The sequence below is a fragment of the Nonomuraea sp. NPDC052129 genome (assembly GCF_040680095.1).
In the GTDB taxonomy this organism is placed as follows: Bacteria; Actinomycetota; Actinomycetes; order Streptosporangiales; family Streptosporangiaceae; genus Nonomuraea.
In genome coordinates this window covers 458141-515811 of record NZ_JBFAVX010000002.1, presented here as the reverse complement: position 1 = coordinate 515811, position 57671 = coordinate 458141, and the positions used below count along the sequence as shown (strand labels likewise).

The window sequence follows — 57671 nt, the reverse complement described above, 5'->3', positions numbered from 1 at the left end:
GTACGCCCGGGGCGGCCCTCAGGATCGGATGGTCAGCTCGGTTGCCGCGGCTCCTTCGTCGTCCTGTCCGCGCTCTGGTCTGACGGGAAAATGGTCAGAGCGCGTCCCACAGGTCGCAGTTGTGTTCGGTGGCCATCTCGGTGGCCGGGACCATCACCGACCGTCCGCCCGCGCGCAGTGACATGACGCGCGAGGTGCGGTTGTAGTCCGGCCACGGCGACGCGTACGGCGCCTGCGGCCGGGCGAGCCGGGTGAACGAGCCCCAGTAGTGCACCATGTCCGCCGCCAGCCGGCGCTCGGCCGCGTCGAAGGTGGGTGCGATCGGTGTGCCGTTGTCGAAGCTCGGCCACAGGTAGGCCAGCTCGGCGGCGTGCCCGGCGCCCCACTCGTACCCGACCGGCTCGGGGGTGAGGCCCGGCCCCGTGCGGTGGTCGAACCGGTAGGCGAACACGCGGGTGTAGGCGGACAGGTCCTTGATGAACTTGAGCGTCGGGCAGCCGCCCAGACCGGCGATGAACCCCGAGTCGGTGAAGATCGCCGCCGCCAGGTACGCGCCGGTGAACCGGTCCGGCGTCGCCGGCCAGGGATACCGGCGCAGGATGGCGTCGGCGTTACCGCCGTACAGGGACCGGACGAAGTTCTCGTACTGCGTCTGGGTCCAGTCCAGATTGCCCTGCGCGAACGTACGGCCCTCGTCACGGGTGGAGCCCACGACCAGGGGCACGCGCTGGAAGTGCCCCGCCCGGACGGCGTCACCGGGAGCCTCCGGCAGCACCGGGCCGCCGTGCACGAACGAGCTGAACTGCGGCCCGTCGACGAGCCGCGCCGGGGACAGCGCGCGCAGGCAGGCGACGGCGGTCGCGTCGTCGGCGCAGCCGAGCTGGCCGGCGATGGAGGTGCCGGACTGCTCCCCCTGGCTGACGGGCTGGCTGACGCAGGCGCCGCTCTGGATGATCGCGCGGTTGAACAGGCCGCTCGATCCAGGGGCGGTGAGGTGGCCGCAGACGGAGAACCCGCCGGCCGATTCGCCGTCGATGGTGACCTGCCGGGGGTCGCCGCCGAAGGCGCCGATGTTGCGCTGTACCCAGCGCAGCGCCGCCTGCTGGTCGAGGAAGCCGTAGTTGCCGGACTGGCCGGCCTCGCGGGTGAGCGCCGGGTGGGCCAGGAAGCCGAACACGCCCAGGCGGTAGTTGATGCTCACCACCACGACGTTCTCGAGCCGGGCGATCAGGCTGCCGTCGTGCTGGTTGCCTGAGCCGTTGACCAGGCCACCGCCGTGGATCCAGAACAGCACGGGCAGCCGCTGCCCGGCCTTGGTGCCGGTGGGCCTGAACACGTTGAGGTACAGGCAGTCCTCGGTCTCGGAGCGCGGTCCGTTGGTGCTGGCCGCGGCGGGACAGCGGTTGCCCCATGCGGCGGCGTCGCGGACGCCCGTCCACGCGCGGGCCGGGCGGGGTGCGCTCCAGCGCAGGTCGCCGACCGGCGGCTGCGCGTACGGTACGGCCAGGAACCGGTCCACGCGATCGGCCACGGCGCCCTTGAGCAGACCGGTCTCCGCCCGCACCACCGGGCGGGCCGCGCCGGCGAGGGCGGGGGTCGCGGGGAGTCCTAAGAGAAGGGCGGCGACGGCGGTCAGCAGCGCGACGACGCGACGGCTCGTTCTCCTTTTCGGCGTCGGAACGAGGGTTTCAGGCATGTACGCAACTCCTTCGGGACGGGCCGGAGGGAATCAGGCGCCTGAAACATAGCTCTGGTCCGATCTCTCGGATAGCGCTCTCCCGGTGGATGGAAGGCTTTTACCCCAAACCCCCGAACCGGTCGGCGATCCGGGCCGCGGCGGCATCCCCGCTCGTCACTGTGCGTCAGCCGCAAACCGTCACGATCACGAACCGTGCACTGACAAAGAGTCAACCCGCCATTGTGCACGAATCTTCACATCTGGAGCTTGAAGTACATCTGCCCCATCGGCATAGTGGACGCACCACAGGCGTATCAGTCGTGGCGGGCATCCTGGGGGGCCGCTACCAGTTCACGACTGCCTAGCGGCGCACCACTACGCGCGGAATTGGACACGATGGATGAGCTCGCCTCCGCCGATCCGCACCAAACTGCTGAGGATCCTGCTGCTTCCGCTGGTCTCGATGATCGCCTTATGGGGGTTCATCGCCTACTCCAGTGTGGATGAGATCGCCGCGGTCTCCCAGAGGCAGGACCGGTGGGACGCCATCGGGTCGCCGGTCCTGGAGCTGATCATCGAGCTGCAGCAGGAGCGGCAGCTTTCGGCGGCGGCGCCGCGCGGCACCCGCGCGTACGCGCTGCTGGCCGAGCAGCGGCCGATCACCGATGGCAAGGTCGCGCGGCTGCGCGAGGCCATCGGATCCATCGGCACCGGTGGCGAAGGGTCGGAGGACGACACCCCGGCCGAGGTGCGGGAGCTGGTACGGGCGCTCGACGGTCTCCAGTCGCTGCGCGAGCGCGCGGACGAGGGCGCGCTGTCCCCGCCGCTGAAGATCATCGACGCGTACAGCAACCTGATCAGCATCGCCAACCGGCAATTCACCGACTACGACGCGTTGAGCAGCCTCTCGTCCTACCGCGCGGTGCGCGGCATGGCGGCCTACAGCTCCACGGCGGAATACCTGGGCCAGGAACACGCCGTGCTCACCAGCACGATCGTGCGCCGCAAGATGTCCCCCACGGACCGTGCCTCGTTCGTCGCCGCCATGACCAGCCGCCGGCTCGTCTTCGCCAACGCCGAACGTGACGCGGGCCCCGAACTGCGGGAGAACTACGACAAGCTGGTCGCCAGTGCCCCGTACAAGCGGCTGCTGACGGTGGAAGACCGGCTGTTCAGCTGGGACACCAACGGATCGCCGCCGGTGGACCCCGACGAGTGGAAGGCCGACGCCGAGACCCTCCTCAGCGCCATCAACCTCGACACGCACGCCGAGCTGGGCCGCACCTCGGTGGAGGCCGAGGATCAGAAGACCGGGGCGTACTGGCGGGTCTGGCTGGTCCTGATCCTGGGCCTGGCCGCGGTGGTCGCGTCGGTGGCGCTGTCGTACCGGTTCGGCCAGTCGCTGATCAGTGAGCTCAGACGGCTTCAGGCGTCCGCGGTCGAACTCGCCGAACAACGACTGCCCCGGCTGGTCGAGCGGCTGCGCCGCGGCGACGACGTCGACCCGGCCACGGAGGCCCCCGGCCTTGACCCGGCCCACACCGCCGAGGTCGATCGCGTGGTGAACGCGTTCTCCGCCGTACGCCGCACCGCGGTCGAGGCCGCGGTGGGCCAGGCGACGCTGCGCAAGGGCGTCGCCCAGGTCTTCCTCAACCTGGCCTGGCGCAACCAGGCGCTGCTGCATCGCCAGCTCGCGCTGCTCGACACCATGGAGCGCCGGGTCGACGATCCGGAGGTCCTGGAAGACCTCTTCAAGCTCGACCACCTGACCACCCGCATGCGGCGGCACGCGGAGAACCTCATCATCCTGTCCGACTCCGCCCCCGCCCGCCGCTGGCGCGACCCCGTGCCGCTGTTCGACGTCGTACGGGCGGCGGTGCTGGAGGTCGAGGACTACACCCGCGTCACCGTCGCGCCGATGCCGGACTCCCCGCTGCTGGTCGGCGCCGCGGTCACCGACGTGATCCACCTGATCGCCGAGCTGGTGGAGAACGCCGCCGTCTTCTCCCCGCCCGACACGACCGTGCACGTCCGCAGCATGACGGCGGCCAACGGCTTCGCGCTGGAGGTGGAGGACCGTGGCCTGGGGATGAACCAGGACACCCTCGACGAGCTCAACGCCCGCCTGGTCAACCCGCCGGAGTTCGACCTGGCCGACAGCGACCGGCTCGGCCTGTTCGTGGTGTCCAGGCTCGCGGCCCGGCACAACATCAAGATCATGCTGCGCCGCTCGCCGTACGACGGGACCACCGCGATCCTGCTGCTCCCCACGGCCCTGCTCGCCAACGCCGAGGCCCTGGCCGTCGCCGCGGCGCACCCGGTGGGCCACGGCGGTCGCGCGCCCAGGCCCATGCGCGCGATCGGCACCGCGCCCGCCGAGGCCCGGCCCCGCGTGGTGTCCCTGTCCCCGGAGCCGTTCTCTCCGGAGCCCTTCTCCCCCGTCGTCTCGGATGCCTTCTCCGTCTCGGATGCCTTCTCCGCCCGCGGGCCCGAGGCCGTGAACGGCCGAGAGGTCCCCGGGAACCCCGGCGGCCACGGGGTCTCGGCAGACCCGGACGGCCCGCCGGACGCGCCCGTCCCCGCTCCGGAGCCCGAGCGCGCGACCTGGTTCGAGGCCGGCCCCGTGCCGAGGCCGGCACCCGGCCCGGCTAGCGATGGGCTAGGGAACAATGGGCTAGGAAACGGGCTGGGGAACGGACCGGCGAACGGGCCGGGGAGTGAGGCCGTCGCCGAGCCGAGTACCGGACCGATTTCCAGGCGAGGGGGCGGCTCCCCCGGCCCATCCGTAGAGTGGAGCCGCACGGTGCCCGCCCAGGAGGCCGACGAGGACCTCGACGGGCTGCCCATGCGCGTACCTCAAGCCAACATGGCTCCTCAGCTGCGCGCCGCGCGGCGCACGGACCGCAGCGCGGTCTCGGTGCGCTCGCCGGAGGAGCTTGCACAGATCATGTCGTCCATGCAACGTGGCTGGCAGCAGGGTCGCGGCCAGACTGAGCAGGAACACGACGTGTGGAACCGAAAGGACGACCAACCCGATGCCTGACGCCAGAAGTGAACTGAGCTGGCTCCTCGACGACCTCACCCAGCGGGTCCCCGGCATCCGGCACGCCATCGTGCTGTCCGCCGACGGGCTGGCCATGGGCGGGTCCCGGGAGCTGACGCGGGAGGACTCCGAGCACCTGTCCGCCATCTCCGCCGGCAGCCACAGCCTCGCCATGGGCGCGGGACGGCACTTCGGCCTGGGCGGCGTACGACAGACCATCATCGAGTTGGAGGGTGGCTTCCTCTTCGTCACCGCGGCGGGCCAGGGCGCCCGGCTGGCCGTTCTCGCCTCGGGTGACGCCGAGCTGGGCATGGTCACCTACGAGATGGCGCTCATGGTCAAGCGCGTCGGGGAGCACCTCTCCTCTCAGCCGAGGGGAGCGGCACCGGCACCCGCCTGGAACGGCGCCAGACCGTGACCGGGGAGGATCCCGGGCCGCTGATCCGGCTCTTCGGGCTGACCGGAGGCAGGGCGCGACCGCGTGGCGAGACGTTCGACCTGGTGGCCATCGTCACCACGGTCGGCGGCTCCTACGAGATCGCGGACCTGATCCCGGAGCATCGCACCGTGCTGTCGGTGTGCCGCAGGCCCACACCGGTGGCGGATGTCGCGGCCCACCTCAAGCTGCCGCTCAACATCACGCGGGTGATCCTGGGCGACCTGCGACGCGAGGGTCTTGTCACCATCGAGCGCCCGCGCCCCGCGGCGCAGACGATCGACGAACGCATCTACAGGGAAGTGCTGCATGGGCTACGCAGCCTCTGAGCCGGGGGCGACCGCGGTCGCCTCGGCCTTGGCCATCAAGATCCTCATCGCGGGCGGCTTCGGCGTCGGCAAGACCACCATGGTCGGCACCATCAGCGAGATCCGGCCGCTGCACACCGAGGAGCTCCTGAGCGAGCGGGGCATCGGGGTGGACGACACCTCCGGCGTTGACTCCAAGGTCACCACCACTGTGGCGCTGGACTTCGGCCGCATCACCATCCGCGATGGCTTGTGGCTGTATCTGTTCGGCACCCCCGGGCAGGACCGGTTCTGGTTCATGTGGGATGAGCTGTCGGTCGGCGCGCTCGGGGCCGTCGTGCTCACCGACACCCGCCGCCTGCAGGACTGCTTCCCGGCGGTGGACTACTTCGAGCAGCGCGGCATCCCGTTCCTGGTCGCCGTGAACTGCTTCGACGGGGCCAAGCGCTACGACCCGGCCAAGGTACGGCGGGCGCTCGGCCTGGCCGAGACCATCCCGGTGGTGCTGTGCGACGTACGCGAGCGCGAGTCGGTCAAGGAAGTGCTCACGTCGCTGGTCACGTACGCGGTGGAAGGGGCCTGACCCCCATCGGAGGAAGCTCCATAGAATCAGCTGTTCGCTGTCTATAGTTACACCGTGTTCACGCTTCAAGCCCTGGTGGATCGCGCCTCACTCGAACTGCGGGTGCTGGTGCCGGGCCGGCCGGGCGCGCTGGACGAGCCGGTCGCCTGGGTGCACAACACCGAGCTGCCCGACCCTTCGCACTACGTACGCGAAGGCGAGCTCGTACTGACGAACGGCCTGTGGATCGACCAGGTGCCTCCGGAGCACTTCGTACGCAACGTCATGAAGGCCAAGGCCGGCGGCATCGTGTTCGGCCTGCGTGCCGAGACGCCCGCCACTCCCCCGGAGCTCGTCGACGCCTGCCGCGAAGGGGAGCTGCCGCTGCTGGAGATCTCCATCGCGGTGCCGTTCACGGCGGTTTCGCAGGCCGTGGCCGACATGCTGACCGACGAGCGCAAGCAGTCGCTGGTCGGCATGGTGCGCCGGGGAGACGCCCTGGCCACGGCGATCTCCCGGGGAGCCGGTGCCTCCGGCGTGCTCGACGTCCTGCGGCGCGACCATGACCTGCCGCTCGCGGTGGTCGACAGGATGGCGCGGTCGCTCGCGATGGCCGGCGCCGATCTCGACGCGGACCAGCTGCACGCCGTGGCCATGGGATTGGCCAAGAGACCTCCGGCTCTGGAGGTGGATCTGGGGGACGCGGGACGCGCGGCGCTGTTCCCGGTGGGTGCCGTCGGCGACATCGACGCGGCTCTCATCTGTCTGCGCCCCTTGCGCGAGCTCGCGGCGGACGAGCGGGCGGCGCTGGAGCAGACGGCTCGGTTTCTCAGCCTGGAGGTCGCGAAACAGCAGGCGGTCCAGGCGATCGAGATGCGCTTCGCCAGCGAGCTCCTGGAGATGATCCTGTCCGGCGGCCGGCGCTCCGCCGAGGTCCCTGGCCGGCTGCGCGCCTTCGGCGTGGATCCGGGCGGTCCGCTGGCCGTCTGCGCCGTGGCGTTCGCGCTCGGCGAGACCGCGACGATGCACGGGCTCGCCGAGGTGATCGGGGAGTTCTTCGCGGCCGAGGGGGTGCCGGTCGTCGTCGCCGACGGCACGCAGGACGTCGTCGCCGTACTGCCCTGGCGCCATCCCGAGCGTGAGCTGCCGCTGCTCGCCCAGCGCCTGGTACGCGACGTCGAACGGCGTTTCCCCGGCCGCCGCCCGGTCGCGGGCCTGGGCGGACTCGCCGCCCACTCGGCCGAGCTGCGACCCGGGCTGCTGCAGTCCAGGGAGACCTGCCGCGTGCTGCGGCGGACCCGCTCGGGGCCGTCCGTACGGGCCTTCGCCGACTTGGGTACGCACCGGCTGCTCCTCGGATCGCTCGACGTGGAGACCTTGCACCAGTTCTCCGGCGAGCTCCTCGGGCCGATGAAGGACCATGACGCGCGGCGCGGCGGTGAGCTCGAGCTGACGCTGCGGACCTACCTCGATCACGATGGGCAGTGGGCGGCGACAGCCGGGGCGTTGCACATCCATGTCAACACGCTCCGCAACCGGCTGGCCAAGATCACCGAGCTCACCGGCAGGGATGTGGGACGCACCGAGGATCGGGTGGATCTGTTCCTGGCGCTGACCATCGACGCGCTGGACTGAGCTCGACGCGCTGGACTGAGGTCGTCGCGATGGACTGACCTTAAAGCGTCTGCCGCCACCGGCGGGCGTTGCTCAGCGTCGCCATCGGCTGGAGCATCTGGTGGTCGAAGGCCGCCATGGGCAGCCCCTGGGCCAGGCGGCGCGGGAAGTCGGGGTTGGCGAGCGCGCCCCGGCCCAGGGTCAGCACGTCCGCGTGGCCGTCCTCCAGCAGCATGGCCGCCTGGTCGAGGTCGTGCATGCCGCCGTTGGCCAGCACGGGCAGTCCCGTCACCTTCCGGGCGAGGCCGGTGATCGTCATCCCTCCGTCCAGGGTCGCCGTCTCCACCCAGTCCCGTCCTTCGCTGGCGATGTGCAGGTAGGTCGCGCCCGCCTCGGCGAGCGCGGCGAAGATGGTCTCCGCATCCCTGGAGCCGCCTGCCCATCGGTGCGTGAAGTCGTTGACCTTGCCCTGCGACAGCCGGATCCCCACGCAGAAGTCCGGGCCGAGCTCCGCGCGGATGGCGGAGACGATGTCGGCCGCCAGCCGCACCCGACGGGCGACCGTGCCGCCGTAGCGATCGTCGCGCTCATTGGTGTAGTCGGTCAGGAACTGGTCCACCAGATAGCCGTTGGCGCCGTGCACCTCGACCCCGTCGAAACCCGCTCGCCGGGCGCGGACGGCCGAGGCCACGAAACCGGCCACCGCGCGGTCGATGTCCTCCTGGCTCATCGCGCGGGGTGTCGGCCATGAACCGTGCCCGCCGTACTCGGGCATCTTCTCCCCGCGTGGCGGGACGGCCGAGGGCGCCACCGTCTCGTCGCGGTAGCGGTTGCCCTGCGACAGCGCGCCCGCGTGCATGAGCTGGAGGATCATCGACGCTCCCGCGTCGTGCACCTGCCCGACGATCTCCCGCCAAGCGGCCTCGTGGGCGTCGGTGACGATGCCCGGCTGGTTGGTGTACCCCTGGCTGTGCCAGGTGTCGGTATAGGTTCCCTCGCTCACGACGAGGGAGAAGCCGCCCTGGGCGTACGCCCGGTAGTAGTCGGCCATCTCGGCTGTCGGCGTGCCATCGGCGGCGGCGGACACCCTGGTCATGGGCGAGACCGCCAGCCGGTTGGCGAGGCTGAGCTCGCCGACGCGTTCCGGCCGTAGGGCGGGGTGCTGGACATCGTTCATCGTTCGCTCTCTCCTTGTGTGATCAGGTCGATCGCCAGCGGCGTCGGCTGGTGCCCGTTGATCCCGACCAGGTCCTGCGGGCACGCCGAGAGCACGAACACGCAGTCCATCGCCGCCTCGAACGTGATCGCGTCACCCGGGCGGCTGACCGAGCTCAGCCAGCTCAGCCGGCCGTCGTCCGCCACGGGAATCCTCATGAACACGTTGACGGGCTGCGGGATGCCCGGGCAGGCCAGGCCGAGCCGGGACAGGCTCTCGCCCAGGTTGTCCGCGCAGGAGGCATGGAACCCGGGCACGCCCAGAGCGCGATAGCGCGCCGGGTCGCAGGCCGCGATGAGCATGTCATGCCGGCCGGGCGAGGTGTCCGCCACCAGGGTGAGGATGGGCCTGCGCCGGTCGGTGACGAACTGCTCGCCGACCAGCGGGAACAGGCGACTGATGGCGGCCCGTGTGTGCGACGCGCTGAGGTGCTCGCTGACGTCGTCCGCGGCGAACGCGAACACGTCACCGACCTGACCTCCGTCAAGATCGGTGACGCGCACGCGCTGACCGGTACTGACTTTTACCGCCCGCCCTTCGCCGGCGGGCACGATGACTCGCATGCCGACAGCCAAGCAGCCGGAATACACGCCTGATCATGGAGATTGCTACCGCATTCGACACCTATGATGGATGAATCTCCATGTTAGGAGCGTTCGTCCACAACCTGGAGGACCTTCCCCGTACGGGGATGCAGCGCCAGCTCCGAGGGCCGTACCCATTCGACCGTCAGCGGATGGACGCCCCCTTCCTCCACCGTCTGGGGGTACAGCGGCCTGGCCGCGTACACGGCGTCGATGAGCCGCTGCGTCAGCTCGGGCGGCGGCTCCTCGGTGCAGGCCAGCCGCAGCGTCAGCCCGTCCTTGCCGTTCCAGCGGCGCTGCACCATCTGCATCCCCGACATGGCCCGGTCCGGGTCCGCCGCGATGAGGACCGCGCGGACGGCCTCCGTCGACATCGACACCGTCTCCACCCTGGCGCCCTCGGCCGACCTGCCGAGCAGCCGGAATCCGCGGCAGTCCGCGTCGGTCCACTCCGCCAGGTCGCCGGCCGGATAGCGGATGATCGGCATCAGCGTCCTGAACAGATTGGTGACGATCACCCGGCCGGGTACGCCGGGCACGGTGATCGGCTCGCCGGTCGAGTCGTCGATCAGCTCCACCAGGGTACGGTTGGCGAAGGCCTCGTGCACGCGCACGTCGTCGCCCGGCACCGGGCCGCCGACCAGCCCGGCGTCCACCGAGGCGTATCCGAGCGAGGCGATCCTGGCCCCGGGAAACGCCTTGGCCAGCTGGGGACGCAGGTCGTCGAAGAGGAAGTCGCCGGCGAACAGCAGCAGCTCCACCGTGTCGGCCACCTGCCCACGGGCGGTCACCGCGTCGGCCACGGTGGCGAGCTTCATCGGCGGGCCCGCCAGCACGTCCACGCCGAAGTACGCGATCAGGTCGGCGACGGAATCGTCGGACGCGTGGCAGGCGATGGGCAGCCGGACGTTCTCCACCGGGGCGTTGTGCAGCGAGTGCTCGATGTAGAGGAAGCCTCCGTACATCTCGCCGGCCGAGAACAGGTTCGCCACCCGGTGCCCCGGCTTCAGCCCCGCCCGGACCATGCCCGCGCCGAACGCGGTCACCGAATCGGCGTGCTCCGAGCGGGTCCACGGGGAGAACTTCGGCGCGCCGGTGGTGCCGCCGGAGGTGTACACGCCGGCGTCGGTCAGCGGTCCGGTCAGCAGCCGGTTGTCCGGGTAGACGTTCGCGGCCCAGAAGGCCGTCTGGTCGATGATCGGCAGCTGGGTGAGGTCGGAGGCGCCGTCGGGCACGTCACGGTACGCCTGCGCGTAGAAGGGCGAGTGGCGCCGGGCGAAGTCGACCAGGTCACGCAGGGATTTGGCGGGCATGTGTCTCTCCTAGATCCTTGTGTGAGATCCGGCGGGTCAGATCCGGCTGTGGGCCAGGCTGGGGATTCGGGTCAGCACCCGGCGGCGGTAGAACCACCAGTTCGTCGCCAGGAACACGGCATAACCGGCGACGAACACATACAGCGCCAGGTCGATGGACCCGGTCTGGCCGATGGAGATGGCGAAACCGCGCGGGATGAGGAACCCGCCGAACGCGCCGATCGACGAAGCGATGCCGATGGCCGCCGCGGCCTCCCGTCTGGCGCGCAACCGCGCGTCCGGCTCGCCGTGCTCCGCCTGGGCGGTGAAGATTGCCGGAATCATCCGGTACGTGGACCCGTTGCCGATCCCCGATGCGGTGAACAGCAGCATGAACGCGCTCAGGAAGAGCGGGAACCCGTGCTGCCTGAGCCCGGCGAGCGCGCCGACGACCCCCACCGCCATGGCCATGAAGGACCACGCGGTGACCCTGGCCCCGCCGTACCTGTCGGCCATCCACCCGCCGACCGGCCGCGACAACGAGCCGACCAGGGGACCGAGGAAGGCGAAGTACGGCGACGCGGACTCGGCGAACGTCGCTTTGACGACCAGTGGGAACGCCGCCGAATAGCCGATGAAGGAGCCGAAGGTGCCGATGTAGAGGAAGGACATCACCCAGGTGTGCTTGCGCAGGAACGCCCTCCCCTGGGTGCCGAAGTCGGTCTTCGCCACGGCCAGGTTGTCCATGAAGAAGTACGCGCACAACGCGGCGGCCACGATCGGCACGACCCACACCAGGCCCGCGTACACCAGGCCCGCGGTCGCCACGAGCGGGATCAGCAACTGCACGACGGCCACCCCCAGGTTGCCGCCGGCGGCGTTCACGCCCAGCGCGAACCCCTTATGCCGCTCGGGATAGAAGTAGGAGACGTTGGCCATGGAGGAGGCGAAGTTCCCGCCGCCGAACCCGGCCGCCGCCGCGGCGATCAGGAACATCCAGTACGGGGTCGCCGTATTCGTGACCATCCAGGCGAGCAGCCCTACCGGTAGCAGGAGCAGCAGCGCGCTGGCCACGTTCCAGTTGCGGCCGCCGAAGGCCGAGACCGCGAAGGTGTACGGCAGCCGCAGCGTGGCCCCGACCAGGTTCGGCACCGCCACCAGCCAGAAGAGCTGGTCGACGGTGAAGGGGAACCCCGCTTTGGGAAGGAGGACGACGATCGCGCTCCACAGCAGCCATATCGCGAAGCCGAGATGCTCCACGAAGATGGAGAAGACCAGGTTCCTGGTGGCGACGCGGCGCCCGGTGGCCGCCCAGAACGTGGGGTCCTCCGGCTCCCAGTGATCGATCCAGCGCCCGGTCCGCCGGGTCGCCGGCTGCTGCCCGCTCATGAATGCTTCCCTTCGTCGGCTTGCCTGGCCTCATCGGGCCGACCGGAGACCGTCACGCTCTGGCCGCGGAACTCCGCGACGATCTCGCCGGCCGGGCGGCGTACGGTCACGTCGTAGACGCCGTTCCTGCCGTACCTGACGCGCTCCGTGGCCTCGGCGACCAGCTCGTCACCGGCCGCGGCCGGGCGCAGGAACGTCACCTGCGCGCTGTGCGCCAGCGTGACGCGGCCGTGGGAGTTGCAGGCGTACGCGAACGCGGCGTCGGCGAGCAGGAACAGGTAGCCGCCGTGGGCGATGCCGTGGCCGTTCACCATCTCGCCGGTGATCCGCATCCGCAGCCGCGCCCGGCCGGCGGCCACCTCCTCCAGCGCGATGCCGAGCGCGCGGCAGGCCGGGTCCTCGGTGGTCATACCGTTCATACCGTGGCCCTTCATACTGGGGCCCCGATCCACGTCCTGGCCTGCGCCTGGACGGCCGACCCGTCCGGATCGGCGAGCTTGCGCGCCAGGTACGCGGCCACCCACTCGCTGGTGGGGACCCGGAACGGCGGCTCGTCCTCGCTCAGCGCGCGCACCACCACCTCGGCCACCTCCCACTTGGACTGGCCGCCTCCCTCCCAGCCCGCGCCGCGCACCCAGTCGAGGTAGCCGTCGAACGTCCGCGCGTACGGCCCGGAGGCCGCCCGGATGGTCCCCCGGTTGATGTCCGGAAAAATCCCGAACTCGGTGTCTGGTACGAAGCCGGGCACGACCACGCTGACCCGCACCCCGTGCGCCGCCGCCACCGGAGCCAGGCTCTCCATGAACCCTTCGACGGCGCACTTCGCCGCCGCGTACGCCTCGTTGAACGGCTGGCCGACGACGCCGTGCACGCTGCCGATCGTCAGCAGGCGGCCACGGGCGGCGCGCAGCAGCGGCATCGCGACCCGGCTCACGGCGATGACGCCGAAGAAGTTCACCTCCAGGTTGGCCCGCAGCGCCTTCATGGTGGACATCTCCATCGTCGGGTCGAAGTTGGAGACGCCGGCGTTGTTGACCACCGCGTCCAGCCTCCCGTACTCCTCCCGCACGCCCTGGAGGCACGAGTCGATGGACGCGGCGTCGGTGACGTCCAGGCGGCGGATGTCCAGGGTGACCCCGGCCTGGTCGGCCACCTCGCGCAGCGCGCCGTCCTTGCCCGGGTCGCGCATCGTCGCCACCACGGTGAACCCGGCCCTGGCGGCGGTGATCGCGGTGGCCAGGCCGATGCCGGAGGACGTACCGGTGATCAGCACGGTCATGCCGGGCTCTCCTCAAGGTTCTTGGCGCGGTTCATCAGCGGCTGGATCCCCACCGCGGGCAGGAAGGAGAACGCGGCCAGCAGCGTGCCGGCGACCATGACCACCTTGGCCGCGTCGAGCACGCCCAGGCTGCCGGTCAGCAGCGTGACCGCCGTGCCGCCGACGAGCGCGGCCAGCGGGATCACTCCCCAGGTCACGGTGCGGAAGGCCGCGTGCATCACGCCCTGGTTCTCGGCCGTCATCCGCGACTGGCGGATCGGGGCGCTGCAGACGTTGATGCACGACATGAAGAAGCCGTAGCAGCCGAATGTCACGCCGATCACGGCCGCGGCGGGCAGCGCGGGCGCGGCGAGGATGCCCAGGCCGACCAGGCAGTGCAGCAGCAGTCCCCAGGCCATGGTCCGGCCGAGGCCCAGCCGGTCGCTGATCTTGGGCGCGACGAGCGCGCCGATCACCGCGCCGCCCGCTCCGGCCGACATCGCCGCCCCGAACACACCCACCGAGATGCCCAGGCCCTGGTAGGCCAGCACCGGCAGGACCGTGACGAAGATCGGGCCGCCCGAGTTCAGGGTGACGGCCGCCACGACCACCCGGCGCAGCACCGGATCGGCCCAGTTCAGCCGGAACCCCAGCACCAGCCGCGACCACACGGAACCCTGCTGGACCGCCTTGACCCCCCAGGGCCGCATGGCGCGGAAGCACGCCGCCGAGACCAGATAGCTGGCCGCGTCGACGAGCAGCGCCGCCACCCCGAGCACGTGGTACAGGCCCGCGGCGATCGACGGCCCGGCCACCTCGGACACCGTGCTGCTGCCCTCAAGGCGCGAGTACGCCCGTACCAGCTTGTCCTCCGGCACCGTGGTGGGCACGGCGACGAGGTAGCCGACGTTGAAGAAGATCGTCGCGCCGCTGATCAGCGCCACGCAGACGAACAGCAACGGCGTCGACAGCACGCCGAACCAGTAGGCCACGGGGATCGCCGTCACCGCCACCAGCCGTACGACGTCGCACATCAGCATGGTCAGGCGCTTGTCCCACCGGTCGACCAGCACCCCGGCGACCGGGCCCAGCACGGGGATGCCGAGGTACTGGGCCATGGCCACGACGCCCACCTCGAACGCGGAGGCGTGCAGCACGAAGATCATCAGGGTCGGGACCACGAACACCGTGACGCGGTCGCCGACGAGGCTCACCGTCTGACCGCCCCAGTACAGGTTGAACTGCCTGCCCAGGGACTCCGGTAACCTCACGGCTCCTCCCGTACGACGAAGCCGGCCGTCTTGCCGGTGCGCTCGTTGCTGATCAGCGCGTCGACGGCCGTGACCCGGAAGGCGTGCGGGTCGTGCTGGAAGGCCGTGCTGATCGTGAACGTCGCGGACATGAGCTCCGCGCGCAGCCGTTCGGGCAGGTCCGGCGGCGCGTCCGCGTCGGTCAGCAGCAGCACGTCCACCGTGGACACCCGGCCCCGCTGCTCGGTGATGAGGATCTGCGCCCGGGAGACGCCCGGCTCGCGCTCCGCCTGGGCGACGATGTCGTCCACGTGCAGCCCCAGCCCGCGTACCTGCACCACCGAGTCGCGGCGGCCCAGCACCCGCAGCGCCCTGCCTTCCCGGCCGCATTCGCAGGTGACGAAGCGGCCGGCGTCGCCGGTGCGGTAACGCAGCACCGGGTTGAGCATGTCCGGGTCGAGCGTGGTGAAGTCCAGCAGCTCGTCGGCGTCGGTGTGCACGAGCTGGGCGGGCAGCGGGTGGAAGACGTCGGCCGGGCACCGCGGAGTGTTGGTGCCGATCACCCAGGTCTCCGTGCTGCCGAACATGCCCCAGCGGCGCGCGTCCGGCGCCACCACGGCCATGTCCTCGTCGAGCTGGGGGTGCCACGCCTCCCCGAGCCAGAGCACCTTGCGCAGCGCGGGCAGGCGCACGCCGGTGGCCCGCGCGTGCGCGAACCACAGCCACAGCACGCTGGGGGTGCCGCCGAACGCGGTCACGCCCTGGGCGGCGAAGAACGACAGCCAGTCGCCGTACTCCTCCTTCGTCACCGAGCCCAGCGCGATGACCCGGCAGCCGGACAGGTCGGCGAAGGCCCCGGCCAGGAAGTGGGCGCCCCACATGCGGCCGGCGCCCCAGCCGTTGACGAAGACGTCGTCCGGATCCAGCGGCCGCCACTGCTCGTACACGCCGGCCATGTAGAACCCGGTGGGGGCGTAGCCGACCTTGGGCGCGCCGGTGCTGCCGCCGCTCTGGAACAGCCAGGTGGCGCCCCGCTCGGCCTTGGGCGCCAGGTGCGCCAGCGCCACGTTCAGGTCGTCCTTCACCAGCGGGGGAAGCGCGGCGACGTCCTCCAGCGTGAGCAGCTTGTCGCAGCCGGCGTAGCGCGGCGCGAGCGCGGGCACGGTCTTGAGCCGCTCCAGGGCTCGTCGCGGGACGCGCAGATGGGGCTCGGCCGCCTCGGGCGACAGTGAGAACGATTCGGTCATTTCTTCACCTGACTTTCGGTCAGCCAGCGGGTGTGGGCGTCGCGGTAGGCCGTCCAGCGGGCCCGGGTGACCTCGCGCTGGAGCGTGCGGTGCGGGTCGCCGTAGTCCGGGGCGATCACACCGTCGGGTTCGAGCTCGGAGAACCAGTACCGCTCGCCGTCGTACAGGAAGTCGACGCAGAAGAAGGGGATGGGCAGTTTCTCGTAGAAGTACGCCGTCGCCTCGGCCAGCTCGGGCGGGACCGGCGGGAACTCCATCGCGCCGCCCCGGCTGGCGTTGGCGACCGGGGAGCCGGGCTCGGGGATCCGCTTCATCACGGCGTACGGCTCGCCGTCGACGACGTAGACCCGGTAGTCGACCGTGCCGTCGCCCAGGTAGGGCTGGATCACGAGCGTGGTGTCGCCGCCCTGCGCGAGGCTGGCCAGGCCGCGGATCTCCTCGGCGTCGCGGGCCAGGTTCACCCCGCCGCCGCCGCACCAGCCGGACGGCTTGACGATGGCCGGGTAGGTCAGGTTCGCCAGCGCCACCTCGTACAGGTGCTTGCTGGTGTCCCGGCCGGTTCCGATGCGGAGGGTGGGTACGGGCGGGATGGGCGAATCGTGCAGGTAGAGGACCGTGGCCAGCTTGTCGTTGGCGATGGGCGACAGGCTCGGCGGGAACGACAGGTAGAAGCCGGCCTGTTCCAGCACGGCGTACAGCGCGTACTGGTTGAAGACGTCCATGGACTGGTAGGGCAGCGAGTACAACGCGGTGATGAAGAGCGTGTCCTCCGGGGTGACGAGTTCGTCCTCCACGTAGACGCGCGGTTTACCGGTCTCCAGGCCGTCGACCGTCACCGCGTCCGGGGAATGCCGGCACCAGCTCAGGCCGAGCTCGGCGGCCACGTCGGCGTAAAGGTCCCAGAAGAAGGGGTGCCACATCGCGGTGCCCCGGGTGGACTCGCGGTCGGGAAAGATCCAGCACATGCGGCGCAGCGTGCTCGGGGTCATGGTCGTCCCTCTCCGTCGGCCCACCAGCGGCGGCCCGGCTCGGGCAAGGTATCGATCGGGTCGTAGAAGGGGAACAGGCGGTCCTCGACCGGCTGGAGCCCGATTCCGTGGTTCTGGCTCCAGTACGAGATGCCGCGTTCCCGGTCGTACTCCACCACCTGGTGCACCCAGCGCTTGCCGACGTAGGGCACGTCGCACACGAGCCGCGGCGTCGCGTAGCCGGGGAGGTAGCCCATGATGGCTTCCTGCAGCCGCTGGGCCTGGTGGACCGGGATCCGCCAGTGTTCGGCGTTGGGGATCAGGTCGCAGAGGTAGAAGTAGTAGGGCAGGATTCCGGCCTCGCCCTGGAGCGCGAAACACAGGTCCAGCAGGTCGCCCGGGGTCGTGTTCACGCCCCGCAGGAGCACGCCCTGGTTGCGCACGTCCCGTACGCCCGCCTCGAACATGGCCCGGGCCGCCTCGGCGACCAGCGGTGTCACCGATCGCGCGTGGTTGGCGTGGGTGTGAATGGCCAGGTTCACGCCGCGGGCGCGGGCGATGGCGGCCACCCGGCCCATCCCCTCGACCACGCGGGGCTGGAGCCAGTGCTGGGGCAGGCCGATCAGCGCCTTGCTGGCCAGGCGGACGTCCCGGACGGACTCCAGTTCGAGCAGCCGCAGCAGGAACGCCTCCAGCCGCGGCCACGGCAGGTTGGCCACATCGCCGCCGGAGACCACAACGTCGCGCACGCCGGGCGTGCGCTTGAGGTAGTCCAGCATCAACTCCTGCCGGTCCACGGGCTTGAGCGCGAGCCGGGCCTTGACGACCTGCGGCGTCGAGGTGCCGACCAGATCCATCCGGGTGCAGTGCCCGCAGTACTGCGGGCAGGTGGACAGCAGCTCGGCCAGCACCTTCGTCGGGTAGCGGTGGGTCAGCCCCTCCACCACCCACATCTCGGCCTCGTGCAGCGAGTCGCGGCGGGCGCGCGGATGGCTGGGCCAGACCGGATGCCGGTCGGAGCGGACCGGCAGCAGGTAGCGGCGGACCGGATCCGCCAGGAAGGCCCGGGTGAACGCGGCCGGATCGCTCACGGGCTCCGGCGCCATCACATTGAGCAACTGCGGCGTGATCAGCATGGACATGGTCGCGAACCGGGCCACGTCGGCCGCCAGATCGGCGTAGAAGGACCCCTGGAGCAGGTCGCCCACCACCGCGCGCAACTGACCGGCGTTCTTCACGCAGTGGGCGCGCTGCCACTGGGCATCGCGCCACTGCGCGTCGGTGACGCCGCGCCAGCCCGGCAGCCGTCGCCAGTCCGGCTCGACGAGCGGACGGCGCACATAGGTGTACGGGCCGCGGGCGGCGTCGGCGTTCATCTGATGGCTCATCCGGTGAACAGCACCGCGTGGCGGGTACGGAGCTCGCGCTTGAGCACCTTGCCCGTGGGGCCGAGCGGGTAGTCCTCGTCGGTCCGCGCGATGATCACGGTGGCGAGCGTGGCCAGACCGGCGTCGGCGAGGGCCTTGTTCGCCTTGTCCATGACCTCGTCGGCGGTGGCGTCGGCGGCTCCGGCCTGCAGCCGCACCACGGCGATCGGGCGCTGCCCCTCCCCCGCCTTGCCGGGCACGCCGACGACCGAGCAGTCCTGGACGAGGTCGGCGCAGTCGGCGATGAGGATCTCCTCGATGGGCAGGCTGTAGACCGGCCCCGTCGCGGTGTCGATGACATCCACGGTGCGGTCGAGGTGGTAGAAGTTGCCCTCGCTGTCCCGGCGCGCCACGTCCCCGGTCAGCCAGTAGCCGTTGAGCTCGAAGCTGCTGGTCAGCCGCGGGTCGTTCCAGTAGCCCGGCGTACGTGAAGGGGTGATCACGGCCAGCAGGCCGACGGTGCCGTCGGGCACCTCCTCGCCGTTCTCGTCCAGCACCGCGGCCTTGATCACCGCGTCCTGCGCCTTGCCCACGCACCGGTCGTCGCGGGGAGTCTCCGGCGCGGTCACCTGGCCGAAGAGCGCCATCCCCATCTCCGAGGAGCCGAGCCCGTCGACGAACTGGGAGCCGGGCAGCGGCTCGCCGGCGTCGCCCTGCGGAAGCAGCCACGACTTGATCAGGCCGGCGGGCCGCTCACCGAGCTCGACCAGCCGCCTGATGTGCCCGTAGTGGGCGCTGTCTCCGGTGTTGAACCAGGAGTGGACCTTCGCCGCTCCCTTGACCGGGAGTTCGCCGGTGGCCAGCTCCACGAACGTCCGGGGGAAGGAGGCCACCATGGTCGGCTGGAACGCCTCCATCACCGGCTCCACGGCCGTGCGCCGCCAGTCCGCCATGACCACGGTCGGCAGGCCGAGCAGCACCGCCGTGAGGAAGTAGCTGAGCCCGCCGGCGTGGGTGTGCGGCATGAGCGACATCAGCTTGTCGTACGGCTCGGCGGGGAAGCGCAGCATCCGCGGCTGCTTGCCGTCCCAGAAGCTGCGATGCCCGAGCGTCGTCGACTTCGGCGTGCCGGTGGTGCCGGAGGAGTGGATCAACGCCACGATGTCGTCGGGAGCGTGCTGGTAGGGGTACTCCTCCGGTAAGCGACCGGAGTCGGCGTCGTAGGCCCGCACCTCGGCGGCCAGGGCGATGAACCTGGGCCTGGTCTGCGGGGCGTTGCGGTAGGCCATTTGCAGCCTGGTCGTGTCGTCGGCGACGATGCCGACGACGCCCACGTGGTCGAGGTAGCGGACCATGACGTCGGCCCGCATCGCGTCGTTGATCATCGTCGGGATGGCGCCGAGCGCCGTGAGCGCCAGGAAGTGGAGCAGCGGTTCGAGCCCTTCGGCCACCACGATGCCCACCGGCTCGCCGGGCTGTACGCCGTTGGCCCGGTACCACTTGGCGTACCGGTCGCGCAGCGCCGCGAGGTCGACCAGGCTGTGGCCGCGCAGCACGACCCCGCCACGGTGGTCGTTGTGGTGGCTGTAGACGAACGGCACCGCCCGGTTCGGGTTGGCCGCCAGGGCGTGGTCGAGGAAGTTGCCCGCGCCCAGGCCGGGCTCGGTCATGAATCCCTGCCGGACGGCCAGGGGGGCGATGGACGTGCTGTCAGTCATGGATGTCCCTCCATCGGTACGTCGCGCTTATCTCCGCGGCCACCCGGTGCCCCGATCGGATGGCGCCTTCCATCAGTCCGAAGAACTCCGTGCTCGTCTCGGTGCCGGCCCAGTGCACCCGCCGGTGGGGGGCCGTCAGCCGCGGGCCGAGCCGCGGCCAGTCGCCCGGCCCGAACAGCGCCGCGTAACAGCCCCGGCTGTAGCGCTCGTGGACCCAGTCGGTGACGTGGCAGCCGATCGGCTCAGGCAGCCCGGGGAACAGCCGCGCGGCCTGGGCGACCGCCTGCTCGCGCTGCTCGGCGGCGGGCAGCGCGGCGTACCTGTACGCCTCCCTGCCGGTCACGAACCCGGTCAGCACGCCCACCCCGCCGTCGGCGGGCGAGTCGTCCACAGTGGACAGCAAGGGGCCGCGCGCGTTGACCGACCAGCCGGACAGCCCCTGCTCCCGCCAGGCCGGCGTCGGGTACACCAGGTGGACCTTCACCGCGCAGCCGGGCGCCGTACGCTCGCCGGAGCGGGTCGCGGGCAGCCCTGGCCGGTGGTCGATCGCGTCGGCGAGCGTCGGCGGCACCGCGACGACCACGGCCTGGGCCCGCACCGATCCGGTCGCGGCGACGACGGTCACGCCGTCGTCGTCCTGATGGATCGCGCGCACCGGCTCACCGAGCCGCACCCGGTCGCCCAGTCCGGCGGCCAGCCGCCGGCACACCTGGTGCGCGCCGCCGTCGATCCGGTCCTCCTGCGCGCCGCCCGCGAAGGCGTTCAGGTAGCGGATCCCGCCGCCCGAGCGCAGGTAGAAGGCCATGTGCAGGACGGACACGTCCGCCGGGTCGGCGGCCATCATCTCGCCGAGGAACAGCGGGAAGAACAGGCGCGCGTCCGGATGACGCAGGTGCTCGCGCGCCCACTCGGCCGCGGTCAGCGCGTCCAGCCGGGTGGCGCCCGCCGACAGCCAGGGGGCGTCCGCGCGCACCCCGCGGTCCAGCTCGTCCAGCGCGTCGAACAGCTCGCCGAGCGCGACCGCCGACAGCGGCGGGAACCGGCCGGCCCGGGTCTGCCCCTCGCCGCCGAGCGCGAACCGGCTCGCGCCGGTCATGGTGGTCGGGGTGGTCTTCAGGTCCAGCTCGGCCAGCAGGGCGATCAGGGCGGTGTGCCGGTCTCCCAGGTACGCCGCGCCCGCGTCCACCCAGACGCCCGGGGCGACCTCGATGCCGTGCGTGCGGCCGCCGACCCGCTCGCGTGCCTCGAGGACGGTGACCTCGACGCCGCCTGCCGCGAGGTCGGTGGCGGCGGTGAGCCCGGCCAGGCCGGCTCCCACGACGACGACGCTCATGCCGGGCTCGCGCTCTGCTCGGCGCTCGCGATCTTCTTGGCCAGGGCACTCGGAGTCGACGCGTCGAGGAAGTCGTCGAAATCCAGTTCAACGCCGCTGGTACGGGCGATCGCGCTCAGTACACGGGTGGCGAGCAGCGAATCCCCGCCCATGACGAAAAAGTCTGAGTCCGCGCTGACTTCCGGGTTCTCCAGGACACGCTGAAATACCGCCGAGACGGCGTTGACATTCACGGAATGGTCTCCTCAAACGGTGGCGGACGCGTATCGCCGATGCGAAGCGGCCCGGTCGACTTTTCCGCTCGCCGTGTAGACGAGTTCGGGGACGACGGTGATCCGGCTGGGCACGAGATGACAGGGGACGCGGTCGCGCAGGTAGTCCCGGACATCGGCGGCCAGCGTCGTGTCGTCGTCGGCGGGTGGGCCGGGGACGATGGTCGTGTCGTCATCGGTGGATGGGCCGGGGACGATGGTCGTGTCGTCATCGGCGGGTCGGCCGGGGACGATGTAGGCCGCGAGCGTCGTGTGGTCGGCGACGGTGACGCCCGCCACCGCCACGGCACTCACCCGCGGATGCCCGGAGATCTGCGCCTCGACCTCGCCCGGATCGACCCGGATGCCGCGGATCTTGAGCTCGTGGTCGAGCCGGCCTTCGTGCGTGAGCGTGCCGTCGGCGGCCAGGCCGACCCGGTCGCCGGTACGGAAGTACCGCTCGGAGCCGAGCTTCACGAACCGCTCCGCCGTCGCCTCCGGCAGGCCCCGGTAGCCCAGCGCCAGTGACGGGCCGCCGACCAGCAGTTCGCCGTCCTCGCTGACGTGCTGCCCGACGTGCGGGAGGGGCCGCCCGATCGGCACCCGCCGCCCCGCTCCCCCGGCTGGCGGTCCGGTCGGCACCCGCTCCCCTGCGCTCCCGGCGGCCAGTTCGGTCGGCACCCGCTCCCCCGCTCCCCCTGCGGCCAGCGGGCCGTGCAGGTCTATGGCGTGGGTGATGAGCGTCGTCTCCGTACACCCGTAGGTGTTGACCAGGCGGATCCCGTCGGTGTCGAGCGCGCGCCAGTCGGCCAGCCGCGCCGCGCCCACGGCCTCCCCGCCGATGACGACCAGCCGGACGCAGGCGGGCAGCGTGACCCCCTCGTCCGCCAGGTGGCGCACCAGCTCGTGCCAGAACGCCGACGGGAGGTCCAGCACGGTGATCCGCTCGGCGGCGATCATGCGCAGCATGCGGTGGAACGATCCCGAGTGGGCGTGGTCGTGGAAGACCAGTGTCGCGCCCGTGGTGAGGGTGGGCAGGATCTCCTCGAAGCAGGTGTCCCAGTTCAGGGAGGCGAACTGCAGGACGCGGTCTTCGGGGGTGAGGCCGAACAGCTCCCGCAGCGCGCCGGTCACGACGGCGATGGCCCGCCTCGGGGTCACGACGGGCTTGGGCGCGCCGGTGGATCCGGACGTGAACAGGATGTAGGCCGGATCGTCCCCGGCGACGACGATTTCCGTCTCCGGGGTACGGGCAGCCTGGCCTGCTTCGGCGTGGGAGGGGAGATCGGGAAGATCCACCAGGCGCACGCCGGGCTCGCGGGGGTCGGCGGGGTCACTGGGGTCGCCGGGCTCGTTGGGGTTACTGGGATTACTGGTGGGCTTGGTGGACATGGTGGTAGTGGGGATCAGCGTCGTGCAGCCACTCGCCGACATCAGCGCCCGCCGCCTCGGCGACGGGAACCCCGGATCGATCGGTACGTACGTTCCGCCCGCCGCCAGGATGCCGAGCAGGGCGGCCACCGTCGCCGACGACCGGGACGCCAGCACCCCGACCACTCCGGGACGCGGGCCCAGCCGCCGGCCGGTCGCGTGCGTCCACGCGTGGAGTTGGGCGTAGGTAAGGGTCCGGCCGTTGTACGCGATCGCCGGGCGGTCGGGATGGCGGCCGGCCGCGCCGGCGAAGTCCTTGATCAGGTCGTGCGGATAAAACAAGGTTGCCTCTTTCCGAGCTGACCCCGGGGAGCACCGCGTATTTTCATCCCACGGTCATTCGACTTCGAATGCACCCCGGAGAACGCGTTCAGAGTGCCGCACGGCGCTGCAGGGGGGCTTGATTCCGGAAGGATTTCTACTGGACTGCGTCTCGTGTCTTTCGTATGGCGGCCTGTAACCACGACGTGCCAGACGGGGAGCGATATGCCAGACGGATTAGAACTGCAGGGCCTCGGCCAAGCGCTGAAGATCGGACTGTTGGGAGCGGTGCGAGCGTGGCACGGCCATCAGGAGGTCTTGCTCGGACCACCCCGGCAGCGGGCGGTGCTGGCCTTGCTGGCGCTGGAGGCGGGCCGGACCGTGTCGGTCGAACGATTAATCGAAGGGCTGTGGGGAGAGCGGGCCCCCACAGGCGCCCGGGGCATGGTGCAGGGGTACGTCTCGCGGCTGCGGCCCGCCCTGGCCAGAGCCAACGTCACGATCACGTACTACTCGCAGGGTTACCTGCTCAGGCTCGCCGCTGAGCAGGTGGACGTACACGAGTTCAGGAACGCCGTCGCCCGCGCGCGGACGATGGAGTCCGCCGAGGCACGGGCCACCGGGCTGAGACGCGCGCTGGCGCTGTGGCGGGGCGAGCCCCTGAGCGGCGTCTCCGGCGGAGGGCTGCTGGACCTGCTGCGCGACGCCCTCGTCGAGGAACGGCTCGCGGTCACCGAGGAATGCCTGAACGCCGAGACGCGGGCGGGCCGGCACGCCGGGCTGGTCCCCGAGCTGATCGCGCTCGTCGCGGAGAACCCCTTCCGGGAGGGGCTGGTCGGACTGCTCATGCTGGCGCTGTACCGGGCGGGCCGGCGGGTGGACGCGCTGGAGCGCTACGAACGCACCCGCCGCCGCCTCATCGAGGAGCTGGGCCTGGACCCCAGTCCCGAGCTGCGGCAGCTTCGCCAGCGGATCCTCCGGGGGAAGGTCTCCACCATCAGGTCGCCCGACCTTTCCGCTCTCAACGGGGTCGCTCTCAACGAGGTCGAGGCGTGGGAGGCGTCGGCGATGCCGGCGCAACTGCCGCCGGAGCCAGGGCAGTTCACCGGGCGGGCGGCCGAACTCCGCCTCCTGGACTCGGCCGCGACCGGCGGCGACACGGCGGCGATCTCCATGGTCACCGGCACCGGCGGGGTCGGGAAGACGGCGCTGGCCGTCCACTGGGGGCACCGGATGCGCTCGCTTTTCCCGGACGGCCAGCTCTACGTCAACCTGCGCGGCCACTCGCCGGAGCGTCCGCTGCGCCCGATCGAGGCGCTCGGGCAGTTCCTGCGCGGGCTCGGCGTGCCCGCCGAACGGGTGCCGCACGCGGAGGAGGAGGCCAGCGCCGCCTACCGCAGCCTGCTCGCCGACAGGAGGGTCCTGGTGATCCTGGACGACGCCGGCAGCGAGGAGCAGGTCCGTCCGCTCCTGCCCGGCGGCCGGCGCTGCGCCACCGTGATCACCAGCCGGGACCGGCTGACCGGCCTCGTCGCCCGGGACGGCGCGATCCCCGTTCCGCTCGGCATGCTGGCCCCGGACGAGGCGGGCACCCTGGTCGGCCGGCTCCTCGGCGACGAGCGCCTGGCGGCCGAGCGGGACGCCGCCCGTGAGCTGGCCAGGGCCTGCGGCTACCTGCCGCTGGCGCTGCGCGTCGCGGCGGCCGGCGTCCTCGGCCGGCCCGCCGGGGGCATCGCCGGCCAGGTACGCCGGCTCGCCGGGACCCGGCTGTCCTCGCTGACGGTCAACGGGGATCCGCACGCGGCGGTACGCGGGGCGTTCGACCTGTCATACCGCCGCCTGGACCCGCCGTCACGGCGGCTGTTCCGGCTGCTCGGCCTCGCACCCGGGCCGACGTTCACCACCGAGACCGCCGCCGCGCTCTCCGGTGCGCCCCTGGGCGAGACCGACCTCCTGTTGTGCCGGCTCGCCGCCGCGCACCTCATCGAGGAGGGTGAGCCGGGCCGCTACACCTTCCACGACCTGATGCGGGAGTACGCTCGCGAACGCGCCCGGGCCGAGGAGAGCGAGCTCGACCGTACCCGCGCCGAAGCCCTGACGCGCCTCGCGCGCCCCCGGCGGGAGCCGGAGGCGCGCGATTCACTCCAGGATCAGGGCTTCTTCCAGGGCTCGAAGTAGGCCACCGTCGCGAAGTCGATCTCCAGCGCGTCGGGCGGGTTCCCGCCTGTCGCGCTCGATCCGGTCACGAAGATCCGGACCCCGGCACCGTCGGCCGCGTCCACGGCGAGCGCGTGCGCGTTGTCCGAGGCGCCGGCCGCGCCGTCGTAGTGGCCCGTCCAGGTCTGCCCGCCGGTCGCGGCGTCGTAGGCGATCGTCACGTAGTCGCCGCCCCTGGCCTCGTCGTCCGTGCTCTGACCGGTGACGACGACCTTGCCGCCGTCCGGCGTCACGGCGACGTCCCAGGCGACGTCGTCGCCCTTCGCCTGACCGTCGTAGCGCTGAACCCAGGACCGCTTACCCGTGCCGGGGTCGTAGGCGATCGTGGTGTAGTCCGACCGCGTCCCCTCGCCCTCGGTGTTGCCGGTGACGTACAGCTTGCCGCCGCCGGGCGCCAGGATGATGTCGTGCGGGTTGTCGCTGCCATGCGCGGCGCCGTCGTAGCGGTCCGCCCAGATTTCCTTTCCTGAGGTGGTGTCGTAGGCGATCGTGGTCATGTCCGTCTGCGTGCCGGGGGCTTCGCTGGCTCCGGTGATGAAGACCGACTTACCGTCCTGGGCGACCGACATGCCGACGGGGATGTCGATGCTGTTCGACGGGCCGTTGTGCCGGGCCGTCCAGAGCTGCTCGCCGGTGCGGGCGTCGTAGGCGACCGTGCCCCAGTCGGACAGGCCGGTGCCGGGCTCGCCCTGGCTCTGGCCGGTGACGACGAGCTTGGACCCGTCCGGCGTCACCTTGATCGCCCTGGCGTCGTCGGTGGCCGCTCCCGGCCCGTCGTAGTACGCGAGCCACGTACGCTCGCCGCTGTCGGCGTTGTAGGCGACCGTGAAGAAGTCGTCCTTGCCGCCCTCGGCCAGCGTGGACATCCCGGTGACGTAGACGCTCTTCCCGTCGGGTCCGATCGTCAACGCGTTGGCGAAGTCCGACAGCCCCGCCGGACCGGTGTGCCGGGCGATCCAGCGCTCCTGGCCCGTGGCGGTGTCGTACGCGATCGTGACCGCGTCGTTGCCGGTCTCCTTCCCGGCGCTCGTGCCGGTGACGAAGAGCTTGCTCCCATCGGGGCTCACCTCGATCGCGTGCGGTTCGTCGTAGTTGCCCGCGGGGCCCGTGTAGCCCTTGCTCCACAGCTCGGCGCCGGTCGCCGCGTCGTAGGCGACGGTCTCGATCCGCGGGCTGAGCATGCCGGGCGAGGACCCGAAGCTCGCGCCGGTCACGTAGACCCGCTTGCCCTTGGGGTCCAGGGCGATGAACTCGGCGGAGTCCTGCCCGCCCGTGACTCCGTGGGTGGCCGCCCACGTCTCGGGCACCGGACGCAGGATGACGGGGACGCGTACGGTGTGGCGGCCGTCCTTCCAGATGAGCCGCCCGCCCTGGTAGCTGTTCATCGGGGCGGTAGTGCGGGTGAAGGAGACCGCGAACGACTTCGTCTGCCCCGCCCGCAGCGTGATCCGGCTCGGCGTGACCTTGGCCGTGATTCCGGTCAGCCCGGCGGTGGAGGCGGTGTACGTGGCGGTCGAGCGGCCGACGTTGGTGACCTTGCGGGTCACCGTTTGGGTGCCGGCCATCCGGCCGAGCGAGATCGAGGGCACGTTCAGCTCACGCGCCTGGAGCGAGTAGCCCTTCTTGGCCAGCGCGTCGCAGACCTGCTCCGAGACGCCCTTGGTCGTGGCGCACAGGAACGCGATCCAGTCCTTGATGCCGCTGTCGTAGACCAGGCCAGGGTCGGCGGCGCTGTTCGGGGTGACGTGGCCGGCGCCCTGGCTGAAGATCACCGACGGATCGGTGCCGGGCCCGTCGAGGATGTCGGAGCCGCTCGTCATCAGCGCCGACTTGATCGCCATCGGCGACCAGTCCGGGTGCAGGTCCTTCAGCAGCGCGGCGAGCCCGGCGACATGCGGGGCCGCCATGGAGGTGCCGCTGGAGATGTTGAACTCGGCCCCGTTGGCGCCCGGCGGCGCGAACGCCGCGAGGATGTCCTGCCCCGGAGCGATCACATCCGGCTTCAGCAGGTCGCCGCCCGCGGCGTACAGCGGACCGCGCGAGGAGAACTCCGCGACGTACGGAGCCGGCGTGTTGTTGTTGATCTTGGCCTGGTCGATCGTCGCCGTCGCGCCGTTGGCGGCGGCGTAGTCCTTGACGGCCTGCCTGTCCTTGACTGCGAGGTGCACCGTGGGCAGGGAGTGGAGGTCGGCGTTGAGCGAGTTCTCGTCGGTGTTGGTGAGGATCATGCCGACGCCGCCCGCCTCGGCGACGGCCACGCTCTTGTTGACGCGGGGTGTCTCGCCGCGGTCGCAGACGACGATCTTGCCTTTCACCTTGGCCGGGTCGAGCAGCGCCTTGCCGTCGTTGTCCCTGGCGGCGTAGCACTGCGCCAGCCGTGTCGGGTCGGCGCCGGGCAGCCCCGCCGCCGTGGCGTCGACGAGCGGCGCGGGCCCGACCTTGGTGGCGGCCAGCGAGGCGCCGCTGTAGGTGGTGCCGTTGCCGAGCGTCGCCGACCCCTGCGTGCCGCGGTTGTGCGTACCGGCCGCGACCGTGGTCACCCAGGGAGAGGGGTGCGCCACGGTGGCGGCGGCCGGGCCGCTGTTGCCGCCCGCGGCGGCGACGAAGACGCCCGCCTCCGCGGCGGACAGGAACGCCATCTCCGCCGGGTCGAGGAAGTCCGACTGCGTACCCGAGACCGAGTAGTTGATGACGTCGACGCCGTCCGCCACCGCCTGGTCGATGGCGGCGACCAGGTCGGAGTAGTAGCCGTTGGCCGTCGAGGCGTCCTGCGTCGACCAGAGCGCCTTGTACGCGGCGATCCGGGCCCGCGGCGCGATGCCGCTGATCTTGCCGAACGCCGCGGCCGCGCCGGTCGCCGACACGCCGTAGTTGCCGCCCGAGGTGGAGGAGGTGTGCGTGCCGTGCCCGTTGTAGTCACGCGGCGACAGGAACTCCCACGGGAGCTGCTCCTTGACTCCCGCGTCACCGCCCCACCCGGCGTCGAAGTGCTTGGCGGCGATCAGCTTCCCGTTGCACATCCCGCTGTTCCAGGAGTCGTCCGGGCTCCCGGTCGCGCACGTGCCGTGGAATCCGCGGACCGGGCCGTACGGCTTCCCGTCCGCGTCGCGGCCGTCGAAGCTCTTGCTGGCCGGCCAGATGCCGCTGTCGATCACGCCGATGACCAGGCCCTCGCCGGCGCCCTTGCCCCGGCGCTTCCCAGTGGGGCCGCCCAGCTGGTCCCAGAGCCCGCCGCGCGCGTCCAGCCCCAGGAAGGACGGCGTCGAGGACGTCTGCACCGACACCTTCTTGTCCTCGACCACGGTCACGACGTCGGACATCGCGCGTAGCTGGGACGCCTGGGACGCGGTCAGGCGGGCGGCGAAACCGCCGTAGGAGTAGGCGTACTCGTAGACCTTCTCGCCGCCGACCTTCTTGAGCGCGGCGTCGTGCCGGCCACGCAGGTGGTCGACGTACCTGGTCACCTCGGTGGAGCGGGGATCGATCTTCTCGCCCCGCTGCGGCTTGGTTTCGGACAGCCCGGCCACGTCGCCCTCGTACGTCACGACGGGGTCGGCGGCCATCTGCACGATGTAGGTCTTCTGCTGTTCCGGTTCGGCTTCCGCGGTCACCGGACCGGGCCAGGCCGCTCCGGTCAGCGTCAATCCGGCTAATGCCATGGCCGCCACCAGCCGGCGGCGCCTGCTGGTACTGCGTCCAGGAGATGTGGACAGATCCATCGTCGCCCCTCAGTGCATCGCCGCGGATCACGCGGACGATCGCCGAGGCTATTGAGAGCCGGCCGGATGGAGCATCCGTACCGTATACGGATTTTTGGCCGCCACTTACCGCGGGTTTAAGATCCGGTAGCCTGCTCATGCTGATACCTGCAGGTAGGGGGTTCACCACATGCCCTTGGGACCGGCCCGCATCGCCCCCTCGGGCTCCCTGTCCGACGTGCTCGTCGGCCGCCAGGCGGAGCTCGCGCTCCTGCGCACGGTCATCACCGCTCCGCCCTCCCTCGCCCTGATCGAAGGTGAGGCGGGCATCGGTAAGAGCCGGCTGGTGAGCGAGCTGCTGGCCACACCCGGCCTGGCCGGGACCCGCCGGCTCGTGGGCCAGTGCGAGCAGCTTCAGGAACCCCTTCCGCTGTCCCCCCTGCTCGACGCCTTCCGCCTGGCCGAGGCCGAGCTCGCCCGGTCCCGCCCGGTCAACCCCGTCACAGGGGCGCTCGCGCCGCTGCTCCCCGAGATCGCCGCACACCTGCCACCGCCCCTGCCGCCGCTGCCCGACCAGCGGGCGGAGCGGCACCGGGTGTTCCGGGCGGCCGTGGCCCTGCTCGACCATCTGAGCCCGCTGGTGCTGGTCCTGGAGGACGTGCACTGGGCCGACAGCGGCACCCACGACTTCCTCGCCTTCCTCGCCGCCCACCAGCCGAGGCACCTGTCGGTGATCCTCACGGTCCGAACGGAAGCAGGGCTGCTTCCGATCCGGGAGGCCTTCGCCCGCGCGCCGTCGGGGCCGGCGCGGTCGGTCAGCCTCACCCCGCTGAGCAGGCCCGAGGTGGCGGAGCTCGCGCGGAGCATCCTGAAGGCCGAGCTGCCCCCCGCCTTCGCCGCCCCTTTGTACGAGAAGACAGGCGGCATCCCGTTCGTGGTGGAGGAGGTGCTCCGTACGCTCCTGGAGCGCCTGCCCGCGAGCGAGATCCCCAGCCGGTCGGACGTCCTGGCCGAGCTCGCCGTTCCGACAGTGTTGCGCGACGTGGTGCTACGACGGCTGTCCTCGCTCGACGAGGCGGCGCAGGAGATCCTCGGCGCCGCCGCCGTCATCGGCATGACGCCCGATGACCGGGTACTCGCGGAGGTCACGGAGCGCGGCGCGGCGCAGATCGCCCGTGCCCTCGGTCAGGCGCAGGCGGTCGGACTCCTGCACGAGGAGGACGGCCGGTGCCGGTTCCGGCACGCCCTGGCACGGCAGATCGTGTACGAGTCCGTAGCGGTGTCCGGCCGGCGGTGGCTGCATCTCAGGACCGCGCGGGCCCTGGAGTCGGTGGCCGGTCCCCGACCGGTGGCCAGGCTCGCCCACCATTTCCGGCTCGCGGGCCGGACGACGGAGTTCGTCGGCAACGCCGAGGCCGCCGCTGACACCGCCCTGTCCCACGGCAACGACGCCACGGCGGCGCGGTTCCTGCTCCAGGCGCTGGAGATCGGCGAGCTTCCCCGTGAGCTACGCGTGCGGCTGGCCGTCAAGCTCGGCCGGGTGGCGGTCGACGGGCTGGCGCACGCCCAGGCCGTACCGATACTCGAACGCCTGCTGGCCACCGAGCCGCTCCCCGCTCCGCTACGTGGCGAGCTGCGCTTCGCCCTCGGCCGCCTGCTGCGTCAGCAGGGTGAGGCGCGGGCGGGCTACCTGCAGATCGAGGGCGCGATCGACGACCTCGCGGAGCGGCCCGCTCTCCTCGGCCGCGCGCTCGCCGTGCTCGCCGCGCCGGAGACCGTGGTGAACCGGCACGTCAGCGAGCACACCGCGCGCTGCGAGCAGGCCGAGGAGGCCTCGCGTCGCAGCGGCGACCGGGACGTCGACATCGCGGTACGCATCGCGCGGGCGTCGCTTCTTCTGGAACAGGGCGACCCGGGAAGCTGGCGGCTGATCGATGACCTGCTGCGCGACGACGGTCTGCGGTCGGCGCCCAAAGAGCACGCCCGCGCCTGCCTCAACTGGGCGCAGGGCGCCCTGCACATCGGCCGGCTCGAACGCGCGCAGGGCCTGTTGGCCGAGGGCCGTCAGGCCGCCGACCAGGCCGAATACCTCCGGGTGGCGGACGTCGTCGAGCTGGTGACGGCCGCCGTCGACCGGGCCGCCGGGCGGTGGGAAGGGCTGGAACACCGCCTGCGGCCGCTGGAGGGCGCGGCGGCCACGTTCGCCGCCGGGTCCCTGGACTCGCGGCTGATGCGGGGCGCGCTGCTCGCGGCGACAGGCCCAGCGGAGGAGGCCGTGGCGGGCCTGGGCGAGGTGATCGCGATCGCCGAGCGGGTCGGCGCCGTCTGGCCGCTCATCGCCGCCCGCATGACGCTGTCCCGGCTCCTGCTGACCCTCGACGACGCCGTGGGCGCCGTCGAGCAGGCCACCGCCGGGCTCGACCAGGTGCGGGCCAAGGGGAACTGGGTGTGGGGCGCCGAGACCGTACTGTGCCTCGTGGACGCCCTGGACACCCTCGGGAAGGCCGGCGAGGCCGCCGCGCTGGTCGACGAGCTGAGCGCGGCGATCGACGGCGCCGAAGCGCCGATCGCGCAGGCCGCCGCGCTGAGCGCCCGGGCCGTCATCGCCCGCTCCCGGGCGGATCAGCTGACGGCCGAGCGGCTGATCGACGCGGCGCGCACCACGCTGCGGGACGCCGGGCTCCGCTACGAGGAGGCCCTGGCCGGCGAGCGCCTGGGCAGGTGGCGCTGCGAACGGGGCGCGGCCAACGGTGGCGACCTGCTCGAAAGCGCGCTGCGACGGTACGCGGCGATGGGCGCGGACCGGGACATCGCCCGGATCTGCCGGATCATGCGGCAGAACGGGGTGCCCATCCCTTATCCGTGGCGCGGCGGGCGTCCCTCTCATGGGCAGACGCTGTCGTCACGGGAGCGGGAGGTGGCGCTGCTGGCGGCGGCGGGGAAGACCAACCAGGAGATCGCGACCGAGCTGTTCCTGTCCAGGCGGACCGTGGAGAGCCACGTCTCCAGCTCGCTGCGCAAGCTCGGCCTGCTGTCGCGCAAAGAGCTCCGAGGCCTCACGGCGTTCCCGGCCGACCCGTCGGACGCGCCTGTCTGAGCCGAGCCCGGCGGCTCTTCCAGGTCCGTCGGACGCGCCTATCTGACGAGGCCGCGCGGGTGGCGGACCCGCAGATGACCGTAGGCGAGCTCGCCGGCGATCTGGACATGCAACCGTCCCGGACGCGGACGACCGGACGCCTTGCAGATCACCCGCCCCCACTCGGTCCGCGCCTGGTCGACGTTCGCCGTCGCGCCGGCCGGCAGGATGATCACCGCGGAGCCGTACGCGAGCCGGAGCTCGATCCCGATCTCGGGATGGTCGATGACGGCCCCCGACAGGTCGAGGTGCACACCGCCGTACTCGGACTCGACCCGCAGCACGCGCGGGACCTGCCAGTCGCCCGACCGTCTGACGCGCCCGCCGGTGGACCTCAGCAGGACCACCTCCTCCTCGGGAGGGTCGGGCAGGTCGGCGACCGCCCGTGCCAGATCGCCCTGGGTCACGGCGGTGAGAGCCCGTTCGACCCGCTCCTCCATCTCGGCGAAACCGAGGCGGCCGTCGGCGTACGCCTGCTGGACGCGCTGAACGATCCGGTCGCGCTCGACGTCGTCGTGCCGTCCCGCGGGGAGGTTCATTGGGAGACCGCCCTCTTGTACAGGCGCGTGGCCAGCGGGACGAACACCGCCAGGATCAGCACACACCAGCCCACCGACACCGCCACCGCGTGCTGGAGCGGCCACGCGTCGGGCACCGGCCTGAGGGCGGTGGTGTTGCCGAACAGTTCGCGCGCCGCCTGGACGAACGTGGAGACCGGGTTCCATTCGGCGACGGGCTTGAGCGGGCCGGGCAGCCGGGAGCTGTCGACGAAGACGTTGGACAGGAAGACCAGCGGGAACGACACGAGGGTGGCGATGTTGTTGAACACCTCCGGCGTACGCAGGGCCAGCGCGATCGTCGCCGTCACCCACGAGAAGGCGTAGGCGAAGAACAGCAACAGCAGGAACCCCGCGAGAGCCTCGAGCGGCGAGGAGTGGACGCGCCAGCCGACCAGGAGTCCCACCAGCGCCATCGTGACGATGCTCGTGATGTTCATGAGCATGTCGCAGAGCGTCTGCCCGACCAGCACCGCCGACGGCGCCATCGGCAGCGTGCGGAACCGGTCGAAGATGCCCTTCTGCAGGTCCTGGGTGAGCGTGTAGCCGGTGATCTGCGCGCTGGTGACGATCGTCTGGACGAAGATCCCCGGGAGCAGATACTCCGGGTACGAGATGCCGGGCAGGTCGATCATGCTGCCGAACACGTACACGAACAGCAGCACGAACACGACCGGCAAGATGATCACGCCGCCGAGCAGGTCGGGGGCCCGCCTGATCTTGAGCGCGTTGCGCTTGCTGATCGTCATGCCGTCGGCCATCGCCATCTGAAGGGGGCTCATCGGACCGTCTCCCGGGTGTCGTCGGTGGCGGCCTGGTGGCCGGTGAGGCTGAGGAAGACCTCGTCCAGGGTCGGTCGCCGCAGCCCGGCGTCGCGTACGGTGACGCGCTCGGCGGCCAGGTGACCCAGGGCGGTGGTGAGCGAGGCGGCGCCGCCCGCCACGGGGATGGTGATGCTCAGGGAGGTGGGGTCGGTCCGGACGTCGGCCACGGCCAGCGGCGCCAGGACTCGGCGCACGGTCTCCAGGTCGGCGGCGTCACGCACCGTCAGCTCGATCCGGTCGCCGCCGACCTGGTCCTTCAGCTGGTCGGCGGTGCCGAGCGCGATCACCCGCCCGTGGTCGACCACCGCGATCCGATCGGCGAGCCGGTCGGCCTCCTCCAGGTATTGGGTGGTGAGCAGTACGGTCGTGCCGCCCGCGACCAGCTCGGAGATGACCTCCCACAGGCCCACTCTGGCGCGGGGGTCCAGGCCGGTCGTGGGCTCGTCCAGGAACAGCACCGGCGGATCGGCCACCAGCGCGCCGGCCAGGTCGAGCCGGCGCCGCATGCCGCCGGAGTAGCCCTGCACCGGGCGGTCACCGGCGTCGGTCAGGTCGAAGCGCTCCAGCAGCTCGCGGGCGCGTTGCTTGCTGCGCTTGGTGCCCAGGTGGTAGAGGCGGCCGACCATCTCCAGGTTCTCGGCGCCGGTGAGGTGCTCGTCGACCGCCGCGTACTGGCCGGACGCCCCGATGTGCGAGCGCAGGCGCTGGGCGTCGGCGACGACGTCGAGACCGGCGACGGTGGCGTGTCCGGCGTCCGGCCGCAGCAGGGTGGTCAGGATCCGCACGGTCGTCGTCTTGCCGGCGCCGTTGGGGCCGAGTAATCCGAAGACCGTGCCTTCGGGGACCGACAGGTCGATGCCGTCCAGGGCGGTGACGGTGCCGTATTTCTTGACCAGACCCTCGGCCACGATCGCGGGGGGCATGAGATCTCCTTTGGTGTTTTGTGTCATGAACTTTTTGTGTCATGAACTTTTTGTGTCATGAACGACGGATCACGATGTCGCCGTAGGCGGTGTGGGCGCGCACCTCGACGGTCTTGTCGGACTGTGCCGGGCCGTCGCAGGCGTCCAGGTCGACGTCGACCGTGCCGTACTGGGAGCTCACATCCAGCCAGGCGGCGCTGCCCTCCCGGATGCCGAGTTCGAGCCGGCCGCCGGCGGTCTCCAGGACGACCGCGCCGGACACCACCTCGCCGATCCGGACATTGCCGTAGGCGGTCTTGGCGGCGACGCCGGCCAGGGCGTGGTCGACGATGATGTCGCCGTAGGCGGTGTTCAGCCGCAACTCGCCGGTCACCGCGCCGAGGACGAGGTCGCCGTTGGAGGTCTTGACCACGGCCGTGCCGTCGATCTCGCCGACCCGGATGGTGCCGTTGGCGCTGGAGATGTCGGCGTGCCCGACCGACCGGGTCACCGAGATGTCGCCGGAGCCGGTCTTCAGCTGCAGCCGGCCCGCCCGTTCCAGCCGGATGTCGCCGTAGGAGGCGGTGAACTTCACGTCGCCGAGGCGGCCTTTGCAGCGGAAGTCCGCCGTCCCGTTCGCGTCGACGCGCGAGCCGGCCGGCAGGTCGATCGTCACGTCGACCGAACCGTCCCATCCGAGCAGCGAACGGGCCCAGTTCTTGGGCGACTCGACCAGCATGTCGATCGAGCCGCTCCACCCGGACAGCGACGCGGCCCGGGGCTTGCCCACTTTCACCAGGAGTCGGCCGCCGGCGTACTCGATCTGGGCCTGCTCGGCGGCCTGCCGGTCGGCGTCGTTGGACTCGTCCCTCGGGCGTACGTCGACGACGGTGTCGGTGCGATCGCTCGCGTTGATCCGGACGTTGGCGGTCGCCAGATCGATGATGGCCACGATGGGCTCGGGGGTGTCGAAGGTTGGCATGGCGTTTCCCTCATGGATTCGGCGGTGCTCCGCTTAGCGGAACGCGTGGTCGTGGGCCCGGCTAGCGCACCCAGCCGGTGTGGCTCCGAACGGTCTGGGCCCCCCGGTGCCGGCCCCCGTCGCGTTCGAGCGCGGCGGAGACCGCGCGGACCAGCCAGGTGTTGACCGAGAGCCCGTCTCCGGCGGCCGCTTCCTCGATGCGCGGCTTGAGGTGGTCGGGGACGCGGAGCGAGATCCGCGAGGTCCCGCCCTCGTCGGCTCTGGCGCCTGAGTCCGCTCTGGCACCTGGGTCGATCACCCTGGCCGACGCGGTCTCGCCCGCGTCCCCGAACGACTGGCCGACGGGCGGTGACGTCACGATGAAGCCGGGCTCGCGGCCACGCAGGCGGACCTCGACCGAGCCCGGCGCGAGGTCACGGGTGATCTCGTCCGCGGCGGCGGAGAGCGCCTCCAGTAGGGCGAGCCGGGTGGCCGGCTCAAGCGCCGCGGCGAGACGCTCGGCGATCGCGCGGGCGTCGTCGTCGCCCGCTTGGGCGGTGGCCGCGAGTTCGCGACGGAGGTGATCTATGTACGGCGCGAGGTCCATGACGCAACTATGACGTCATAATGGCGTCATGACAAGTGCCTTGCGTCGACTGCTGTGATGTCATGGAGGCGTCAAAACGCCGAGCGCCGACCGGACGGGCTCTTCAGCCGTCCGCTCGGCGCTCGGTGACCAGCGGCTTTGGGGGTGTCAGGTCGCCTTCATCGTTTGAAGGGGATGTTGAGCCAGGGGCTGTTCGGGTCGGTCGTCAGGATTCGGTGGGCGTTGAGCATCTCCCCGTACCAGTCGCCGAACTCCTCCTCGTCGAAGTGGAGACAGCGGCCCAGGATGTAGGCGGCGGAGAACTCTTCCCAGGAGCGGTAGTTGATCCGGCTGACCGCGCCCGCGCGCAGGACCGCCGTTTCCGCCTCCACCAGGTCGCAGTAGCGGGCGCCGAGCCCCCACCGGGCCATCTTCGACGCCCGCCCGTAGTCCCACGCCTCCACGGTGCGTACGAACCCGCCCTCGGGAAGCAGCCCGTCCGCGCGGAATCTCGCCTCGTAGCGGATGATTCGTCCGATGAGCCGCTGCGCTCCGGCGACCTCGGCCTCCGTCTCGGGGTCAGGGGTGGTCGCGTTCTCCGCGGCGCGATGCCGTATGACCCGTGACGTCACCTGACGCCAGTGATCCACTTCGACCGCGCCGCCGAAGTCACGGGCGAGCGTGCTGCGTATCCCCAGCACGAATCCCCAGACGGAGCTGCTCATCCGGCCCTTGAGCAGCTCCTCCTGGGCCTGCTGCCACCCTTCCCGGCTGGTGATCTCCCACCACTCCTCCAGGCGTCTCCGCTCACGGACGTAGCCAGTGCCGTGCCAGCCCATCGCGTTCCAGAGCGAGGCGTTGTTCACGCAGAGCAGCGCGCCGCAGGCCAGGCCGTGAGCGACGTTGCCGTGCAGCGGACCCCCGACCCACAGCGTGCGCAGTTGGTTGCGGCGCGTGCTGGAGGTCCGGTCGGCATGCCAGCGCCACGTCTGGCGATGGGCGGCCGTCGCGGGGAAGAACGCCTCGCACGGGGTGCCGGGGTTGATGGCCAGCCACTCGTCGTCCTGGGGCCAGTCCTGGACCAGCTTTCCCAGATCGACTTCGAAGAAGACCGGGTCTGGCGCGGGCGCCGGAAGCATCCCCTCGGTGACGAACGCGAGGCTCAAAGGGCTTCCGGGCTGAGGGCCCCAGTACGCGGCGTTGTAGTGAAGCCAGCCCGGCTTGGCGTCGGCCTGAGCGCGCGACATCGCGTGATAGAGGTCCGTGCCCGCGAGAACGTCGAAGTACGCCGCCCAGTCGCCGCGTGTCTTGGCCGCGTACAGGTCACGTTCGACGTCGGTGGGCGCCTGCCATACGGCCTCGGGGGCGGCGAAATCCATGGCATCACATTGTGAAGCATGGCGTCAGGAGGCCTTGACCCGCCTCCTCCGCGGCATGGCCGAAATAACCCGCAGTATCACCGCACAATCGCCCCGTAATGCTGCCATACCCGAATGAGCATGACTTGAGGAAGATGGCGGCTTCCATACGTACCTCCTGACGGCAGATTCCGGTTTCGGGAGGTACGTATGCACCGCAGAGTCGCCCTGCTCTCCGCCGTCGCGCTCACCGTGGCAGGCGCCCTGGTCCCAGCGGGCGCCGCCCAGGCCAGGAGCGGGACCGGCCTCGACCCCAGGCCCGTCAGGTGGTCCGCCACGGACTCCTCGTCGGAACGCAGGAACGTCCTGCAGTACTGGACGCAGCAGCGCACACTGGCGGCGCGGCCACTGGATACGCCCACGCCACGACGTGGCAATCGGTCGAGCGGACCGACCCAGGGAACCCCGTGGGCGACCCGCGGCGCCTCGGCCACCATCACCCAGCGCACCCCCTGGACCAGCGGCGGCGCGACGCGCGTCCAGACCGCCTCGGCCTCCACCGCCCAGCAGGGAGCCCGGGTGCCCAACAGCCCCGGCCTCCGGTGGACGGACGGCGGCGCCGTCGTGCGCACCACCGGACGCGTCTTCTTCACCACCGCCGAAGGCGGCAACGCCTCCTGCTCCGGTACGGCGGTGACCAGCGCCAACGAGAGCGTCGTGATGACCGCCGGGCACTGCGTGAAGATCGACGGTGCGGCCCACCGCAACTGGGTGTTCATCCCGGGCTTCGACAACGGGCGACGTCCGTTCGGCACCTGGGTGGCCACCAGGATGCTGACCACGCAGCAGTGGAACGCCAACGAGGACATCAACTTCGACATCGCGGCGGTCGTGGTCGCGCCGCTGCAGGGACGGACATTGACCGACGTCGTGGGCGGGCAGGGGGTGGCGTTCAACCAGCCGAGGCAGCGGCAGATGTTCTCCTTCGGCTACCCGGCGGCGCCGCCGTTCGACGGCTCCAGGCTCATCTACTGCAGTGGGCGCGCGTTCAACGACACCGTCATGACCCGGGACCAGGGGCTGCGCTGCAACATGACCGGCGGGGCGAGCGGCGGTCCGTGGTTCCAGGGGTTCAACGAGTCCACCGGGCTCGGCTGGCTGAACTCCGTCAACAGCTTCAAGTACGATTTCGCCCCGGACTTCATGTTCGGCCCCTTCTTCGGGAACGAGGCGATGGCCGTCTACCAGGCCGCGCAGAACACCAACGCCACCTGAGGCCCCGAAACCGGACCCCCGGCCCCGCCCGTACATAACATCTCCAGACGGCGGGGTCGGGCTGCCCAGACGAGCGACCTTTTCCACCGCGCCCAGACGGGCGACCCTGTCCACCGCGTCCAGACAAGCGGGCTCTTCAATCGCGCGCCCGGCGGCGGGCCCAGACGAGCGATCCCCTCTTGGTCACCCGCAACGGGGTGGCCACGCGGAGCGAAGCGTCGCGCGCCGCCGGCTCCGCCAGGCCGCGGCCCCGCAGGTAGAGGGCGACGGCCGCCCGGGCGGGCAGCGCCTCACCGCGCGATGCGACCATCCCGCCACGGTGCCCGCCGACCCGCGCACCCCGCCACCCGTTTTACCGGCGGGCCCCGCCACGCCCGCTACCGGCGCCACCCGACGCGCCTGCCTACAGTGCCGATCACAGACGAGGAGGCCCTGTGGTGGCGAGGGCGAGCGTGGAAAGGGGCCGCGGCGGGCAGGCCGCAGCCCCTTCCAGAGCGACCGATCGACCGACCGCTCGCTCACTCCCTCGCTACAAGTCAGTGGCAATGATCTTCTCGATGTTCCGTTCCGCGAGCGCCGTGATGGTGACGAACGGGTTGACGCTGGTGTTGCCGGGGATCAGCGAGCCGTCGATGACGTACAGGCCCGGATACCCGGCCAGACGTCCGTAGTTGTCGGTGGCCTTGTTCAGGACCGCGCCCCCGAGCGGGTGGTACGTGAGGTGGTCGCCCCAGACCTTGTAGACGCCGAAGAGGTCGGTCCGGTAGATCGTCCCCTCCTTGTCGTTGATCTTGTCGAAGATCGACTTTGCCATGTCGATGGCCGGCTGCTTCCAGGCGGTCTGCCAGTTCAGATCGACCTGACCGGTCGTGGCGTTCCAGGAGAAGCGGGCGCGGTTGGGGTTCTTGGTGATCGACAGGTAGAACGAGGCGAAGGTCTCGATCCCGGTGGGCAGCGGCGCGACCTCGGCGAACGCGCCACCGGCCGCCCAGTTGTCGATGCCGGCGCAGGGGATGGTCGACTGGGAGGCGCCGGTCGGGTCCCACAGGTGGTTGGCGCGGCCGCACATGACGTTGCCGTTGTCGCCCCAGCCGTTGCCGACCTCGCTGTCGAGGTTGGGCAGCGCGCCGGTGGCCTTCAGCTTGACCAGCAGCTTGCTGGTGCCGACGCTGCCGGCGGCGAAGAACACCCGGTCCGCGGTCACGGTCTTGGTGGCCGTGGTGTCACCGGTGGTGTTGATCTGCTGGATGACGACCGTGTAGCCGCCACCGGACGCCGGGGCGACCGAGGTGACCTTGTGCAGCGGCGAGATGGTGACCCGGCCGGTGGCCTTGGCCTGGGCGAGGTAGGTCTTCTGGAGGGACTTCTTGCCGTAGTTGTTGCCGTAGAGGATCTCGCCGGCCAGGGCGGACTTGGTGGCGGTTCCGGCTGCTTCCTGCTCCATGTAGTTCCAGTCGTACACGTCGGGTACGAAGACGAACGGGAAGCCGGACCGCTGGGCGTGCTTACGGCCGACGCGGGCGAACTGGTACCAGTCGGTGGAGTCGAACCAGGCGGAACGGATGGTGCCCACCCCGAGACCGGCGTTGGCCCGCGGGTAGTAGGTGTTGTACATCTCGTCGGCGTTGACCGACGGGAGGATGGCGGCGAAGTTCTCCCGTTTGGGGGTGACCGCCATGCCGCCGTTGACCAGCGAGCCGCCGCCGACGCCGCGACCCTGGTAGACGGTGATGCCGCTGAAGTCCTCGGCGTCCAGGACCCCGGTGTAGCGGGAGATGTCCCGGTCGATCGGGAAGCCGAGGAAGTAGTTGAGTGGCGCCTTGGTCCTGGTACGTAACCAGTAGGAGCGGTTGTCCGGGGCGAGCGTGCTGCAGAAGATCTTGCCGTCGGAGCCGGGGGTGTCCCAGGCCATACCCATCTCGATCATGTGTACGTCGACACCCGCCTGGGCGAGACGCAGTGCCGCCACGGAGCCGCCATATCCGGTGCCGATCACCAGAGCCTGGACATGGGCCCCGTTGCCGATCGGACCGGCCGCCGCCGGAGCCGCGGCCTGGGCCGCGGTGGGGTGGGCCGCGAGGGCCAGAGCGCCCACGCTTCCGGCGATGAATCCACGACGCGAGACACCTCTGGAACCGGCCTCGCCCGGGGTGTTGTCACTCATCCGATGTTCCTTACTCTCGGTGGGATGAGAACAGGTTCTTACTGCAGCTCGCGCCTGGAGAAAGCCTGGAGAAGATCTAGCGTGCCCGCCGCGTGGCGGGTGAACGGCCGCTGGGCAACCGGCACACGGTGTCGAGGCCCAGTACGTGGTTGAGCCGCCCGAAGGCCAGCCAGGAGCCGATGCTCATGCTCAGCTCGACGATCTCGAGCTGGCTGTAGTGCGCGGTCATCCGGGTCCAGAACTCGTCGTCGAGGCCGTGGTGGTCCAGGGCGTACCGCTCGGCGTATTCGGCGGCGAGCCGGGTGCGGTCGTCGAAGGCGTCGGTGGTGCGCCACTGGGTCACCGCGTCGGCGAACTCCTCCTCGACCTTCTGCCCGTCTCGCTCGGTACGCCAGTCCAGGCAGAAGGCGCATCCGTTGATCTGCGCGATCCGCAGCCGTGCCGCCTCGAACTCGCGAAGCCCGAGGGTCGTGTGGGCGTACACCGACAGGGAGAAGTGCGAGGCGGCGGTCCCGATGCCGGGCACCATCTCACCCCAGACGTACTCGATCGCGTCCTTTCCCTCGGGGATGTCGAGGTTCATGGCTGTTTCCTCCCGAGTTTGCCGATCGCGGGGCGCAGTGGGACGTCGAGCGCGTCGTAGAGCCCGGGTTCGGCCGCCACGAGCCAGTCGATGGCGCTCACCAGGCGGCCGACCGCGGTGGCGTTCCCGCCCGCGGCCCGGTTGCCGCCCTCGTCGGTGGCCTCAATCGTGACCTCGATGCGCGGACGGCCCTCGATGATCACCCGGTGCGCCGCGTGGCCGTCGGGCGGCGTCGGCCAGTCCGGCGCGCAGGACGGGTGGATGCGGGTGACGTGCTCGATGACGATGCGGGGCTCGCCCTCGACGATGCCCTGCACCTCGAAGCGCACCGCGCCCTGGGTGCCGGCGTCGAACTCGCCCATCGTCTCCGTACGTACCGTGGCGTCGAGCGGGCGCCGGTCGCGGCTTTCGCGGATCTCGTCGAGTTCGACGCCGAGGGCTCTGGCCATCAGCCGTACCTGGCCGCCCCACACCATGGTCGGGACGGTCGGCGCGATCATCGGCGGCTCGTAATCCATCGGCTGGCCCATGCCGACCAGGTACCGGACCGAGTCGGGCTGGTCGTAGGTGGAGTAGTCGAAGATCTCCTGGCAGCGGATCACGTCCACGGTGCCGCCGAGTCCGCTGATCAACAGGGGCAGCACGTCGTTGCCCCAGCCCGGGTCGATGCCGGAGACGAACAGCGAGCCACCGCCGTCCGCGATGGCCGCCAGCACCGGCTCCCGCAGCTCCGGCGGGGCGTTGCGCTGGTCATAGAGCGCGTACAACGAAGGGGTGACGACCACGGCGCCGGCCCGGATCGCCCTGATGATGTCGGCGAGCGCCTCGTCGGGGCGGATGTCGCCGGACGCCGCGTAGACGACGGCGCGGGGACCGGCGGCCAGCACCGCTTCGACGTCGTCGGTCGCCGCGACCCCCAGATCATGGTCGAGCCGGGCGAGCGCGCCCGCGTCGCGGCCGACCTTGCCGGGATCGTGGACGAGTACGGCCGTGAGCCTCAGTGCCGGATGAGCCTCGACGGCACGGATGGCCGCACGGCCGACATTGCCGGTGCCCCAGACGATCGTGGACAGCATGAGCGGAGCGTAGCAAGCGCTTGGTTAGGTGCATAGAGCCATCGCGACACCGACCGCGCCCGGCGCCGCCCGGACCCCCTACGTGGAAATGAAGCCTTCATCGGCCCGAATTCGCATTGTCCGGACCAGTGAGAGATCCGCCGATAACACATTGCATTCTCCGGCGCAAACGCCGGAGCGCTTCAGCGACCGTCCTGAAGAGATATCCCGCTGAACGATTGAAAGAGCAAATACCCAGGTGAGACGCTCCATCGCGATAAGCTCGAAGGAGGATGTTAATTTGCTGCCACGTTTCCCAGGACGACGTGTGACGAGGTGAATCGTCATCGCCATAACCTGCCGCTACTCTCGTGCCGCTCACACCACCTATGGCCCCCAACCGCCCGCGATCCTGTACGTGAACACCGACGACGGCGAGGTCGTCGCCGTCAAGCCCGAATCGCCGGTCTGACCTGCGACTTCTCCATCCGGGTGAACCATGCTGCCGATGCTCCCGTATCTGATGAAAAGCGGGCTTTCCCGCCCACGTCATCAATCCGGGAGGAGTTCCCGTATGGCGAATGCCTCGGGGAGCAAGCCATTCAGGCCATGGCTGGGAGTCGTTTCCCTAGTCGGAGGTGTCGCCCTCGTTCTGGCGGGTGGCCCATTATCCGGGCAGTCGCGGAACATGGTGAACCTGTCCGCCAGCGCGGACACGATCACCTGCCCGAACGTCGCCGACAAACTGCCGGACATTCCCGCCCAGGCCCAAGCCGAAGTCGACCGCAACCTCAAACTCCTGCAAACACAGATCAACGAAGCCAACAACCGACTCATCACCTCAGCGGGGGAAGGCGGCCCCAACTTCGTACAGAACGCCATCCTCGGCCCCCTGGCCGACAAACGAACAGCCACCATCAACCGCATCGCCACAGCCATCGGACGAGTCGCCGACCGCCCCACCGGGCTGGACGGCCTGGCCACCTGCAAACTCGGCAACGGCGGCGGCGCGACCGCCCCCGCAACCCAGGACCCTGACGCCTCAGAGCCCCCCACCTCACCGCCATCGGACAACGCGACCACACCGCCGTCCGACAATGCGACCACACCCCCCGCCACCGGCGGGAACAAGATCACCTGCCCGGACGTAGCAGGCAAACTTCCCGACATTCCCGCCCAAGCCCAAGCCGAAGTCGACCGCAACCTCAAACTCCTGCAAACACAGATCAACGAAGCCAACAACCGACTCGCCACCTCAGCAGGGGAAGGCGGCCCCAACTTCGTACAGAACGCCATCCTCGGCCCCCTGGCCGACAAACGAACAGCCACCATCAACCGCATCGCCACAGCCATCGGACGAGTCGCCGACCGCCCCACCGGGCTGGACGGCCTGGCCAAGTGCACGCTCGGCAGCGGCGGCGCCGCGTCCTCGAAGCCGAGCGCGAGCGCGAGCGCGAAGGCGGCGTCCGGGCCGACGGCCGACGACTTCGTCGACATCCAGTCGGTCGACCCCGTGCAGCAGCAGCAGAGGACCGCTTCCAGCGGCTCCTTCGTCTCCAGGTGCGGCACACCCCAGGAGGGTCACGCCAACAGCGACAACATCATCACCGCTCCAGGCGTGGCCAAGGGGGGCCAGCAGCTGAACGACTACGTGGGCAATGTGTCCACTGACGCCTTCTCCACGAACGAGAGCCTGGCCGCCTCGGACACCACCTGCCGCATCCGCGCCGACAGGTCGACGTACTTCTGGCCGACCCTGCGGGTAGGCGGGGCGGACGGCAACGCCGTGCGGCCGTCTCTGGTGCAGTTGCAGTTCCGTGGCAACGCCATGTCGAAGGTCACGGCCGCGCCTCAGTTCCTCAGGCTGATCACCGGCGACGCGCAGGCGGTGAGCGGCGGCAAGCCCAGTGACACGGCCAGTGACGCGCCCAGCGACGCACCCACTGACCTGCCCACCGATGTGCCCACCGACCTGCCCACTGACGTGCCTACCGACCTGCCCAGCGACACGGCCAGTGACGTGCCGAGCGACCCGCCCACTGACACGGCCGGTGCCAAGGCCAGTGACACCGCCAGTGCCGCACCCAGTGACGCGCCTGGTGACGCGGCCAATGCCCGGCCCACGTGGAGCTGCACCGGCTTCGCCAACAGGCTGACCGACAAGTATCCGATCTGCCCGTCCGGCAGCAACCTCATGCGCGTCTTCGACATGCCCAGCTGCTGGGACGGCCAGAACCTCGACAGCGCGGACCACCGTACCCACGTCGTCTTCCCCGACGAGAACGGAGCCTGCCCGGCCGACACCCAGGCGGTGCCGCAGCTGCGCGTCACGCTCGTCTACGACGACGTGCCCAACACCCAGCCCGACGGTACGAACGTCCCCTTCATGGTGGACAGCGCTCCCAGCGAAGGGAACAGTCCGAACACCGACCACGCGGGTGCCATCGAGGTGATGTCGAAGCAGCTCATGAACAACGTCGTGCGATGCATCAACAGCGGCAGGAGGTGCTGACAACCGGAAGGAACCGCTGACAGCCGGAAGGAGGAACGCGCGAAAGGGCCACCCGAGAACCCCCTCGGGTGGCCCTTTCGCGATCAGCGGCCGCTACTGACCGCGTGGTACTGCAGGTCCTGCACCACGGGGGCGGCCACCACGGTCCAGGGGGAGGTGACGGTGGCCGTCGTCGTCCCGGAGCGGACCACGGAGACCTTGTTGGTGCCGTTGGCCAGCGGATAGAGCTGGGCCTGCAGGCCCGCCTTGCCCTGGTAGGTCTTGGCCGTGCCGCCGATGGTGGCGTTCACGGTCGCGGCACCGGTGAGGAACGACAGGATCTCGACGCTGTCCCTGGGCGTGCTGGTGCCCGAGCGGGGCGCCATCAGCTTCGTCTGGCCACCCGTGGGCTTGGCGGCGGCGAGCTGGGTGCGGTGTGTCAGGTAGACCGTGTCCCGGACGATCGCCGGGGCCGTACCGGTCTTCAGCCAGGTCAGGTAGTACGACGAGATGTCCAGATAGGACGAGTCGTTGTGCGGGGACGGGGTGAACTGGGTGCCTTCGGAGAAGTCGTTCCAGGTGGTGAGCTGAACCCAGTCCGCGCCGTTGCTGATCGAGCCCTCCCACGTGGTGCGGAGGTTCTGGGTGTTCAGGGCTTCGTCGTAGATGCTCTGGTTCGGGCGCTCGTCCTGGACCGAGACCGGCTGCATCCAGATCTTGCCGAGGTCGTGCGCCTTCTCGATGTTGCTCGCGATGCCCGACTGCCCGGCCGGGCTGCGGTTGCCCCAATTGGAGAAGCCGTAGCTGATGGGGGCGAAGGCCGCGGCGTTGGCGGAGAAGTTCAGGAACGTCGGTACGAGGGCGACCTTGACGCCGTACTTGGTGTTCATGATGTCGATGAGGTCCGCCCACCAGGCCGCGCTCTTGGCCTCGGCCTTGAACGGCGACACGACGACGCGGCCGTCCGCCAGGCGGTAGATCGACTTAGACGCGGCCAGCTCGGCGAGGGAGGCGGCGAGCGTCGCGGCGTCGGCCGACAACGACGTCATGTCGGGCATCGGGACGATCGTGAAGCCGGTGTCGACCGCCTCGGCCGCCTTCACGAGCAGCTTGAGCCGGGTCCAGTTGGCGCTGGACAGCGAGAGCATGTCGACGGTGAAGCCGTCGATGCCCGCCGCGGCGGCCGTCTTGACCTCGCTCTCCATGTCCTGGAGCTGATAGTCGCCGGAGCGCACGGCGCGCGGCCGCGGGCGGTCGCGCAGCAGCCCGCCGTAGGCCGCGTGCTTACCGCTCTCGCCGGCCGGGTTGAGGTAGTTCTTGGTGTAGTAGTCGACGCTGCTCTCCTTGTTGTCCAAGGAGACGGGGTACGGCGTGAAGTAGTGCGCGAACACCTTCTTGGCGGAGGCCCGCAGCCTGGCCTTCGCCGGCAGATCGAACGGCAGGGGTCCGGTGGCCGCGAACGTGCCGGTCACGGCCCCGGCGGTGGCGGGGGTCACCGCCCCAGCGGCGGTGGCACTCGACATGGCCAGGAGCAGGACCCCGATCGATAAGGCGACGACTCTTCCCAACCTGACCTGCGAAATCATGCTCGTTACCCTCGACTGTCTCTCGGCTGTTCCACGAAGGATGAACTACTTGGACCAAGCGGTCGGAGGTCATCCTGGCAGGCGGGAGCACAAAGAAAGCACAAGGAGCGGGCGACGTGGGGCAGGACCGGTGCCGCCTACGTGTCCCTCGACGCGAGACTGGTCAGCATGACCAACCATAAATACATTTAAGAGCGACACATGGCTGCTTTTGATCAACAAATCGCGCTGATCGTTTACCTGCGATGTGCGCAAAGCGGGCACAGCGCGATGAAGCGCACATCCTTCGCGTTCAACGGAGCGCGGTGTCCGTCAAAAGGTTGCCGGTGTTCTGCGCGAAGTTTCCGTCTAGACTAAGCGAGCGGCTGCATAATTTAGGGCTTCCCCTCATGCCGGGAGGCGAGCGTGACAACGCCCGTAACACTCAACGAGGCCCTGGCGGCGAGCACTGCCCCGATACGGCTGCTCTTGGTCACGCCGTCGCCTATCAACGACCCTGGGCGGCTTCACCCGGAAACCGAGCTTGCGCACGTCACTGCCGCGATGGAGGAAGCGGGGGCGGAAGTGGACATCCTCCGCCTAACGCCGCCGACCATCAGCAACCTTAGGCGCGCGCTTGCCACTGATAAGTTCGACATTGTTCACGTGGCCGCTCATAGTGGTGGCGGAATCGAGTTCGAAGACCGTGACGGCACGGCGATCTTGGTGGAAGAAGACGAGTTCGCCGACGCGTTTCCCAACCGTCAGCAGTGTCTGCTCGTCCTGAACGGATGCTCGACCGAGAGCCTCGCCGACCGGCTGGCGCTTGCCAATCGCAACCTGACCACCATCTCCGTGGCCGGCAGCATCAGCAGGCGTGATGCCCTGCGCGCCATCGAGGAAATCTACGGACTCCTTTTCACCAGGACCCCGCTGAGCCAGGTGGTCAACAGCGCCTCGCAAGCCGTGCTTCGCCGCATTCCCCTGAGAAATACGGCGGATCCCATCCGAGTCCGCGGGCCACGAGAAAGCACGCCCGCCTTCGACGCCATGCCGACCAGCGGACGCCCCAACTATTTCGCCTGCAATCCGCCGGCGAATGTGCCGACGCAGCACCGCGCGGTCGTCGATCGAGCCGACGAACTGCTCGCCCTCTATCACCGGCTCTTCGACGAAGACAGAGGGAGTCCTTACATTGGCCTTGTCGGCATCACCGGAAACGGAAAGACGACCATAGTGCAGACAATGGCCAATCGCTACGGTTGGCAATTTCGTGGCGGCATCGGTTACTTCTCGCTACGGGGCAGCTTCGCGGCATCCGATCTCGCCGAGGTATTGGGCTGGCCGAAAGGGGAAGGCACCATGCGGCCCGAAGAAGTCGCCATGCGACTCTCGCGCGGCCGTTTCCTCCTCATCTTCGATGACATCGATGAAGCGCCCGAATCCGTCCTCGCGGAGGTCATAGCGCTGCTGAGCTCATGGGACACCAGCCTCGGCGGACGTGCCGTGCTCATTTCCTACTCCTATCGCGCCGAACTGCAGAGCATCATCGGTGCGAATTGGATCACCGTGACAGGCTTGCCCCAGGACGCGTCCCGCGAACTCATGGTCGCCTGTCTGGGCGGAACCGAGAGGGCGAGGAGGCTGGTGGGCGCGGATGAGCACGTAGCCGAAGCCTCTCGGCTGTGTTTCGGGCATCCGAAGACCATCGAGTACACAGCGTCTCTCCTGCAGCTCGGACAACGCTGGACGGAGATGCGGGGCGATCTCCTGAGGCTGAGCGGCGGCGGGCCACTCGCGGTCAACAGCGAGATGCTCGGCAGGGTGATCACTCTTCTGGAAGAGCGCACTCCCGCCGTGCGCGACCTCCTCGACGCCTGGGCCGTCTTCGAGGACGGAGCCGAAGAGTCAGCATGGCGCCATGTGGCGATGGGCGGCCGTGAACTCACCCCCACCACGAGATCCCGGCTCGACGCGGCGCTCAACGAGCTTCATGGCGCCGCGTTGATCGACCGCCACGACCAGCCGGGAGGCGGCACACGCTGCGTCATGCATTCGCTCCTTGTCGCCCATCTGCGACGCCGGCACGCGGGGCTGTCCCAAGAGAAGATGAGCGACCTCGTAAGATCGCAACTCGCCCAACAGCTGGAATTGGCGAACGAGGGCAACTATCCCGCCGACGAGTCGGGCAACATCCGCAGAGCGCTGCGCGTCGCCGAAGATCTGGGGCTCTGGCGAGACATCCTGAGCTACTGCGAAACGGTGGTGGGCCACCGGGACCTCCCGCTGATCCGCAGAGGGCCGTGGCCCTTGGCGCTCGACCTGCTTGACGCCGCCGTCCGGTCCGCGTCCCGATCCGGTGATCAGATACGTCAGGCGGCTTTCCTCATCGTCCGTGGCTTGGTGGAATATCGGCTTGCCGCCTTCACGAACGCGGAAGACGCCTACGGACAGGCCGCGTACTTGGCGATGGAGGCGGACGCCCGCGGTCTATGGCTGCAGGCACTTCGCGGGGTAGGCCAAGTGCATTACCGGATGGGCGATTTCGATCAGGCGGAGACCGTCTATCGGGATGCGCGCCGGCTGGCCGACGACGAAGAGGCGATCTCTGACATCGATCATCAAATCGCCAAGATCCTTTATCGCAAGGACCGGCTGGATGAGGCACAGGAGCTGCTGACCCGCGTATACGAGAGCCGACGCCGCGCCGGTCGTGACGGAGCCCTGGCCAAAACCATCCATGAGCGGGCGCGAATAGAACACGCCGCGCGCCGGACCGACTCCGCCCGGACGCTGTACGAGGAGGCGCTGCTCCTGGAGCAGTTGGTCGGAGATCCGGTGATGGAGCAGGCGACTCTGTTTCAGATGGCCAAACTCGCTCTTGAGACCGGTCAGACCGCGGACGCGGAAAGGCTGTTCTCGGAGAGCCGGCAGATCTCCGAGACGCTCGGGGATCAGGTGTGGCTGGTACACGCTCAGTTCGGCCAAGCGCTCCTCGACTGGGCCAACAGCGCTCGCGAAAGCGCCCGAGACAAAGCGCAGAGCGCTCTGACGGAGAGCCGTGTCCTGCGGATCGGACTACCACGGAGATCCAGAATTGGCTGGAAACCCATGAAGAAACGGAAAACAATGCCTGATATGACAGCGGCGGTCGCCGCCAAGTGGCAGAAGGCGGAGCGTTACGCCCGGGAGCAGGACAGGTTCTGCCTCGACTCGCTACAAGTCACCATGCGATCCGAACACGATGAGCGGCATATCAGCTTCGAGGCCGGCTCCTGGTCGTGCACGTGCGACTTCTTCGCAGTGCACGCCACTTGCAGCCATGTCATGGCCCTGAACTTGATATTGCGGAAACAGGCCGGTCTACAACTGCCCGACAATCTGGAGTAGCGGCATGCCAAGAGCGATCGTCAGACTCGCTGAGCGCCCGCTGGCGACGAAATTCGGCAGCTGGCGGGAGATTCTCTACTACGACGGGGTCGCGGAGAGCGTCGCCCTGGTCCACGGCGAGGTGAGCGGACAGGAGGAAGTGCCGTGCCGGGTCCACTCGGCCTGCATTTCCGCCCACGTGTTCAACAGCATCGAATGCGACTGCCGCGAGCAGATGGCCACCTCGCAGGCGACGATCCAGGAACACGGGAGGGGGGTCGTGATCTGGCTCGATCAGGAGGGACGAGCCAACGGGCATTTCGCGCTGATGCTGGCCACTCAGCTGTCCGCCGAGGAGGGCATCCCGCAAACCGAGGCGTACCGGAGGTTGGGCTACGGCGACGACCAGCGGCACTACGAGCAGGCGACCGCCATTCTGTACGACCTGCGGGTGACGTCCATTCGCCTGCTGACCAATAGTCCGGCCAAAGCCGGTGCCATTGCTGGAGACGGGATAAAAGTAGCGAACCTGCTGCCGGTGGCGGTTGATCTGGCACGCCATCCACAGCTCCGTGATTACTACCGGGACAAGATCAATCACGGCCACATCCTCGACATGCCCACGGGAACAGAGCGGTGAACGACCCGCCTCGGGTGCTCGTCATGGGCGACCTGTGTCTGGATACCGTCGTGGAGACCTGGCTGCCGAAAACCTGGTCCCGCGTCGCCGCCTCTGGCGAACTGTTGGCCCGCGGCCCCATAGCCGACCAGGTAGGTGGCACGGCTTACCAATTCGCCAGACGGGCCGTACAGTTCGGGCTCTCACCTACAGTCGTCGGCTCAGTAGGCGAGGACGCCGCCGGCGAGATCATCGGCGATGTGCTGGCCGCGGCGCCGTTCGAGTGCCGGGTTCAGCGCAGTACGACGGCTCCCACGGCTCGTACCCTCGTGGCCTACGACGCGTCCGGTGCGCGCCACATGTTCACGTCCTCGGTGAGTGCCAATGACGCCTTGTCGAGCGACTTCGTGCGTGCCGGCGAATTCGGGCCATGGGATCTCATCTGGATCTCGGGGCTTTGTCTTCGTTCCCGCTCCGTACCACGGTTCGCGGCGGTCATCGGGGCTGTCGCCGAGGCCAGGCGGAGTGGCGCCCTCGTGGTGCTCGACGTGGTGCCGCACGACTTCTATCGGCTCTTCGACGCGCTGACCGAGGTCGCGGAGATTCTGGGCGGCCTGGACGGAGTGGTCACCGAAGCCAACACCGCGCGACGCATGCTGGGACTGGGGCGTCAGGACGAGAAGCAGTCAGTGACGATGCTGTCCGACACGGCCGATGCGCTGCTGAAAGTGACGTCCTTGGCCATCGTTCGCCTCCGCGACGGTTCGAAATATCACCAACTGGCGGCCTCACGCTCCAAGCTGCACGCTTCTTACTCATATCCCGTCCCCGATGGGGCGGCGCTCCTGGGCTACGGCGACTTGCTGGCGGCGGAGGCGCTGCGTGACTACCTCGAACACCGCTCGGCAGGGGGTCACGAATGACCCGGCTTCATGCGGTGCTCATCGGCGTGAACAAGTATGCCGATATAACGATCCCCGACCTGTCATACGCACGAGCGGATGCGCTCGCCTTTGCCGAATTGTTCGGGCAGGCGTTATACGCATCAAGTGTGCAGGTGCATTCACTCGTTGACGATCAGGCGACTCGGTCGGGCATCATCGACCTCATCGGGGTGCGACTGGCACGGATCGTCGACCGCCGTGACGCGGTGCTGATCTTCTTCGCCGGGCACGGCTCCCCCGAAATTCATCCCGGGCTCGATAAAGTGTCACGCTTCTTGGTCTGCCATGACACCCAGCGGCATGCGCTGCTTTCGAGCGCCATCGAGGTGCATACAGATCTGGCCCGGTTGGCCAGCCGGCTCAATGCGCGCCTCGTGGTCTTCATCCTCGATGCCTGTTTTTCCGGCTACTCCGATGGGCGTGGGATAACCGGGCCCCTGCTGGCGGAGCAGCGCCGAACGCACCGACCGCGGATCCGGCTGGAAAACCTGCCGCTCGGTTCAGGAACGATCTTCCTGTCGGCCTGTGCCGACGACGAAGTCGCGCGGGAAGACGGCACTCTCGGACATGGCGTTTTCTCCTACTACCTGCTCGAACAGCTACGTAGTCCGGGGACGTCTAACGTCATCGGTCTGGCCAGTCTGTACGACCTGGTTTTCCATCAAGTGCGTGACTACAGCAATGGCCGCCAGAACCCGGTCCTCTGGGGCGACCTCAAGGGCGCCGGCTTGCCGCGGCTACTCATTCCGGGGAGCGATCATGGGTAGGGCACTGCTCTTTACTGGCGTCAAAAAGGTCGGCAAGACGACGGCCCTGAGAAACGTCGTCACCAGACTGGCCCCCAAGAGCGTCGTGGGTTTTTACGCCACCGAGCGGCGAATAGACGGCAAGCGCGTGGGCTTCGAGATCGAGATGCTGGACGGCCGGTCAGGGCGGCTCGCGTCCATTGATTCGGACAGTGATATGCGCGTGGGGCGACTGCTCAGCCATGGACGGCTCAAGTATGGCGTGGACCTCGAATTCCTGGACGGTGTCGCCGTGCCCGCCCTGCGTGCCGCCCTGTCGAACAATCCGGGGGGAATCGTGCTGGTGGACGAGATCGGGCCCATGCAGCTGTACTCGGCGGCGTTTCGGCAGGTCGTACTCGATATGCTCGAAAGCCCGTGCCTCATCCTAGGCACGGTGATGTCCCCCGCCGAGCCGTGGGTCGATGTCCTGAAGGAACATGAAGCTGTGGAGACATTCCACCTCACGCCGCAGAACAGAGACACCGTGACAGAGATGATGTGCCTCTATCTGGAGAAGCGGGTCCTGACGATGAGCGCTTCGTACGGCATGCCCCCTCCACCGTCGGCGGCCTGACCGAGCGTCGAGCTGCTCTGACCTGCATATTTTCCCGGAATCGTGGCAGGGAACAGATATGACGGCTGGACCAGGCGGCTACCCCGAGGACTCGCGGTACCTGCCGATCGGAGAGCACGGGTTGATCGGCGACCTGCGCACGGTAGCGCTCGTGGGCACCAACGGCACGATCGACTGGTACTGCTGCCCGAGCTTCGACGCCCCGAGCGTGTTCGCCTCGATCCTGGACGCCGACAAGGGCGGGTCGTTCGAGCTGTACGCCGACACTCTGGCGAAGACCAAGCAGTTCTACTTCCCCGACACCAATGTCCTGATCACCCGCTTCTTCGCCGTCGACGGGGTGGGCGAGATCCAGGACTTCATGCCGATCGAGGATGACTCCGACGAGGTGGACCGGCACCGGGTGATCCGCCGGGTGGCCTGCGTCCGTGGAGCCCTCCCGTTCCGCGCCCGGGTGGCTCCCCGGTTCGACTACGCCAGGCAACCCCACACGGTCCACCAGCACGGGTCCCGGACGACGTTCGAGTCGGAGTCCCTGTCCCTCGCGCTGTCCGCCAGCGTGCCCATCGAAACCGACGGACGGGACGCCTGGGCGAGCTTCGAGCTCAAGGAGGGTGAGCACGCCGTATTCGCCCTCGACCGGATCGGCGACGGGATCACCCCGCGACCCTGCCCGATCGCGGAGGCGGAGGAGCAGTTCGCCGTCACGGTGCGGTATTGGCGGAAGTGGCTGTCCGCCTCCCGCTATCGGGGCAGGTGGCGTGAGGTCGTCCACCGTTCGGCCCTCACGCTGAAGCTGCTCACCTACGCGCCGACCGGCGGGATCGTCGCCGCGCCCACCACCAGCCTGCCCGAGCAGGTCAAGGGCGGACGTAACTGGGACTACCGCTACGTATGGGTACGTGACGCCGCGTTCTGCGTGTACGCGCTTCTCAGGCTCGGCTTCACCGAGGAGGCCGAAGCCTTCATGGGCTTCCTGTCCACGCACGTCCCGCTCACCGGTGCCGGCAGTACCGGCCCGCTGCAGATCATGTACGGCATCGACGGACGCAGTGAGCTGCCCGAATCCGAGCTGAACCACCTGGAGGGCTACCGGGGGTCCGCGCCGGTACGCGTGGGCAACGCCGCCGTCAACCAACTCCAGCTGGACATCTATGGAGCACTCCTCGACTCCATCTACCTCTACAACAAATGGGGCAACCCCATCTCCAGCGACCGCTGGGAGCAGGTCTGCACGCTAATAGACTGGCTCTGCGAGAACTGGGACCAACCCGACGAAGGCATCTGGGAGACCCGCGGCGGGCGAAAGGACTTCGTCTACTCACGGCTGATGTGCTGGGTGGCCATCGAACGCGCCATGCGCATGGCCGCCCATCGAGGGCTCCCCGCCGACATACCGCGCTGGCGGCGGGCCCGCGACACGATCTACCACCAGATCATGAAACACGGCTGGTCGACCTCGCTGCAGGCGTTCGTCCAGCACTTCGACGACGACGTCCTGGACGCGTCCATCCTGATGATGCCGCTGGCCAAGTTCGTCTCCCCCACCGACCCCAAGTGGCTGTCCACCCTCGACGCCCTCGGCAGCGGGCTGGTCTCCGACTCGCTGGTCTACCGCTACGACCCCGAAGCCAGCCCGGACGGTCTGGAAGGACCGGAGGGCACGTTCTCGATCTGCTCGTTCTGGTACGTCGAAGCCCTGGCCCGCGCCGGCCGCGTCGACGAAGCCCGCCTGGCCTTCGAGAAGATGCTCACCTACGCCAACCACCTGGGGCTGTACGCGGAAGAGATCGGACACACCGGCGAGCAACTGGGCAACTTCCCGCAGGCGATCACCCACCTGGCCCTCATCAGCGCCGCCTTCAACCTCGACCACGCCCTCGGCTAGTTCCTTGGGGTGGCGTCCACCCGAGGTGTCCCTCCGCAGGAAGCCCTGATGGTTGGGGACCGGCCAGAACGCGTGGTTAACCGTCGATGAACTCTGATGATCATTGACGGAGAGCGTCGAGGCCGCCTCCTAGGATCTTGGCTGCGCCACCAGAGGCGCTGACCGCACCATGCTGCTTGGAGACCCCCGGATGAACGACGAGTCCTCGGACTTCCTTGACCAGTTCGCCGCCCTGCGGGAGACCGGCGTGGCGGCGAACGGCCTCGTCAAGGCGGAGGTCGACGGCACCAGCGACCTGGTCGGGCTCGTGATCGACCCGAGGGCGATGCGGCTGTCCTCGTACGAGCTGGCCGCCGCGATCAGGGTGGCGTTCAGCCAGGGGCGAGCCGCCGCCCAGGAGCGCGCGGCGGCGGCCATCCCCGACGCGCTGAAGCAGGAGACGCCCGAGCTGAACGCTCTGCTTCAGGACATCAAGGCCGACGCCCACGGCAACATGAACGAGATCCTCTCCGTCGCCAACGAGCTGACCATGAGGCTGGACCGGCTGATGCGGCCGGCCTGATGAGCGCACGCGTATGACCGGATCCCTGGCGGAGCGGGTGACACGAGTTACTAGCGGAGCGATGGTGACACGAGTGGAAGACAGGAACGACGAGCTGCGGGTCGTCTTCGGCAGCCGGCTCGTCTCGGCGAGCCGGTTCGCGGACACCGCCGACCAGTTGGAGCAGTCCATGTGGGGCTCGATCCACGGCGCCGGGCGAGCGGCGGCCACCGACGGCCCCGACCGGCCCGGCGCCCAGTTCGACTCCGAGTTCGCGGGGCTGATCGACCTGGTACGCGGCGCGTTCGGCGGCACCGCCGAGCGCCTGCGTGGCATCGCGTCCAAGCACGCCCTGTCCGAGGCGAACCTCACCCAGGCCGAGCAGGCCAGCGCGGCGGCCGCGGGCCGGACGCCTACCCCGATCGAGGCGCTGTGACCTGGGAACTGCCGCCCGCCCTGCGTGCGGTGCACGGCTTCGTCGCGGCCGACGCTCCCTGGCCGAAATCCGATGACATGTCGCGTCTCCAGGGGGCCGGCTCCTGGCTGGATCTCGCCTCCGCCGCCAAGGACGGCAAGGCTCAGGCGGATCCCGCCGCCGCGCACGTACGGGCGGCCGGCAACTACAGCGGCGACATCAACGTCTTCGAGAACGAGTACAGCCTCGAGTCGAGGCGGATGGACGACGGTTCCGTGGCCACCGCGCTGGTCGGCGCCGGGACCACCGCCCTCGTGGTGTTCAAGACCGCGTGGAAATACCTGCTCGTCATCACTCTCCTGGTGCTCCTGATCTCGCTCATCCGCGGGTTCCAGCTCGGTCCGGTGCTGGGGGCGCTGTTCGGCAGGCGGCGGATCATGGAGACACGCAAGGCCCTCGCCCTGGCTCTCGGCCAGGTGGAGCGCAACATCGCGAGGGGCGCGGTCACGTCTCTCCAGTTGGCGAGGCACATGCTGGCTCGTCTCATGATCATCCCAGGTGCGCAGACGGCCCTGGCCGGAGTCAACACGCTGACGCTCAAGCCGTGGGACAACAACTCGCAGGCGCAGGAGGACACCGAGCGGGTCCTGAACGAGACCCCCGCCGGCCGGGAGGCGCTGGCCTACGCCAGGGAGCACGGCATCACCACGCTGTACCAGACCGGCCAGAACATCCAGTGGTCCGACTACAACCGGCAGCTCAACGTCATCCGCATCGGCGGAGCCGAAACGGCCAGCTCCGAGGCGCTCGCCGGGGAGTTCGTGCGCCAGGTTCACATGGCCAAGGACCGGTGGGGTAACAGCCCGGTCGGCACGGACTTCGCCGAGTACAGCGCCGCCCGGGACAAGGAGGAGCAGGCGGCCAACCGGGAGGCGTACCAGATGGGGAGTCAGCTGGGCCACGAGCAGGCGGCCCGTGAGACCTACCTCGACGGCGGATACGGCTCCAGTTACCAGCGCCACCTGCGCGAACACGACGATGGGTGGAAGCAGGCGATCATGGGGGGACCGTTCAAGCTCTTCAACGACGGGCCCCTCGACTTCACCTGAGAGTCCCGGTCAGCTCACGACGGTGCGGCTGCGGCCGGTGAGATGCTCCAGGCGCCGCAGCCGCTCGTCTACGTGGACGGCCCCGGCCGCCCCCCTCTTCGTCAGCGGGCGTGCAGGCGGAAGGGCAGGCGGACGGTGATGAACTCGTCGTTGTCCGGCTGGCCGGCCGTCCGTCCGGACGAGAACGGGAAGTTGTTGTCGTTGAGGATGCCGAGCGTACGGTCGTCGAGGATCACGACGTCCTCGATGGTCTGGAACGGGAAGCGGAAGGTCTCGCCGAACCCGCCCAGGCCCTTGGGGTTGGCCAGGTCCAGCAGGTCGGCGGCGAGCGTCTTGTCCAGCGCGCCGTCGTGGTCGCGGTCGCGGGTGTCGGCCAGGTAGACGCGCTTGAGCTTGGCCGCGTCGCCCTGCTCGTTGTCCCGCTCGATGATGAGGAAGCGGTGCTCGTCCACCGCGATGGCGTCGCCGATCGCGTTGGTCGGGCTGTCCAGCTTGTACGTCCAGCGCTTGCCGGTGTACGCCCGCTTCCGGACGTCGAACTCGTTCAGCCGCAGCGTGCCCGCCGGATCTCCACTGACCGTGCCTTCCAGCAGCGGGTAGAGCCACCGGCCGTCGGCGGAACGGGCCATGCCCTCGAAGCCCTTGCTGCCGGCCAGGTTCGGCGTCGCGCCGTTGAGGGTCGGGTTCTCCGGCGCCTTGACGCCGGGCAGCTCGATCGGCGCCTCCAGCAGCGTGCCGGTGGCCGAGAAGTGCAGCAGGAACGGGCCGAATTCATCGCCGATCCAGTACGTGCCGTCCGCCGCCCGGACGATCGACTCCACGTCGAAGTCGGCGCCGGTGAGCACC

The 57671-nt window shown here is 69.7% G+C and carries 46 protein-coding genes (1 of these 46 cut by a window edge); 18 read left to right on the top strand and 28 right to left on the bottom strand.

Annotated features, from left to right (window positions below; genetic code table 11):
- Window positions 1-94: 94 nt before the first annotated feature.
- Window positions 95-1696 carry a carboxylesterase family protein gene (locus AB0L53_RS07070; RefSeq protein ID WP_363991541.1) on the bottom strand — a complete coding sequence of 534 codons (1602 nt, stop codon included), beginning with the start codon at window positions 1694-1696 and terminating at the stop codon, window positions 95-97.
- 382 nt (window positions 1697-2078) lie between these two features.
- On the opposite strand from AB0L53_RS07070, the gene AB0L53_RS07065 reads away from it, so the two are divergent.
- From AB0L53_RS07065 to AB0L53_RS07045, 5 genes are read left to right on the top strand one after another with little or no spacing between them, the layout of a single operon-like run.
- The gene (locus AB0L53_RS07065) at window positions 2079-4721 is read left to right on the top strand and encodes a nitrate- and nitrite sensing domain-containing protein (protein ID WP_363991538.1); all 2643 of its coding nucleotides are present in this window, start codon (window positions 2079-2081) and stop codon (window positions 4719-4721) included.
- Window positions 4714-5139: a roadblock/LC7 domain-containing protein gene (locus AB0L53_RS07060; protein WP_357641159.1), complete on the top strand. Its 426-nt coding sequence runs from the start codon at window positions 4714-4716 to the stop codon at window positions 5137-5139. The genes AB0L53_RS07065 and AB0L53_RS07060 overlap by 8 nt, the downstream gene beginning before the upstream one ends.
- Entirely contained in the window at window positions 5136-5486 is a 351-nt protein-coding gene (locus AB0L53_RS07055) for a DUF742 domain-containing protein (protein WP_358544308.1), read from the top strand. The genes AB0L53_RS07060 and AB0L53_RS07055 overlap by 4 nt, the downstream gene beginning before the upstream one ends.
- Entirely contained in the window at window positions 5467-6048 is a 582-nt protein-coding gene (locus AB0L53_RS07050; RefSeq protein WP_363991534.1) for an ATP/GTP-binding protein, read from the top strand. Before AB0L53_RS07055 ends, AB0L53_RS07050 begins: the two co-directional genes overlap by 20 nt.
- A gap of 54 nt (window positions 6049-6102) precedes the next feature.
- On the top strand, window positions 6103-7662 hold the full coding sequence (locus tag AB0L53_RS07045; RefSeq protein WP_363991532.1) for a PucR family transcriptional regulator ligand-binding domain-containing protein: 1560 nt from the start codon (window positions 6103-6105) through the stop codon (window positions 7660-7662).
- A gap of 40 nt (window positions 7663-7702) precedes the next feature.
- Here the strand turns inward: AB0L53_RS07045 and AB0L53_RS07040 are convergent, their stop codons facing one another.
- The 14 genes from AB0L53_RS07040 to AB0L53_RS06975 form a co-directional block, all read right to left on the bottom strand.
- Window positions 7703-8818, bottom strand: coding sequence for an NADH:flavin oxidoreductase (locus AB0L53_RS07040; RefSeq protein WP_363991529.1), 1116 nt, complete (start codon window positions 8816-8818; stop codon window positions 7703-7705).
- Window positions 8815-9420: an urea carboxylase-associated family protein gene (locus tag AB0L53_RS07035; RefSeq protein ID WP_363991526.1), complete on the bottom strand. Its 606-nt coding sequence runs from the start codon at window positions 9418-9420 to the stop codon at window positions 8815-8817. The genes AB0L53_RS07040 and AB0L53_RS07035 overlap by 4 nt, the downstream gene beginning before the upstream one ends.
- Window positions 9421-9503: 83 nt before the next feature.
- Entirely contained in the window at window positions 9504-10754 is a 1251-nt protein-coding gene (locus AB0L53_RS07030) for a hypothetical protein (protein ID WP_363991523.1), read from the bottom strand.
- A gap of 36 nt (window positions 10755-10790) precedes the next feature.
- On the bottom strand, window positions 10791-12122 hold the full coding sequence (locus AB0L53_RS07025) for an MFS transporter (protein ID WP_363991520.1): 1332 nt from the start codon (window positions 12120-12122) through the stop codon (window positions 10791-10793).
- Complete coding sequence (gene paaI / locus AB0L53_RS07020) at window positions 12119-12541, bottom strand: hydroxyphenylacetyl-CoA thioesterase PaaI (protein WP_363991517.1); 423 nt, start codon at window positions 12539-12541, stop codon at window positions 12119-12121. The genes AB0L53_RS07025 and paaI overlap by 4 nt, the downstream gene beginning before the upstream one ends.
- Window positions 12542-12552: 11 nt before the next feature.
- Window positions 12553-13401, bottom strand: a complete 849-nt coding sequence (locus AB0L53_RS07015) for an SDR family NAD(P)-dependent oxidoreductase (RefSeq protein ID WP_363991514.1) — start codon at window positions 13399-13401, stop codon at window positions 12553-12555.
- Window positions 13398-14651 (bottom strand): MFS transporter, encoded by a 1254-nt coding sequence (locus AB0L53_RS07010; protein WP_363991511.1) that lies wholly within the window; start codon window positions 14649-14651, stop codon window positions 13398-13400. Before AB0L53_RS07010 ends, AB0L53_RS07015 begins: the two co-directional genes overlap by 4 nt.
- Window positions 14648-15877: an AMP-binding protein gene (locus AB0L53_RS07005; RefSeq protein WP_363991508.1), complete on the bottom strand. Its 1230-nt coding sequence runs from the start codon at window positions 15875-15877 to the stop codon at window positions 14648-14650. The genes AB0L53_RS07010 and AB0L53_RS07005 overlap by 4 nt, the downstream gene beginning before the upstream one ends.
- A complete protein-coding gene (locus tag AB0L53_RS07000) occupies window positions 15874-16866 on the bottom strand; it encodes a hypothetical protein (RefSeq protein ID WP_363991505.1) in 993 nt (330 codons plus the stop codon). The genes AB0L53_RS07005 and AB0L53_RS07000 overlap by 4 nt, the downstream gene beginning before the upstream one ends.
- Window positions 16863-18233: a lysine 2,3-aminomutase gene (locus AB0L53_RS06995; RefSeq protein ID WP_363991503.1), complete on the bottom strand. Its 1371-nt coding sequence runs from the start codon at window positions 18231-18233 to the stop codon at window positions 16863-16865. Before AB0L53_RS06995 ends, AB0L53_RS07000 begins: the two co-directional genes overlap by 4 nt.
- Window positions 18230-19930: a class I adenylate-forming enzyme family protein gene (locus tag AB0L53_RS06990; RefSeq protein ID WP_363991500.1), complete on the bottom strand. Its 1701-nt coding sequence runs from the start codon at window positions 19928-19930 to the stop codon at window positions 18230-18232. The genes AB0L53_RS06995 and AB0L53_RS06990 overlap by 4 nt, the downstream gene beginning before the upstream one ends.
- Window positions 19923-21263: an FAD-dependent oxidoreductase gene (locus AB0L53_RS06985; protein WP_363991497.1), complete on the bottom strand. Its 1341-nt coding sequence runs from the start codon at window positions 21261-21263 to the stop codon at window positions 19923-19925. Before AB0L53_RS06985 ends, AB0L53_RS06990 begins: the two co-directional genes overlap by 8 nt.
- Window positions 21260-21496, bottom strand: a complete 237-nt coding sequence (locus AB0L53_RS06980; RefSeq protein WP_358544329.1) for a phosphopantetheine-binding protein — start codon at window positions 21494-21496, stop codon at window positions 21260-21262. The genes AB0L53_RS06985 and AB0L53_RS06980 overlap by 4 nt, the downstream gene beginning before the upstream one ends.
- A 12-nt stretch (window positions 21497-21508) precedes the next feature.
- Window positions 21509-23227 carry an amino acid adenylation domain-containing protein gene (locus AB0L53_RS06975; RefSeq protein WP_363991494.1) on the bottom strand — a complete coding sequence of 573 codons (1719 nt, stop codon included), beginning with the start codon at window positions 23225-23227 and terminating at the stop codon, window positions 21509-21511.
- A 204-nt stretch (window positions 23228-23431) separates the two neighbouring features.
- Between AB0L53_RS06975 and AB0L53_RS06970 the strand changes: the two genes are divergently transcribed.
- Window positions 23432-25384 (top strand): BTAD domain-containing putative transcriptional regulator, encoded by a 1953-nt coding sequence (locus AB0L53_RS06970; protein WP_363991492.1) that lies wholly within the window; start codon window positions 23432-23434, stop codon window positions 25382-25384.
- On the opposite strand, the gene AB0L53_RS06965 is transcribed toward AB0L53_RS06970, so the two are convergent.
- A complete protein-coding gene (locus AB0L53_RS06965; RefSeq protein ID WP_363991489.1) occupies window positions 25357-29142 on the bottom strand; it encodes a S8 family serine peptidase in 3786 nt (1261 codons plus the stop codon). The genes AB0L53_RS06970 and AB0L53_RS06965 overlap by 28 nt on opposite strands.
- A 169-nt stretch (window positions 29143-29311) precedes the next feature.
- On the opposite strand from AB0L53_RS06965, the gene AB0L53_RS06960 reads away from it, so the two are divergent.
- Entirely contained in the window at window positions 29312-32218 is a 2907-nt protein-coding gene (locus tag AB0L53_RS06960) for an AAA family ATPase (protein ID WP_363991486.1), read from the top strand.
- Window positions 32219-32256: 38 nt separating this feature from the next.
- Here the strand turns inward: AB0L53_RS06960 and AB0L53_RS06955 are convergent, their stop codons facing one another.
- The 6 genes from AB0L53_RS06955 to AB0L53_RS06930 form a co-directional block, all read right to left on the bottom strand.
- A complete protein-coding gene (locus AB0L53_RS06955; RefSeq protein ID WP_363991484.1) occupies window positions 32257-32796 on the bottom strand; it encodes a DUF1707 domain-containing protein in 540 nt (179 codons plus the stop codon).
- Complete coding sequence (locus AB0L53_RS06950) at window positions 32793-33596, bottom strand: ABC transporter permease (protein ID WP_363991480.1); 804 nt, start codon at window positions 33594-33596, stop codon at window positions 32793-32795. Before AB0L53_RS06950 ends, AB0L53_RS06955 begins: the two co-directional genes overlap by 4 nt.
- A complete protein-coding gene (locus AB0L53_RS06945) occupies window positions 33593-34561 on the bottom strand; it encodes an ATP-binding cassette domain-containing protein (RefSeq protein ID WP_363991476.1) in 969 nt (322 codons plus the stop codon). The genes AB0L53_RS06950 and AB0L53_RS06945 overlap by 4 nt, the downstream gene beginning before the upstream one ends.
- Window positions 34562-34616: 55 nt before the next feature.
- Window positions 34617-35522 carry a DUF4097 family beta strand repeat-containing protein gene (locus AB0L53_RS06940; protein WP_363991474.1) on the bottom strand — a complete coding sequence of 302 codons (906 nt, stop codon included), beginning with the start codon at window positions 35520-35522 and terminating at the stop codon, window positions 34617-34619.
- Window positions 35523-35583: 61 nt separating this feature from the next.
- Window positions 35584-36108, bottom strand: coding sequence for a histidine kinase (locus AB0L53_RS06935; protein ID WP_363991471.1), 525 nt, complete (start codon window positions 36106-36108; stop codon window positions 35584-35586).
- A gap of 158 nt (window positions 36109-36266) precedes the next feature.
- Complete coding sequence (locus tag AB0L53_RS06930; protein WP_363991468.1) at window positions 36267-37466, bottom strand: DUF1266 domain-containing protein; 1200 nt, start codon at window positions 37464-37466, stop codon at window positions 36267-36269.
- Between the two features lie 189 nt (window positions 37467-37655).
- Here AB0L53_RS06930 and AB0L53_RS06925 point away from each other — a divergent pair, with 189 nt between their 5' ends.
- Window positions 37656-38720: a peptidase gene (locus tag AB0L53_RS06925; protein ID WP_363991466.1), complete on the top strand. Its 1065-nt coding sequence runs from the start codon at window positions 37656-37658 to the stop codon at window positions 38718-38720.
- 136 nt (window positions 38721-38856) lie between these two features.
- On the opposite strand, the gene AB0L53_RS06920 is transcribed toward AB0L53_RS06925, so the two are convergent.
- From AB0L53_RS06920 to AB0L53_RS06905, 4 genes are all read right to left on the bottom strand, one after another.
- Window positions 38857-39030, bottom strand: a complete 174-nt coding sequence (locus AB0L53_RS06920; protein ID WP_363991462.1) for a hypothetical protein — start codon at window positions 39028-39030, stop codon at window positions 38857-38859.
- 219 nt (window positions 39031-39249) lie between these two features.
- Window positions 39250-40884 carry a GMC oxidoreductase gene (locus AB0L53_RS06915; RefSeq protein ID WP_363991459.1) on the bottom strand — a complete coding sequence of 545 codons (1635 nt, stop codon included), beginning with the start codon at window positions 40882-40884 and terminating at the stop codon, window positions 39250-39252.
- Window positions 40885-40960: 76 nt separating this feature from the next.
- A complete protein-coding gene (locus AB0L53_RS06910; RefSeq protein WP_358544351.1) occupies window positions 40961-41467 on the bottom strand; it encodes a carboxymuconolactone decarboxylase family protein in 507 nt (168 codons plus the stop codon).
- A complete protein-coding gene (locus AB0L53_RS06905; protein WP_363991456.1) occupies window positions 41464-42543 on the bottom strand; it encodes a dihydrodipicolinate reductase in 1080 nt (359 codons plus the stop codon). The genes AB0L53_RS06910 and AB0L53_RS06905 overlap by 4 nt, the downstream gene beginning before the upstream one ends.
- A gap of 667 nt (window positions 42544-43210) precedes the next feature.
- Here AB0L53_RS06905 and AB0L53_RS06900 point away from each other — a divergent pair.
- The gene (locus AB0L53_RS06900; RefSeq protein ID WP_363991454.1) at window positions 43211-45034 is read left to right on the top strand and encodes a DUF1996 domain-containing protein; all 1824 of its coding nucleotides are present in this window, start codon (window positions 43211-43213) and stop codon (window positions 45032-45034) included.
- 83 nt (window positions 45035-45117) lie between these two features.
- On the opposite strand, the gene AB0L53_RS06895 is transcribed toward AB0L53_RS06900, so the two are convergent.
- Window positions 45118-46599: a glycoside hydrolase family 71 protein gene (locus AB0L53_RS06895; protein WP_363991451.1), complete on the bottom strand. Its 1482-nt coding sequence runs from the start codon at window positions 46597-46599 to the stop codon at window positions 45118-45120.
- A gap of 405 nt (window positions 46600-47004) precedes the next feature.
- On the opposite strand from AB0L53_RS06895, the gene AB0L53_RS06890 reads away from it, so the two are divergent.
- The 9 genes from AB0L53_RS06890 (at window position 47005) to AB0L53_RS06850 (ending at window position 56825) form a co-directional block, all read left to right on the top strand.
- On the top strand, window positions 47005-49968 hold the full coding sequence (locus AB0L53_RS06890) for a tetratricopeptide repeat protein (RefSeq protein WP_363991448.1): 2964 nt from the start codon (window positions 47005-47007) through the stop codon (window positions 49966-49968).
- 4 nt (window positions 49969-49972) lie between these two features.
- Window positions 49973-50587, top strand: a complete 615-nt coding sequence (locus tag AB0L53_RS06885; protein ID WP_363991445.1) for a hypothetical protein — start codon at window positions 49973-49975, stop codon at window positions 50585-50587.
- Window positions 50584-51489: a hypothetical protein gene (locus AB0L53_RS06880; RefSeq protein ID WP_363991442.1), complete on the top strand. Its 906-nt coding sequence runs from the start codon at window positions 50584-50586 to the stop codon at window positions 51487-51489. The genes AB0L53_RS06885 and AB0L53_RS06880 overlap by 4 nt, the downstream gene beginning before the upstream one ends.
- A complete protein-coding gene (locus tag AB0L53_RS06875; RefSeq protein WP_363991439.1) occupies window positions 51486-52277 on the top strand; it encodes a caspase family protein in 792 nt (263 codons plus the stop codon). The genes AB0L53_RS06880 and AB0L53_RS06875 overlap by 4 nt, the downstream gene beginning before the upstream one ends.
- A complete protein-coding gene (locus AB0L53_RS06870; protein WP_363991436.1) occupies window positions 52270-52872 on the top strand; it encodes a nucleoside-triphosphatase in 603 nt (200 codons plus the stop codon). Before AB0L53_RS06875 ends, AB0L53_RS06870 begins: the two co-directional genes overlap by 8 nt.
- A gap of 58 nt (window positions 52873-52930) precedes the next feature.
- Entirely contained in the window at window positions 52931-54760 is a 1830-nt protein-coding gene (locus AB0L53_RS06865; protein ID WP_363991434.1) for a glycoside hydrolase family 15 protein, read from the top strand.
- Between the two features lie 190 nt (window positions 54761-54950).
- Window positions 54951-55322: a YbaB/EbfC family nucleoid-associated protein gene (locus AB0L53_RS06860; protein ID WP_363991431.1), complete on the top strand. Its 372-nt coding sequence runs from the start codon at window positions 54951-54953 to the stop codon at window positions 55320-55322.
- A 73-nt stretch (window positions 55323-55395) separates the two neighbouring features.
- A complete protein-coding gene (locus tag AB0L53_RS06855; RefSeq protein ID WP_363991428.1) occupies window positions 55396-55737 on the top strand; it encodes a hypothetical protein in 342 nt (113 codons plus the stop codon).
- Entirely contained in the window at window positions 55734-56825 is a 1092-nt protein-coding gene (locus AB0L53_RS06850; RefSeq protein WP_363991424.1) for a hypothetical protein, read from the top strand. The genes AB0L53_RS06855 and AB0L53_RS06850 overlap by 4 nt, the downstream gene beginning before the upstream one ends.
- Window positions 56826-56926: 101 nt before the next feature.
- Here AB0L53_RS06850 and AB0L53_RS06845 read toward each other — a convergent pair whose 3' ends face one another.
- Window positions 56927-57671 carry the 3' portion of an esterase-like activity of phytase family protein gene (locus tag AB0L53_RS06845; RefSeq protein ID WP_358544364.1) on the bottom strand. It continues 455 nt past the right edge of the window, so the window shows 745 of its 1200 coding nt (coding positions 456-1200); its start codon lies off the right edge, out of view; its stop codon occupies window positions 56927-56929.

Coding starts and splice junctions, on each gene's coding strand:
- AB0L53_RS07030 (WP_363991523.1), bottom strand. CDS start 10,754: ATGCCCGCCAAATCCCTGCGTGACCTGGTCGACTTCGCCCGGCGCCAC.
- AB0L53_RS07035 (WP_363991526.1), bottom strand. CDS start 9,420: ATGCGAGTCATCGTGCCCGCCGGCGAAGGGCGGGCGGTAAAAGTCAGT.
- AB0L53_RS07025 (WP_363991520.1), bottom strand. CDS start 12,122: ATGAGCGGGCAGCAGCCGGCGACCCGGCGGACCGGGCGCTGGATCGAT.
- AB0L53_RS06970 (WP_363991492.1), top strand. CDS start 23,432: ATGCCAGACGGATTAGAACTGCAGGGCCTCGGCCAAGCGCTGAAGATC.
- AB0L53_RS06960 (WP_363991486.1), top strand. CDS start 29,312: ATGCCCTTGGGACCGGCCCGCATCGCCCCCTCGGGCTCCCTGTCCGAC.
- AB0L53_RS07050 (WP_363991534.1), top strand. CDS start 5,467: ATGGGCTACGCAGCCTCTGAGCCGGGGGCGACCGCGGTCGCCTCGGCC.
- AB0L53_RS06985 (WP_363991497.1), bottom strand. CDS start 21,263: ATGAGCGTCGTCGTCGTGGGAGCCGGCCTGGCCGGGCTCACCGCCGCC.
- AB0L53_RS06875 (WP_363991439.1), top strand. CDS start 51,486: ATGACCCGGCTTCATGCGGTGCTCATCGGCGTGAACAAGTATGCCGAT.
- AB0L53_RS06950 (WP_363991480.1), bottom strand. CDS start 33,596: ATGAGCCCCCTTCAGATGGCGATGGCCGACGGCATGACGATCAGCAAG.
- AB0L53_RS06915 (WP_363991459.1), bottom strand. CDS start 40,884: ATGAGTGACAACACCCCGGGCGAGGCCGGTTCCAGAGGTGTCTCGCGT.
- AB0L53_RS07005 (WP_363991508.1), bottom strand. CDS start 15,877: ATGACCGAATCGTTCTCACTGTCGCCCGAGGCGGCCGAGCCCCATCTG.
- AB0L53_RS07015 (WP_363991514.1), bottom strand. CDS start 13,401: ATGACCGTGCTGATCACCGGTACGTCCTCCGGCATCGGCCTGGCCACC.
- AB0L53_RS06940 (WP_363991474.1), bottom strand. CDS start 35,522: ATGCCAACCTTCGACACCCCCGAGCCCATCGTGGCCATCATCGATCTG.
- AB0L53_RS06870 (WP_363991436.1), top strand. CDS start 52,270: ATGGGTAGGGCACTGCTCTTTACTGGCGTCAAAAAGGTCGGCAAGACG.
- AB0L53_RS06945 (WP_363991476.1), bottom strand. CDS start 34,561: ATGCCCCCCGCGATCGTGGCCGAGGGTCTGGTCAAGAAATACGGCACC.
- AB0L53_RS07070 (WP_363991541.1), bottom strand. CDS start 1,696: ATGCCTGAAACCCTCGTTCCGACGCCGAAAAGGAGAACGAGCCGTCGC.
- AB0L53_RS06920 (WP_363991462.1), bottom strand. CDS start 39,030: ATGGTCGCATCGCGCGGTGAGGCGCTGCCCGCCCGGGCGGCCGTCGCC.
- AB0L53_RS07000 (WP_363991505.1), bottom strand. CDS start 16,866: ATGACCCCGAGCACGCTGCGCCGCATGTGCTGGATCTTTCCCGACCGC.
- paaI (WP_363991517.1), bottom strand. CDS start 12,541: ATGAACGGTATGACCACCGAGGACCCGGCCTGCCGCGCGCTCGGCATC.
- AB0L53_RS07040 (WP_363991529.1), bottom strand. CDS start 8,818: ATGAACGATGTCCAGCACCCCGCCCTACGGCCGGAACGCGTCGGCGAG.
- AB0L53_RS06865 (WP_363991434.1), top strand. CDS start 52,931: ATGACGGCTGGACCAGGCGGCTACCCCGAGGACTCGCGGTACCTGCCG.
- AB0L53_RS06910 (WP_358544351.1), bottom strand. CDS start 41,467: ATGAACCTCGACATCCCCGAGGGAAAGGACGCGATCGAGTACGTCTGG.
- AB0L53_RS07065 (WP_363991538.1), top strand. CDS start 2,079: ATGAGCTCGCCTCCGCCGATCCGCACCAAACTGCTGAGGATCCTGCTG.
- AB0L53_RS06925 (WP_363991466.1), top strand. CDS start 37,656: ATGCACCGCAGAGTCGCCCTGCTCTCCGCCGTCGCGCTCACCGTGGCA.
- AB0L53_RS06965 (WP_363991489.1), bottom strand. CDS start 29,142: ATGGATCTGTCCACATCTCCTGGACGCAGTACCAGCAGGCGCCGCCGG.
- AB0L53_RS06885 (WP_363991445.1), top strand. CDS start 49,973: ATGCCAAGAGCGATCGTCAGACTCGCTGAGCGCCCGCTGGCGACGAAA.
- AB0L53_RS06900 (WP_363991454.1), top strand. CDS start 43,211: ATGGTGAACCTGTCCGCCAGCGCGGACACGATCACCTGCCCGAACGTC.
- AB0L53_RS06930 (WP_363991468.1), bottom strand. CDS start 37,466: ATGGATTTCGCCGCCCCCGAGGCCGTATGGCAGGCGCCCACCGACGTC.
- AB0L53_RS06895 (WP_363991451.1), bottom strand. CDS start 46,599: ATGATTTCGCAGGTCAGGTTGGGAAGAGTCGTCGCCTTATCGATCGGG.
- AB0L53_RS06955 (WP_363991484.1), bottom strand. CDS start 32,796: ATGAACCTCCCCGCGGGACGGCACGACGACGTCGAGCGCGACCGGATC.
- AB0L53_RS06995 (WP_363991503.1), bottom strand. CDS start 18,233: ATGAGCCATCAGATGAACGCCGACGCCGCCCGCGGCCCGTACACCTAT.
- AB0L53_RS07060 (WP_357641159.1), top strand. CDS start 4,714: ATGCCTGACGCCAGAAGTGAACTGAGCTGGCTCCTCGACGACCTCACC.
- AB0L53_RS06905 (WP_363991456.1), bottom strand. CDS start 42,543: ATGCTGTCCACGATCGTCTGGGGCACCGGCAATGTCGGCCGTGCGGCC.
- AB0L53_RS06990 (WP_363991500.1), bottom strand. CDS start 19,930: ATGACTGACAGCACGTCCATCGCCCCCCTGGCCGTCCGGCAGGGATTC.
- AB0L53_RS06860 (WP_363991431.1), top strand. CDS start 54,951: ATGAACGACGAGTCCTCGGACTTCCTTGACCAGTTCGCCGCCCTGCGG.
- AB0L53_RS06935 (WP_363991471.1), bottom strand. CDS start 36,108: ATGGACCTCGCGCCGTACATAGATCACCTCCGTCGCGAACTCGCGGCC.